The 40,587-nt window shown below is 72.6% G+C and carries 37 protein-coding genes; 12 read left to right on the forward strand and 25 right to left on the reverse strand.

The window, feature by feature from the left end:
- Positions 1-2: 2 nt before the first annotated feature.
- Together AAW13_RS06925 and AAW13_RS06930 are read right to left on the reverse strand one after the other, a co-directional pair.
- Positions 3-1,733: a sensor histidine kinase gene (locus tag AAW13_RS06925; protein WP_046734552.1), complete on the reverse strand. Its 1,731-nt coding sequence runs from the start codon at positions 1,731-1,733 to the stop codon at positions 3-5.
- 105 nt (positions 1,734-1,838) lie between these two features.
- Complete coding sequence (locus tag AAW13_RS06930) at positions 1,839-2,279, reverse strand: pyridoxamine 5'-phosphate oxidase family protein (protein WP_046734551.1); 441 nt, start codon at positions 2,277-2,279, stop codon at positions 1,839-1,841.
- Between the two features lie 490 nt (positions 2,280-2,769).
- Here AAW13_RS06930 and AAW13_RS06935 point away from each other — a divergent pair, with 490 nt between their 5' ends.
- The gene (locus tag AAW13_RS06935) at positions 2,770-3,150 is read left to right on the forward strand and encodes an STAS domain-containing protein (RefSeq protein ID WP_240528548.1); all 381 of its coding nucleotides are present in this window, start codon (positions 2,770-2,772) and stop codon (positions 3,148-3,150) included.
- A 21-nt stretch (positions 3,151-3,171) separates the two neighbouring features.
- Here AAW13_RS06935 and AAW13_RS06940 read toward each other — a convergent pair whose 3' ends face one another.
- Positions 3,172-5,553: a phosphoketolase family protein gene (locus AAW13_RS06940; protein WP_046734549.1), complete on the reverse strand. Its 2,382-nt coding sequence runs from the start codon at positions 5,551-5,553 to the stop codon at positions 3,172-3,174.
- 42 nt (positions 5,554-5,595) lie between these two features.
- On the opposite strand from AAW13_RS06940, the gene ppk2 reads away from it, so the two are divergent.
- Positions 5,596-6,399, forward strand: coding sequence for a polyphosphate kinase 2 (gene ppk2, locus AAW13_RS06945; protein WP_046734548.1), 804 nt, complete (start codon positions 5,596-5,598; stop codon positions 6,397-6,399).
- Positions 6,400-6,745: 346 nt separating this feature from the next.
- Positions 6,746-8,464: a SulP family inorganic anion transporter gene (locus tag AAW13_RS06950; protein WP_046734547.1), complete on the forward strand. Its 1,719-nt coding sequence runs from the start codon at positions 6,746-6,748 to the stop codon at positions 8,462-8,464.
- A 23-nt stretch (positions 8,465-8,487) separates the two neighbouring features.
- Here the strand turns inward: AAW13_RS06950 and AAW13_RS06955 are convergent, their stop codons facing one another.
- The 6 genes from AAW13_RS06955 to AAW13_RS06975 all read right to left on the reverse strand — a co-directional run bounded on the left by AAW13_RS06955 (position 8,488) and on the right by AAW13_RS06975 (position 17,268).
- On the reverse strand, positions 8,488-8,931 hold the full coding sequence (locus AAW13_RS06955; protein WP_046734546.1) for a universal stress protein: 444 nt from the start codon (positions 8,929-8,931) through the stop codon (positions 8,488-8,490).
- Between the two features lie 102 nt (positions 8,932-9,033).
- Complete coding sequence (locus AAW13_RS45780; RefSeq protein WP_167391685.1) at positions 9,034-9,207, reverse strand: hypothetical protein; 174 nt, start codon at positions 9,205-9,207, stop codon at positions 9,034-9,036.
- A 25-nt stretch (positions 9,208-9,232) separates the two neighbouring features.
- The gene (locus tag AAW13_RS06960; protein WP_046734545.1) at positions 9,233-9,589 is read right to left on the reverse strand and encodes a PRC-barrel domain-containing protein; all 357 of its coding nucleotides are present in this window, start codon (positions 9,587-9,589) and stop codon (positions 9,233-9,235) included.
- A gap of 64 nt (positions 9,590-9,653) precedes the next feature.
- Entirely contained in the window at positions 9,654-12,293 is a 2,640-nt protein-coding gene (locus tag AAW13_RS06965; protein WP_240528549.1) for a SpoIIE family protein phosphatase, read from the reverse strand.
- 71 nt (positions 12,294-12,364) lie between these two features.
- Complete coding sequence (locus AAW13_RS06970) at positions 12,365-16,645, reverse strand: HAMP domain-containing protein (RefSeq protein WP_046734544.1); 4,281 nt, start codon at positions 16,643-16,645, stop codon at positions 12,365-12,367.
- A 257-nt stretch (positions 16,646-16,902) separates the two neighbouring features.
- Positions 16,903-17,268, reverse strand: coding sequence for an STAS domain-containing protein (locus tag AAW13_RS06975; RefSeq protein ID WP_063777119.1), 366 nt, complete (start codon positions 17,266-17,268; stop codon positions 16,903-16,905).
- Between the two features lie 200 nt (positions 17,269-17,468).
- On the opposite strand from AAW13_RS06975, the gene AAW13_RS06980 reads away from it, so the two are divergent.
- Complete coding sequence (locus tag AAW13_RS06980) at positions 17,469-17,939, forward strand: ATP-binding protein (protein WP_046734558.1); 471 nt, start codon at positions 17,469-17,471, stop codon at positions 17,937-17,939.
- 69 nt (positions 17,940-18,008) lie between these two features.
- Positions 18,009-18,236, forward strand: a complete 228-nt coding sequence (locus tag AAW13_RS06985) for a DUF5133 domain-containing protein (protein ID WP_046734542.1) — start codon at positions 18,009-18,011, stop codon at positions 18,234-18,236.
- A gap of 16 nt (positions 18,237-18,252) precedes the next feature.
- Here the strand turns inward: AAW13_RS06985 and AAW13_RS06990 are convergent, their stop codons facing one another.
- Together AAW13_RS06990 and AAW13_RS06995 are read right to left on the reverse strand one after the other, a co-directional pair.
- On the reverse strand, positions 18,253-19,725 hold the full coding sequence (locus AAW13_RS06990) for an APC family permease (protein WP_046734541.1): 1,473 nt from the start codon (positions 19,723-19,725) through the stop codon (positions 18,253-18,255).
- An 81-nt stretch (positions 19,726-19,806) separates the two neighbouring features.
- Complete coding sequence (locus AAW13_RS06995; RefSeq protein ID WP_046734540.1) at positions 19,807-20,493, reverse strand: FadR/GntR family transcriptional regulator; 687 nt, start codon at positions 20,491-20,493, stop codon at positions 19,807-19,809.
- Between the two features lie 155 nt (positions 20,494-20,648).
- Between AAW13_RS06995 and AAW13_RS07000 the strand changes: the two genes are divergently transcribed.
- A complete protein-coding gene (locus AAW13_RS07000; protein WP_046734539.1) occupies positions 20,649-22,052 on the forward strand; it encodes an amino acid permease in 1,404 nt (467 codons plus the stop codon).
- A gap of 16 nt (positions 22,053-22,068) precedes the next feature.
- On the opposite strand, the gene AAW13_RS07005 is transcribed toward AAW13_RS07000, so the two are convergent.
- From AAW13_RS07005 to AAW13_RS07015, 3 genes are all read right to left on the reverse strand, one after another.
- A complete protein-coding gene (locus tag AAW13_RS07005) occupies positions 22,069-22,695 on the reverse strand; it encodes a YigZ family protein (RefSeq protein ID WP_046734538.1) in 627 nt (208 codons plus the stop codon).
- A 73-nt stretch (positions 22,696-22,768) separates the two neighbouring features.
- A complete protein-coding gene (locus AAW13_RS07010; RefSeq protein ID WP_046734537.1) occupies positions 22,769-23,311 on the reverse strand; it encodes a SixA phosphatase family protein in 543 nt (180 codons plus the stop codon).
- Complete coding sequence (locus tag AAW13_RS07015) at positions 23,308-24,039, reverse strand: hypothetical protein (protein WP_046734557.1); 732 nt, start codon at positions 24,037-24,039, stop codon at positions 23,308-23,310. The genes AAW13_RS07010 and AAW13_RS07015 overlap by 4 nt, the downstream gene beginning before the upstream one ends.
- 172 nt (positions 24,040-24,211) lie before the next feature.
- Here AAW13_RS07015 and AAW13_RS07020 point away from each other — a divergent pair, with 172 nt between their 5' ends.
- The 3 genes from AAW13_RS07020 to AAW13_RS07030 all read left to right on the forward strand — a co-directional run bounded on the left by AAW13_RS07020 (position 24,212) and on the right by AAW13_RS07030 (position 27,776).
- On the forward strand, positions 24,212-24,637 hold the full coding sequence (locus AAW13_RS07020) for a CoA-binding protein (protein WP_046734556.1): 426 nt from the start codon (positions 24,212-24,214) through the stop codon (positions 24,635-24,637).
- A 217-nt stretch (positions 24,638-24,854) separates the two neighbouring features.
- The gene (locus tag AAW13_RS07025; RefSeq protein WP_046734536.1) at positions 24,855-26,492 is read left to right on the forward strand and encodes an APC family permease; all 1,638 of its coding nucleotides are present in this window, start codon (positions 24,855-24,857) and stop codon (positions 26,490-26,492) included.
- A gap of 75 nt (positions 26,493-26,567) precedes the next feature.
- Positions 26,568-27,776: a 4-hydroxybenzoate 3-monooxygenase gene (locus AAW13_RS07030; RefSeq protein ID WP_420855439.1), complete on the forward strand. Its 1,209-nt coding sequence runs from the start codon at positions 26,568-26,570 to the stop codon at positions 27,774-27,776.
- A gap of 319 nt (positions 27,777-28,095) precedes the next feature.
- On the opposite strand, the gene AAW13_RS07040 is transcribed toward AAW13_RS07030, so the two are convergent.
- Positions 28,096-28,473 (reverse strand): ArsR/SmtB family transcription factor, encoded by a 378-nt coding sequence (locus AAW13_RS07040; RefSeq protein WP_046734534.1) that lies wholly within the window; start codon positions 28,471-28,473, stop codon positions 28,096-28,098.
- Between the two features lie 65 nt (positions 28,474-28,538).
- Between AAW13_RS07040 and AAW13_RS07045 the strand changes: the two genes are divergently transcribed.
- Positions 28,539-29,795 (forward strand): cation diffusion facilitator family transporter, encoded by a 1,257-nt coding sequence (locus AAW13_RS07045; RefSeq protein WP_240528550.1) that lies wholly within the window; start codon positions 28,539-28,541, stop codon positions 29,793-29,795.
- Here the strand turns inward: AAW13_RS07045 and AAW13_RS07050 are convergent.
- The 4 genes from AAW13_RS07050 to AAW13_RS07065 form a co-directional block, all read right to left on the reverse strand.
- The gene (locus AAW13_RS07050) at positions 29,786-31,168 is read right to left on the reverse strand and encodes an MFS transporter (protein WP_046734533.1); all 1,383 of its coding nucleotides are present in this window, start codon (positions 31,166-31,168) and stop codon (positions 29,786-29,788) included. The two genes, AAW13_RS07045 and AAW13_RS07050, sit on opposite strands and share 10 nt — an antisense overlap.
- Positions 31,169-31,285: 117 nt before the next feature.
- Complete coding sequence (locus AAW13_RS07055; RefSeq protein WP_046734532.1) at positions 31,286-31,840, reverse strand: YbaK/EbsC family protein; 555 nt, start codon at positions 31,838-31,840, stop codon at positions 31,286-31,288.
- Positions 31,841-31,872: 32 nt separating this feature from the next.
- A complete protein-coding gene (locus AAW13_RS07060) occupies positions 31,873-32,445 on the reverse strand; it encodes a helix-turn-helix domain-containing protein (protein ID WP_046734531.1) in 573 nt (190 codons plus the stop codon).
- Positions 32,446-32,592: 147 nt separating this feature from the next.
- Positions 32,593-33,357 (reverse strand): acyltransferase, encoded by a 765-nt coding sequence (locus AAW13_RS07065; RefSeq protein WP_046734530.1) that lies wholly within the window; start codon positions 33,355-33,357, stop codon positions 32,593-32,595.
- A 109-nt stretch (positions 33,358-33,466) separates the two neighbouring features.
- On the opposite strand from AAW13_RS07065, the gene AAW13_RS07070 reads away from it, so the two are divergent.
- On the forward strand, positions 33,467-33,994 hold the full coding sequence (locus AAW13_RS07070) for a gamma carbonic anhydrase family protein (protein ID WP_046734529.1): 528 nt from the start codon (positions 33,467-33,469) through the stop codon (positions 33,992-33,994).
- Between the two features lie 114 nt (positions 33,995-34,108).
- On the opposite strand, the gene AAW13_RS07075 is transcribed toward AAW13_RS07070, so the two are convergent.
- Positions 34,109-34,753: a DedA family protein gene (locus AAW13_RS07075; protein ID WP_046734528.1), complete on the reverse strand. Its 645-nt coding sequence runs from the start codon at positions 34,751-34,753 to the stop codon at positions 34,109-34,111.
- A gap of 211 nt (positions 34,754-34,964) precedes the next feature.
- Here AAW13_RS07075 and AAW13_RS07080 point away from each other — a divergent pair, with 211 nt between their 5' ends.
- Positions 34,965-35,972 carry a lysylphosphatidylglycerol synthase transmembrane domain-containing protein gene (locus tag AAW13_RS07080; RefSeq protein ID WP_046734554.1) on the forward strand — a complete coding sequence of 336 codons (1,008 nt, stop codon included), beginning with the start codon at positions 34,965-34,967 and terminating at the stop codon, positions 35,970-35,972.
- 63 nt (positions 35,973-36,035) lie between these two features.
- Here AAW13_RS07080 and AAW13_RS07085 read toward each other — a convergent pair whose 3' ends face one another.
- The 5 genes from AAW13_RS07085 to AAW13_RS07105 form a co-directional block, all read right to left on the reverse strand.
- Positions 36,036-37,091 (reverse strand): class I SAM-dependent methyltransferase, encoded by a 1,056-nt coding sequence (locus AAW13_RS07085; protein ID WP_046734527.1) that lies wholly within the window; start codon positions 37,089-37,091, stop codon positions 36,036-36,038.
- Positions 37,088-38,254: a glycosyltransferase gene (locus tag AAW13_RS07090; RefSeq protein WP_046734526.1), complete on the reverse strand. Its 1,167-nt coding sequence runs from the start codon at positions 38,252-38,254 to the stop codon at positions 37,088-37,090. Before AAW13_RS07090 ends, AAW13_RS07085 begins: the two co-directional genes overlap by 4 nt.
- The gene (locus AAW13_RS07095) at positions 38,251-39,066 is read right to left on the reverse strand and encodes an alpha/beta fold hydrolase (RefSeq protein WP_046734525.1); all 816 of its coding nucleotides are present in this window, start codon (positions 39,064-39,066) and stop codon (positions 38,251-38,253) included. The genes AAW13_RS07090 and AAW13_RS07095 overlap by 4 nt, the downstream gene beginning before the upstream one ends.
- A 2-nt stretch (positions 39,067-39,068) precedes the next feature.
- Positions 39,069-39,386, reverse strand: a complete 318-nt coding sequence (locus AAW13_RS07100; RefSeq protein ID WP_046734524.1) for an acyl carrier protein — start codon at positions 39,384-39,386, stop codon at positions 39,069-39,071.
- Positions 39,383-40,587 (reverse strand): 4'-phosphopantetheinyl transferase superfamily protein (locus AAW13_RS07105; RefSeq protein ID WP_143144983.1); only part of this gene is annotated, 1,205 nt, incomplete at its 5' end. The genes AAW13_RS07100 and AAW13_RS07105, both read right to left, overlap by 4 nt.

The following is a 40,587-nucleotide window of genomic DNA, read 5'->3' on the forward strand; positions in this document are numbered from 1 at the left end:
GGTCAGGGGGGTGGTTGGGGGGTGGTCAGGGGGACCCGCCATTCCAGTGTCGTGCCGCCGGTCGCGGGGCTGGCCCAGTGCACTCGGCCGCCTAGTTCCGCCGCCCGCTCGGCCATGTTGCGCAGGCCGCCGCGGCGGCCTCCGGCGGGTATGCCCACGCCGTTGTCGGTCACCGTCAGCCGGAGTTCCCGGCCGTCGGTGGCGAGGGTCACGTCGGCCCGGTCGGCGTGCGCGTGCCGGGCGATGTTGGTGAGGGACTCGGCGAGCACGGCGACGACGTGGTCGGCGGCCTCCCTGGGCACGTCGGTGTCGAGCAGGCCCTCCATCCGCAGGCTGGGCGCGAAGCCCAGCACCGGCGCCGCCTCCCCCGCGACCCGGACCGCGCGGGCCCGCAGGCCGCTGCCGGCGCCACCCTCACGGGTACGCAGGCCGAAGATCGTCGACCGGATGATCTTGATGGTCTCGTCCAGGTCGTCCACCGCCCGCAGCACCCGTTCGGACGCCTCGGTGTGCTCGATGAAACGGCCGGCGCTCTGGAGGGTCATGCCGGTGGCGAAGAGCCGCTGGATGGCGAGGTCGTGCAGGTCGCGGGCGATGCGGTCGCGGTCCTGGAGCACGGCGATCTCCTGCGCGTCCCGGCGGCGCTCGGCCAGCTCCAGCGCGATGGAGGCCTGGGCGGCGAAACCCTGAAGGGTCTCCGTCTCCCGGCCGGTGAAGACCCTGCCGCCGATCTCCCGGGCCAGCAGCAGCACGCCCCGCACCCCCGTGTCCCCGGTGCCGATGGGGATGGCGACGGCGGGGCCCAGGCCCTGGAAGCGCGGCGGCTCGGGAGAGACCCGGTCGTCGTGGCCGACGTTCTCGCTGGACACCGGGGCACCGGCCGAGAAGGCCAGGCCCATCAGGGTCTTCTCCAGCGGCAGCACCAGGCCCCGGTGGTCGTCCGCGTCCATGCCGACGGCGATGTCCACGCTGAGCGAGGCGGCCTCCTCCATCGGGACCGCGACGGCGACCAGGGCCGCGCCCGTGATGGACCGGGCCTGCTCGGCGATCAGGGCCAGTGCCTCGGCGGGGTCGCCGCCGGACATCAGGCTGTGGGTGATCTCCACGTTGGCCCGCAGCCACCGCTCGCGCAGCCGTGACTCCTCGTACAGCCGGGCGTTGTCGATGGCCACACCGGCCGCCACCGCGAGCGTGGACGTCACCGACACGTCCTCCTCGTCGAACTGCGCGCCGCCCCGCTTCTCGGTCAGGTACAGGTTGCCGAAGACCCGGTCACCGACCCGGATCGGAACACCGAGGAAGGTGTTCATCGGCGGGTGGTTCGGCGGGAAGCCGTACGACGCCGGGTGCTCGGAGAGCTTCACCAGACGGAGCGGTGCGGGGTGCCGGATCAGTTCACCGAGGATGCCGTGGCCCTCCGGGAAGGGGCCGATCCGGGCGATCTCCTCGTCGCTGACGCCGACCGTGTGGAAGGCCGACAGCCGCCTGCCGTCGGGGCCGATCACGCCGAGCGCCGCGTACTCGGCGTCCACCAGCACCGCCGCCGCCTCCACGATGCGGCGCAGCGCCTGCTCCAGATCGAGTTCCCGGCCGACCGACAGCACCGCCTCCAGCAGGCTGCGCACCCGGTCGCGGGTGCCACGGGCGGCGTCCAGACGGGCCTGCAACTCGTCCAGGAGTTCGTCCAGCCTGAGTTGCGGCAGCCGTACCCGGGCCGACTCGGGGTCTTCCACCGTGATCCTCCAGATCCTGTCGAGTCGGACGCACCGGCAGGTCCGGTCAGGAGTCACGTTAGTGCCGGGGGGCGGGAGAGGACACCGGGAACCGGACAGCGCGGCTCAGGTTCGCAGGTCGGCTGCGTTCCGGGTGCGTCCGCCGGTCAGGGCCCGTCCGGTGACCAGGTCCGGCTCGATGCGCACGAAGACCTCGCGAGCCGCCGGGACCCATGAGCGGGGCCCCTCACGGACCAGCCGCGCGTGCTCGGCCGGATCGTGCACGACGGTCGCGGCGCCGGTGACGACCACGCTCCAGCCGGACCGGCTGTCCGCGTCCACCTCGTCGGCCTCGAAGGCCACCACGGACCCGTCGACGGCACGGGCCAGCTCGGAGGCGGCGGAGGTCCGCAGCAGCACGGCGCCGTCGCCGTCGAGACCGAAATTGACGGGCAGCACGGCGGGCAGCGCGTGCCGGGTGTGCACGATCCGGCCCACGGGCACCCCGGCGAGCAGACGCAGGCACTCGCCACGGTCCAGTTCACGGAATCCGTCATTGGCGTACATCGGCCGCCTCGTCTCTGGTCGTGCGGCGCCGCCGCCCCGGGGCACCACGTCCCTCCAGCTTCCGCCGCCGCTCGGAGCCGGGGCCAGGGGCCAACAGTCCCGGCCGCCCCGGAAAAGGACCTGGGGATGTGGCGCACGGGCACCGGTGCGGCGGCCCGGCGAGGACCGGGGCGGACCTCTGCACCCGCGGGCAGGCCCCGGGAAATAGGCAGGCCGCGAAGAGGGAGGCGGGTGGCGGCGGGAAAGGGGCGGCCCCCCGGAAGAGAGGCAGGCCACGTAGGGAGGGCGGGCCCCGGGAAATAGGCAGGCCGCGGAGAGGGGGACGGGTGGCGGGAAAGGGGCGCCCCCCAGGAAAGAGGCGGTCCACGGAGAGAGGGGGGACGCGGGAAAGGGGCGGGACGTGGGAAAGGGGCGGGGCACGGAGGTAGGGACCTTTGGCCCCTTGTGTTTCGGGTCCGGGGCCGAACGGCCCTTCCGTACCGTCCGCCGGATGGGCTTGCCTGGAGCCATGGGCGAGAACCACACCAGGTCCGGGCCGTACCACACGACCCGTACCGACGGCGGCGCCACCGTGGTGACCCTGCACGGCGACCTCGATCTCCTGGCGGTCCCGCTGCTGTCCGCGGCCCTGGACGAGGTGACGTCCGGCGCGGAGCCCGACGTGGTGTTCGACCTGAGCCCGGTGTCGTTCGTCGACTGTTCCGGCCTCGGCCTGCTGTGCCGGGCGCGCAACCGGGTCCGGGCGCGGATCGGCCGGCTGCGCCTGGTCACGCCGGACGGCGGCTTCCCCCGGCTGCTCCGCCGCACCGGCCTGGACGACGCCTTCGAGTTGTATCCCGACGTCCCCGGTGCGCTGGCCGACCGGGGCTGAGCGGGCCGCGGGAGCGGGAGGTCACCCGGTCCAGGTCCAGTTCGCGACCTCGGGCAGGTCGGTGCCGTGCTCGCGGATCCAGGCCTCGTGGCGGGTACGGGCGTCCGCCATCTGCTGGCGTACGGCGGCGGCGCGGACGGCGAGGCCGGGGACCCGGTCGATGACGTCCATGACGAGGCGGTAGCGGTCCAGGTCGTTGCGGACGACCATGTCGAACGGGGTGGTCGTGGTGCCGGACTCCTTGTAGCCGCGCACGTGCAGGTTCCGGTGGCCGGTGCGGCGGTAGGCGAGGCGGTGGATCAGCCAGGGGTAGCCGTGGTAGGCGAAGATCACCGGCTTGTCGGTGGTGAACAGGCCGTCGTACTCGAAGTCGGCCATCCCGTGCGGGTGTTCGTCCTTCGGGAGCAGCCGGGTCATGTCGACGACGTTGACCACGCGCACGGCCAGCTGCGGCAGATGCCGGCGCAGCAACTGGGCGGCGGCCAGCACCTCCTGGGTGGGCACGTCGCCGGCGCAGGCGAGGACGACGTCGGGTTCGCCGCCGTTCTCCGTACCGGCCCACTCCCAGATCCCGGCGCCGCGGGCGCAGTGCACGCGGGCCTGGTCCAGGGAGAGCCAGTCGAAGCAGGGCTGCTTGCCGGCCACGACGACGTTGACGTAGTCCCGGCTGCGCAGGACGTGGTCCGCCACCGACAGGAGGGTGTTGGCGTCCGGCGGCAGGTAGACGCGGACGACGTCCGGGCTCTTGTTGAGGACGTGGTCGACGAACCCGGGGTCCTGGTGCGAGAAGCCGTTGTGGTCCTGGCGCCAGACGTGCGAGGTGAGCAGGTAGTTGAGGGAGGCGATGGGAGCCCGCCAAGGCAACTGCCTGGACGTCTTGAGCCACTTGATGTGCTGGTTGACCATCGAGTCGACGATGTGCACGAACGCCTCGTAGCAGGAGAACAGTCCGTGCCGTCCGGTGAGGAGGTAGCCCTCCAGCCAGCCCTGGCAGAGGTGTTCGGAGAGGATCTCCATCACCCGGCCGTCGTGTTCGAGGTGTTCGTCGACCGGCAGCCGCTCGGCCTGCCAGGCCTTGCCGGTCACGTCGAAGACGGCCTGGAGCCGGTTGGAGGCGGTCTCGTCCGGGCCGACCAGCCGGAAGTCCCGCCGCGCGCCGGTGTCCTCCATGACCCGGGCGAGGAGGTCGCCCAGGACCCGGGTGGGTTCGTGCAGGGTGGTGCCCGGCTTCTCGACGGGGACGGCGAACTCGTCAAGGCCGGGGAGCGGCAGATCGCGGACGAGCAGGCCGCCGTTGGCGTACGGCGACGCGCCGAGGCGCTTCGCCCCGTCCGGGACGCAGGCCAGCACGTCGGCGACCGGCCGGCCGTCGGGGCCGAACAGTTCCTCCGGCCGGTAGGAGCGCAGCCAGGTCTCCAACTGCCTGAGATGCTCCGGGTTCTCCCGGACGCCGGCGAGCGGCACCTGGTGAGCGCGCCAGGTGCCCTCCACGGGCACGCCGTCGACCTCGGCGGGGCCGGTCCAGCCCTTGGGCGTGCGCAGCACGATCACCGGCCAGTGCACGCGCTCGGTGACGCCGTCCTCGCGGGCCGAGCGCTGCATGGCGGCGATGCGGTCCAGGGCGTCGTCCATCGCCGCGGCCATGGCCCGGTGCACCTGGTGCGGGTCGTCTCCCGTGACGTGGATCGGGTCGTGGCCGTAGCCGCGCAGCAGGGCGTCGAGTTCGGCCTCGGGCAGGCGGGACAGGACGGTCGGGTTGGCGATCTTGTAGCCGTTGAGATGGAGGATCGGCAGGACGGCGCCGTCGTGTGCCGGGTCGAGGAACTTGTTGGAGTGCCAGGAGGCGGCCAGCGGCCCGGTCTCCGCCTCGCCGTCACCGATCACACAGGCGACCAGCAGGCCGGGGTGGTCGAGGGCGGCGCCGTAGGCGTGGGCCAGGGAGTAGCCCAGCTCGCCGCCCTCGTGGATGGACCCGGGCGTCTCCGGGGCCACGTGACTGGGCACGCCGCCGGGGAAGGAGAACTGCCTGAACAGCCGTGCCATCCCCGCCGCGTCCCGCGGTACGTCGGGATAGGTGTCGCTGTAGCTGCCCTCCAGCCAGGAGTTCGCCAGCACGGACGGGCCGCCGTGGCCCGGTCCCCACACGCACAGCGCGTCGAGGCCGCGTGCCCTGATCACCCGGTTGAGGTGGGTGTACACCAGGTTCAGGCCGGGCGAGGTGCCCCAGTGGCCGAGCAGCCGCGGCTTGATGTGCTCCGGACGCAGCGGCTCGTCCAGCAACGGGTTGGCCATCAGGTAGATCTGCCCGGCGGCCAGGTAGTTGGCGGCCCGCCAGTGCGCGTCCAGCGTGCGCAGTTCCGTGTCGGACAGTACCGTGGCGTCCTGGTGTTCGACCTTGGACATGAGATGACTCCCGTGGTTGGGTCGTCGGGCGGTGGAGGCGGCATGGCCGGCAAGCAGGCGGCGGAGCTGCCGCGCAAGGCGTACGAGAAGGAACTGTTCCGGCTTCAAACGGAGTTGGTGAAGCTCCAGGAGTGGGTGCGGGCGACCGGGGCCCGGCTGGTGGTGGTCTTCGAGGGACGGGACGCGGCCGGCAAGGGCGGCACGATCAAGCGGGTGACCGAGCACCTCAACCCGCGCGTCGCCCGGATCGCGGCGCTGCCGAAGCCGACCGAGCGCGAGCGCACCCAGTGGTACTTCCAGCGGTACGTCGAGCAGCTGCCGGCCGCCGGGGAGATCGTGCTGTTCGACCGGTCCTGGTACAACCGGGCCGGAGTCGAGCACGTGATGGGCTTCTGCACCAAGGAGGAGTACCAGCTCTTCCTGCGGCACTGCCCGATCTTCGAGCGCATGCTGGTCGAGTCCGGGATCCTGCTGCGCAAGTACTGGTTCTCGGTGAGCGACACCGAGCAGCAGGACCGGTTCCGCAAGCGGCTGGAGGACCCGGTGCGGCGCTGGAAGCTCTCCCCGATGGACCTGGAGTCGATCACCCGCTGGGAGGCGTACTCCCGGGCCAAGGACGAGATGCTGGTGCACACCGACGTCTCCGACGCGCCCTGGTACATCGTGGAGAGCGACGACAAGCGGGCCGCCCGGCTGAACATGATCGCCCACCTGCTCTCGACGGTGCCGTACCACGACGTGCCGCCGCCGGTGCTGGAGCTGCCGGAGCGGCCCGCGTCGACCGGCTACGAGCGCCCGCCGCGCGATCTCCAGACCTACGTGCCGGACCACGCCGCCGGCCTGTGAGGCGGCCGAACCGCCGTCGGGCGAGCGGTAGGGCCCGGCGGTGCCGGTGCGCGGCATGGTCTTCACCTCCTGCTGAGGGGGCGGGGGCTTCGGGCGGCCGCCGGATCCGCGGGGATGCTGGTCCAGCCTCCTGTCCCGGCGTGCTCCGGCACAGGGGCCGGTGGTCCCGCCCCCGGGCCTTCCGGCCCATGCCGCCCGCGGACGGGCCGGCCGCGTACCCGGCAGGGGACCGTGCACGCGGCCGAACGGATCCGGCGGCAGGGCGTGTTGGCGGGGCACCGCGCGTCTGTCACGTGGCGAGCCCGCTCCGGTGGATGCTGGGAGATCACACGGCGGAAGGCGGCGCATGGCCCAGGGCGGGGACGGACGGCGGGGATGGCGCAGGCTCACACCCGGGCTCGCCACGCTGCTCGGTTACCGGCGTGGCTGGCTGAAGGGCGACCTGCTGGCCGGCATGACCGTGGCCGCGTACCTGGTGCCGCAGGTCATGGCGTACGGCGAGGTGGCCGGGCTGCAACCGGTCGCCGGGCTGTGGGCGATCCTGCCGGCGCTGCTCCTGTACCCGGTGTTCGGCTCCTCGCGGCTGCTGTCGGTCGGCCCGGAGTCCACCACCGCCCTGATGACGGCCACCGTGGTCGGCCCGCTCGCCGGCGGTGCCGCGGACCGGTACGCCGTACTGGCCGCGACGCTCGCCGCCACGGTCGGCCTGCTCTGCCTGGCCGCCCGGGCGGTACGCCTCGGATTCCTCGCCGACCTGCTGTCCCGTCCGGTCCTCATCGGTTACCTGACCGGCGTGGCCCTGATCATGATGGCGGACCAGCTGACCAAGGTCACCGGGGTCCCGACGACCGGAACCGAGTTCTTCCCGCAACTGTGGTCCTTCCTGACGCACCTGGCGGACGCGCATCCGCCCACCGTCGTCCTCGCCGCGCTGGCCCTGACCGTCCTCCTGCTCGTGGCCCGGTACTTCCGGGCCCTTCCCGGCCCGCTGCTGGTGGTCGCCCTGGGCACGGCGGCGGTGGTCGCGTTCGGTCTCGACGACCGCTACGGCATCAAGGTCATCGGAACCGTCCCCTCGGGCCTGCCCGGTCTCTCCGCACCGGACCTCGGCGAGATCCCCCGCCTGGTGCTGCCCGCGCTGGGCGTCCTCCTGGTCGCCTACACGGACTTCATCCTCACCGCGCGCGCCTTCACCGGGGCGGGCCCGGACGAGGAGGGCCCCGGCCTGGACGCCGACCAGGAGTTCCTGGCCCTGGGCGCGGCCAATCTCGGCGCGAGCGCCGTGCACGGGTTCCCGGTGAGCAGCAGCGCCAGCCGCACCGCCCTCGCCACCTCGGCGGGCGCCCGCAGCCAGCTGTACTCGCTGGTCGCCGGGGCGTTCGTGCTCGCGGTCCTGCTGCTGCTCAGCCCGCTGCTGACGCGCACGCCGTCCGCGGTCCTCGGCGCCCTCGTCGTCTACGCGGCGCTGCGCATGATCGACCTGGCCGGCTTCCGCCGGCTGGCCGCCTTCCGCCGCCGCGAACTGCTGCTGGCGCTCGGCTGCCTGGCCGGGGTCCTCGCCCTGGACATCCTCTACGGGGTGCTGGTCGCCGTCGGCCTCTCCGTCGCGGAGCTCCTCACCCGGGTGGCCCGCCCGCACGACGCGGTCGAGGGGCTGGTCCCCGGCCTGGCCGGCATGCACGACATCGACGACTACCCCACCGCCCGCACCGTCCCCGGCCTCCTCGTCTACCGCTACGACTCGCCCCTGTTCTTCGCCAACGCGGAGAACTTCCGGCGCCGGGCACTGGCCGCCGTCGACGACCAGACCGAGCCCGTCCGCTGGTTCGTGCTCAACACCGAGGCCAATGTGGAGGTCGACATCACCGCCCTCGACGCGGTCGACGAGCTCCGCCGTGCACTGGCCGACCGGGGCGTGGTGTTCGCCCTGGCCCGGGTCAAACAGGACCTCCTCGACGACCTGCGGGCCTACGGCCTCACCGACACGGTGGGCCCCGACCGCGTGTTCCCCACCCTGCCGACGGCGGTGGCCGCCTACCACGAGTGGGTGGCGGGGCGGAACTGACCGGCCACGGCGTCCGGAGGGGGTCACTGCTTCTCGGAGCGGACGATCACCACGGGGCAGTCGGCGTGCTGCGTCACGTGCGTGCTCACGGAACCCAGCAGGGCGCGGGCGAACCCGCCGCGGCCCCGGCTGCCGACGACCAGCACCTCGGCTCCCTCGGCGGCCCGCAACAGCACGTCCGCGGCGTTGCCGTGCACCAGATGCGTGGTGACGGACTCGGCTCCCTGGGCGCCGAGCACCTCCGTCAGCTCCTGCCGCATCCGGTCCCGGGCCTCCTCCTGGTCGACGTCCATGTCCACCGCGGGCCCCGACCAGCCGTACAGCCCCGGGAGCTCCCACACGGTCACCGCCTCGACCGCGCCGCCGACCAGGCCGGCGTAGCGCACCGCCCAGCGCAGCGCCCCGTACGAGGACGCCGACCCGTCGACACCGACCACGACCCTCGGCGCGGCGACTTCCCTGTCCATCGGACCCACCTCTCCCACGGCGCGCGCGCCGCCCGGCCAGCCCCCTCACTCCCACGCTGAGCGATACGGCGGCGCGCCGCCAGAGATACGCCCCCGGCAGGGTCAGCGGACGATGCGGTGGTGCCGTCCGCCGTGGCGCAGGCGCAGCACGCCGTAGACCAGGTCGGCGACCAGGACGACGGCGCCGATGACGAACAGGTAGAACAGTCCGTGGGCGGTGAAGCCGACGATGCCCAGGATCAGGGCCACGAGGATCAGGAGCAGGAAGAGGGACATCGGATCTCCTGTCGCATCGGTCCGGTCAGCGCCGGGCGAGTCGCCGCTCGCCGCCGGCGCCGGGGGTGTAGTCGAGCTCGTAGTGCGCGAAGACCGACGGTTCCCGGACCGCCGGGAGCTCGCCGTCCGTGTCGATCGCGGGGGCCTTCTTGACCACTCCCCGGTCGTAGGCGACCTTCAGGTAGCCGGGACCCACGGTGGCCTTCACCAGGGGGACGAACGCCAGCCGGCGGCGGGTGGGCAGCCCGACGGTGACGGTGGCGTAGAGGGGTTCGTCGGTCGCGGTGTCGACGTAGACCGCCTCGAGGACGCCGATCTTGTGACCGGCGGGGTCCACGACGTCGTGGCCGCGCCATTCCCGGATGTCTCCTGCTTCGAACATCGCCCACCTCCGGTGGTGCGGGTACCCCCGGAGCAGGCAGGTAGACGCGCCGTGCGGACCCGGGTCAGGGCACCACGCGGATGCCGACGATGCAGGTGTCGTCGTCGGTGTCGGACCTGCTGTGGGTCAGCAGGCGGTCCAGCCGTTGTTCGAGGGTCCGGGGAATGGTGCGAGCGGCGGTGAGCAGCTGTGCCAGGGACTCCTCCACGGACCTGTCACGGCGTTCGATCAGGCCGTCCGTGTACATCAGCAGGGTGTCGTCGACGGCGAGCTGCACCTCGTGCTCCTGGTAGGCGGCCTCGGGCACGGCGCCCAGCAGCAGGCCCTGGACGAGCGGCAGCGGTTCCGCCTCGGCGCCGCGGACCAGGACGGGCGGCAGATGGCCGGCCCGGGCCCAGCGCAGGGTGTGGCGGTCGGGGTCGTACAGACCGCATACGGCGGTGGCGGTGACGGAGCCGGTCAGGTGGTGCGTCACCATGTTCAGCCAGGACAGCAGCTGTGCCGGGCCCGCGCCGGTCACGGCGAGGCCGCGCAGGGCGTTGCGCAGGACGACCATGCTGGTGGCGGCCTCGATGCCGTGTCCGGCGACGTCGCCGACGCACAGCAGCACCATCCGGGACGGCAGCACGACCGCGTCGTACCAGTCGCCGCCGACCAGGTTCTGGGTCTCCGCGGGCCGGTAGCGCACCGCCAGGTCCAGGCCGGGGACCGCCAGCGGGGCCTGCGCGGGCGGCATGATGGCGTGCTGGAGCTGGAGGGTGAGCCGGTTGCGTTCGCTGGCCTGCTGCTCGGTGTGGGCCAGCTGGTCGCGGGTGGCGGCCAGGGCCACCTCGGTCCAGTGGTGGGCGGAGATGTCCTGGTAGGCGCCGCGTACGACGTACGGCTCGCCGCCGGAGTCGAGGACCGGTTCGGCGACCACCCGGATGTGGCGGGTGACCCCGTCGGGCCGCTGGAGGCGGAACGAGGTGGACGCGGGGCGGCGGCTGTGCAGCAGGGTGCGCAGGAACCGGCCGATGGCGACGGCGTCGTCGGGGTGGGCGTGGGCGGTCAGGTCCTCCAGCGGCACGGGGGCGGCGGAGGAGGGCCGGCCGTAGAGGTCGAAGAGCTGGCCGTTCCAGGTGATCTCGCCGGTGAGCAGGTTCTCCTCGAAGCCGCCGATCCGGCCCAGCCGCTGGGCGTGCTTGAGCAGACTGGCCAGCCGGGCGGTCTCGTCCTCGATGCGCCAGATGAGCAGGACGCTGCCGCCGTGCCGGCTGATGTTGAAGTCGGCGACCGCGGACAGCGGGACGTCGTCGACCAGGGCGGTGAGGCGCATGCGGTGGGCGCGGTAGGGCTCGCCGGTGGCGAAGACCCGCTCGATCCGGTCGAAGAGCTCGCTGTGGCCGGCGACCATCGGGTAGGCCTCCAGGAGCAGGGCGTCGTTGATGACGCTCCGGGGCCGGCCGGCGGGGTCCAGGAAACGGCTGTTCACGTGGTGGATCCGGAAGTCGACGAGGTTGCCGTCGGCGTCCAGGTGCGGCACCAGCACCAGGGCCGGGTCGTGCAGTCCCTCGGCGAGGTCCATCAGTTCGGTGACGTCCGGCGTCGCGCGCGGACCGGCGTCGCCGTCGAGGTGGCCCGGGGCGGACGTCTCCAGGGTGTGTCCGCACAGGTCGGCCAGCGCCTCGACCTGCCGGACGATCGGCGGGGCGGGGGTGTGCAGCGGGGCCGGCCAGGCGATCTCCAGCACGCCGTGGATACGACCGCCGGTCCCGGCCGGTACGGCGGCCCGGCCGCCGTCGGGGTTCTGGTGCTGGCCGATGGAGGGCAGCCCGGTCTCGGCCAGGCTGTGGATCCAGTGGCCCTCGCGCTCGGTCAGGCCCCGGCGGGCCACGGTCGCCACGCCGGGCGGGACGTGCCGCCAGCGGCCGGCCTCGGCGGCGGAGAACCCGGCGTGGCCCGCCAGGGTGAGCGAGCCGTCGGTGCCCAGGGCCCAGATCGCGACGGCCTCGGCGCCCAGCGGGGCCAGGGCGTGTTCCAGCAGGGCGTCGGCCACGGCCTGGGTGTCGTGGGCGGCCAGCGCGCCGCTCTCGGCGGCCCGCAGCCGTACGCTCGCCGCGCCGGAGGTCTCGGTGGGGGCCGCGGTGACCGTGAGGAAGTCGGCGGCGACCTCCGAGAGCCGGTCCCGTGCGGCCTGGTTGATGACGTCGACGGCGAACTCCAGGGGGGTCACCCCGGCCTGCCCGGCGAGTTCGGCCAGCTGCCGGGCGGCCTGCGCCGGGCCGCACCCGAGCCGTTCCACGAGGATGCCCTTGGCCATCTCGATCAGCGCACGGCCGTCCGCCTCGACGTGCGCGGCCCGCACCTCACGCCGCAGCCGCTCCACGGTCGCCGCAAGCCGGCCGACGGGCGACCGCTCCCCGCCCCCGTCCGGTCCGGCGACCCGGACCTCGCCGGCACCGCCGACGGCGACGGACGGCTCATCGTCCGCCGGGGCGAGAACGTCCGCCGAGGCCGGACCCGCAGCCGGAGCGAGACCGTCCGGCGAGCCCGGACCCCCGGCCGACGCGGGGTCCTCCCCGTTCGCCGGTACCAGGCCGGTCCTCGGGCCGGCCGGGTCCGCGGAGGGGTGAGCGTCCGCCGGGGCGGGGGCTCCCGTCGTGGGACGGTCGCCCGCCGGGGTGCCGGGGTTCCGGGGTTCGGGCGGTTGACGGAGATCGCTCACGGTGTGTCTGTTCCTCCGCTGGTGCGTACGTCACGCGGGCTGCTGGTGGACGCGGTGGCTCGGGGCTCCGCTCACACGGACAGCCATCGTCGGACCCGGGCGATGAGATCGCCGGTGTCGACGGGTTTGGTGACGTAGTCGTTGGCGCCGGACGCGAGGCTCTTCTCCTGGTCGCCCGGCATCGCCTTCGCGGTGACGGCGATGATGGGCAGCTCCGCGTACTGGTCCATGGTCCGGATCTCCGCGGTGGCGGCGTAGCCGTCCATCTCCGGCATCATCACGTCCATCAGGACCAGGCAGATGTCGGGGTGGGCGAGCAGCATCTCGATGCCCTTGCGGCCGTTGTCGGCGTGCAGGACCTGGAAGCCGTGCAGTTCCAGCACCCCGCTGAGGGCGAAGAGGTTGCGCGCGTCATCGTCGACCACCAGGACCGTCCGGCCGAGGAAGGCGTCGTCCACGATCTGCGCGGCCGGCCGGTGCGGCTCCTCCGCGCGGACCAGGGACAGCACGTCGCCGGGCTGTTCGGCGGACAGGTGCAGGGTGATGCGCTCACGCAGTTCGTCGAGGCTGGACAGGAAGTCCAGCTGCCGGCCCCCGGCGAGGGCGCGCAGCGCCTGCTCCTGCGCCAGTTCCATCCGGTGCCCGGTGTGGATCAGGACGGGCACGCTGGCCAGCGCGGAGTCGCCGCGCATGGCCTCCAGGAAGTCCGCGCCCTCCTTGCCGGGCATGCCCAGTTCCAGCACCACGCAGTGGCAGGGCTCGGCGGCGAGCGTGCTCGCGGCCTCCTGGGCGCCGACGGCGGTGATGAGGTCGATCGCTCCGTGCGGGTCACCGGGTTCCTGCGCGAGGTCTCCGACCGCCCGCTCGGCGACCAGGGTGAGCAGGCCGCGCGGCCGCTCCTCGATCACCAGCAGCCGTCGCCTGCGGTGCTCGGACGCCGGTGCGGGGGCGGGGGCGGGCAGTTCGAGGGGTTCCGGGGCGTCGCCGGAGGTGAGGGCCGTCTGCGGCTGCTCCGCCGGCCGGGCGCCGTTCTCCAGCAGTTCCTCGAAGTCCGCGCGTGCGACGGGCAGGTACAGCGTGAAGGTGCTGCCCTGTCCGGGGGTGCTGTCGACGGTCACGGCGCCGCCGAGCAGATGGGCGATCTCCCGCGTGATGGACAGGCCCAGGCCGGTGCCCCCGTACTTGCGGCTGGTGGTGCCGTCGGCCTGCTGGAACGCGCCGAAGATCGTCTCCAGCTGCTGGTGCGGGATGCCGATGCCGGTGTCGACGACCCGGAAGGCCACCACCGGTCCGCCGCGCAGGACCCCCGGCGGGACCTCCCGGTCGGCGGCCGGTTCGATCAGCAGCTGGACACCGCCCTCCTCGGTGAACTTGACCGCGTTGGAGAGCAGGTTGCGCAGGATCTGGCGCAGCCGGGAGTCGTCGGTGAGCAGGTCGGCCGGCGTGCCCGCGGCGGTGGCCACCCTGAACTCCAGGCTCTTCTGGGTGGTCATCGGCCGGAACGTGGCCTCGACGTACTCCAGCAGCTGGCGCAGCGGGACCCGTTCGGGCGCGACGTCCATCTTGCCCGCCTCGACCTTGGACAGGTCGAGGATGTCGTTGATCAGCTGGAGCAGGTCCGAGCCCGCCGAGTGGATGATGCCCGCGTACTCGACCTGCTTCGGGGTGAGGTTTCGCGAGGGGTTCTGCGCGAGCAACTGGGCCAGGATCAGCAGGCTGTTGAGCGGCGTGCGCAGCTCGTGGCTCATGTTGGCCAGGAACTCCGACTTGTACTTGGAGGCCAGCGCCAACTGCTGTGCGCGGGTCTCCAGTTCCTGCCTGGCCTGCTCGATCTGGAGGTTCTTCGCCTCGATGTCGCGGTTCTGCGAGGCCAGCAGTGAGGCCTTCTCCTCCAGCTCCGCGTTTGAGCGTTGCAGTTCGTCCTGCTGTACCTGCAACTCCTCGGACCTGGCCTGGAGTTCGGAGGTCAGCCGCTGGGACTCCTCGAGGAGTTCGTCGGTGCGGGCGTTGGCCACGATGGTGTTGAGGTTGACGCCGATGGTCGGCATCAGCTGGCTCAGGAAGTCCTGGTGGATCTGGGTGAAGCCGGTCAGCGAAGCCAGTTCGATGACGCCGAGCACCTGCTCCTCGACCACGATGGGCAGCACCACCAGGGCCCTGGGCACGGCCTGTCCGAGGCCGGAGGAGACGGTCACGTACCCGTCGGGCAGGTCCTCCACGGTGATGGGCCGCCGGTTGCGCGCGACCTGCCCGACGAGGGAGCGTCCGACCGGGATCCGGGAGGGCCGGTCCGCGTCGTCCGGGTAGCCGTACGACCCGACCAGCCGCAGTTCGTGACCGCGCGCGGTGTCCTCCGCGAGGTAGAACGCGCCGTACTGGGCCGCCGCCAGCGGGGTGAGCTCGTCCATGATCAGCTCGGCCACGACGGGCAGGTCGCGGTGGCCCTGCATCAGGCCGGAGATACGGGCGAGGTTGGTCTTGAGCCAGTCCTGTTCCTGGTTGGCCCGGGTGGTCTCGCGCAGCGACCCCACCATGGAGTTGATGTTGTCCTTCAGCTCGGCGACCTCGCCGGAGGCCTCCACGGTGATCGAGCGGGTCAGGTCGCCCTCGGCGACGGCGCTGGCCACCTCGGCGATCGCACGGACCTGCCGGGTGAGGTTCCCGGCGAGCTCGTTGACGTTCTCCGTCAGCCGCTTCCAGGTGCCGTCGACGCCCTCCACCTCGGCCTGCCCGCCGAGCCGGCCCTCGCTGCCCACCTCACGGGCGACCCGGGTGACCTCGGCGGCGAACCAGGACAGCTGGTCGACCATCGTGTTGATGGTGGTCTTGAGCTCAAGGATCTCGCCGCGGGCGTCGACGTCGATCTTCTTCGACAGGTCGCCGTTGGCCACCGCGGTCGTCACCAGGGCGATGTTGCGGACCTGCCCGGTGAGGTTGTTGGCCATGGAGTTGACGTTGTCCGTCAGGTCCTTCCAGGTCCCCGCCACGTTCGGCACGTGTGCCTGGCCGCCGAGGCGTCCTTCGGTGCCGACCTCGCGGGCGACCCGGGTGACCTCGTCGGCGAACGCGGACAGGGTGTCGACCATGGTGTTGATGACGTCCGCGAGCGCGGCGACCTCGCCCTTGGCCTCGACCGTGATCTTCTGCGACAGGTCGCCGCGGGCGACGGCCGTGGCGACCTGGGCGATGGAGCGGACCTGACCGGTCAGGTTGGACGCCATCACGTTGACGTTGTCCGTGAGGTCCTTCCAGGTTCCCGACACGCCCCGGGCGATGGCCTGGCCGCCGAGGTTGCCCTCGGTGCCGACCTCGCGGGCGACGCGGGTGACCTCGTCGGCGAACGCCGACAACTGGTCCACCATCGTGTTGATGGTGTTCTTCAGCTCCAGGATCTCGCCCCGCGCGTCCACCGTGATCTTCTGCGACAGGTCGCCCTGCGCCACCGCGGTCGCCACCTGGGCGACGTTGCGGACCTGCGCGGTGAGGTTGCCCGCCATGAAGTTGACGGAGTCGGTGAGGTCGCGCCAGGTGCCCTTGACGCCCTTGACGTCGGCCTGGCCCCCGAGGCGCCCCTCGGTGCCGACCTCGCGGGCGACGCGGGTGACCTCGTCGGCGAACGCCGACAACTGGTCCACCATCGTGTTGATGGTGTTCTTCAGCTCCAGGATCTCGCCCCGCGCGTCCACCGTGATCTTCTGCGACAGGTCGCCCTGCGCCACGGCGGTCGTCACCTGGGCCACGTTGCGGACCTGGGAGGTGAGGTTTCCCGCCATGAAATTGACCGAATCGGTCAGGTCGCGCCAGACCCCGCCGACGCCGGGCACCTGTGCCTGGCCGCCGAGCCGTCCCTCGCTGCCCACCTCGCGGGCGACCCGGGTGACCTCGTCGGCGAACGCGGACAGCTGGTCGACCATCGTGTTGACGGTCTCCTTCAGCTGAAGGATCTCGCCGCGGGCCGGCACGTCGATCTTCTGCGAGAGATCGCCCCTGGCCACCGCGGTCGCGACCTGGGCGATGTCGCGGACCTGGGTGGTCAGGTTGCCCGCCATGGCGTTGACCGAGTCGGTCAGATCGGCCCAGGTGCCGGAGACCCCGGGCACCTCCGCCTGGCCGCCCAGCGTGCCCTCGGTGCCCACCTCGCGGGCCACCCGGGTCACTTCCGACGTGAAGACGGACAGCTGGTCGACCATGCCGTTGAAGACCGTGGCGATGTCACCCAGCAGCCCCTGGCCGTCGGCCGGCAGGCGGGTGCCGAAGTCACCGTCGCGTACGGCCGTCAGCCCGGCCAACAGCTGCCGCAGCTCCTGCTCGCCAGGACCCTGTTCCTGGGCGCCCGCCTTCGTGCCGCTCATGCACACCCTCGTTCCACTCCCCAGGAGTCCCCACCCCGAGGACTCGGAACCACACCAGGGCCGCAAGCCCCACCCCACCAGCGGAGATTCCGTGTTCGACGGCTCCGGCCGATGGGAAAGCGGTCGCAGATTAACGCAAGGAACAGTCCGCGGCCAAAGCCCGCGGGAGCATCACGACCGGCCGGAAAAAGAGGGTGAGCAAGTCGGCATGGGGGCACCGGAGCGGGGTACCCGGACCGATTTCCCGGACGCGCTCGTCACGCCGTGACGGCGTCCTCGACGGTCGGGTGACAGCTGACGAGGGCGTCGAGTCCCACCATCTGCACGATGCGCAGCGCGGGGCCCCGGGCCCCGGCGATGCGCAGCCAGCCCTCGGCGGCCCGGGTCGTCTGGTAGGCGGTGACCAGGGTGTTGATCCCGCTGGAGTCCATGAACGTGACGCTGCTCAGATCGATGACGATCCGCACCCCGGCGCTGGGGTCGGCCGGGGGCATCGCCCCGGCCAGGGCGCCCGCGCTCTCGTAGTCGACCTCACCGCTGAGGGTGAGCACGGTGATGCCGTCGGTGTCGGCGCGGGTCACGGACAGCCGGCCCCGACTCGTTGCTTCCTGGTTGTCTGTCACCTGCGACCTGCACATCCTCGGTCCGGCTGGGTTTCTCCGTAGCCAACGCTGCCCCGCGAAGCCGAATGTGATGCGCGAGACGGCCCGGTTTTCTCGCCGACCGGGAGTAGTGCCGCGCATCACCGGGTAAACGCGCGCCCATGAACGGGGTATTGCAGAACGCCGGCAGGGAGCCTGTCCTGTTCGAGGAGTGTTCCCGGATGCCGCAAGCCACACCTGACGATGTCACCTTCGCGCTGGACGGAGCGGACGGCTGCATCGCCGGCGCCCGCCACCGGACGTCCGAGTTCCTGGCGCAGGCCCGGTCCGCGCACGGAGTGCCGGTGCCGGCCCGCGCCGTGGACCTGGCGCAACTGGTGGTCAGCGAGCTGGTCACCAACGCCCTCAAGTACGCGCCCGGTCCGGTGCTGCTGCGGCTGGGCATCGCCGACGGCGCGCTGGAGATCGAGGTGTGGGACAGCGATCCGACGCTGCCGCTGGCCCGTGCCGCCGACACCGGACGGGTCGGCCAGCACGGTCTGGAGATCGTGCTGGCGGTGGTGCGGGGCTTCGAGGCGCGCCGGGAGCCGGTCGGCAAGCGCATCACCGCCCGGCTCGACCTCTTCGACGAGGTGCTGCCCGGCCTCGGCCGCCCGGACGGCCGGCCGGGGCTCCGTTCCCAGGGGGAGTGAACGGCAGGCGCCGGGGCACACGGGGCGGTGTACGACCCACGTGACACGTGATGACGCAGGAGGCTTGCGATGCTCATGGCCCACCCCGCCGTGCTGATGAACCTGATCGAGCAGTACGAGACGCTGCGGGTCCTGAACGCCGACGACGGGTCCGAAGAGGTCCGCAACCGGATGGCCGACATCGCCTACACGCTGTGCGTGGCCACCGGCACCAGTGACATCGACGCGGCTCTCGTCGCAGCCCGGCACCGGCTGCCCGGTGCCCGCACGGAGGACGAATCCCTGCTCTCGGCCTGACCGGACGGCGGCGTGCTCACTCCGCGTCGGCGACGACCGAGCCCACGCGTTCGGCGAGGTGCGGGTCACGGCGGACGAGGAGCGTGGCGTAGCCGACGGCGGCGAGCAGGGCGGCCAGGGCCGCGTACGGGAACCAGCTGTACGGGGCCGGCTGGCCGGGTTTGGCGAGGTAGTAGAGGGGGACGAGGATGGCCAGGGCGCCGGTCGCCGGGAGGACGAGGTGGCGCAGGGGGCGGAACTCCTGCGGGCGGTAGCGGCGGTAGTACAGCGGCAGGGCGATGTTGGAGGCCAGGTAGACCAGCAGGATCAGGATGGCGCCCAGGCTGGAGGACTCGGTGAAGAAGACCACGGGGTCCATCGGGCCGCCGCCCAGGACGTGGCCGAGTCCCCAGCCGCCGATGATCAGCAGTGCGGTGACCGTGAAGGTGACGATCGCGTTGTCGGGCGTCCGACGCGTGGGGTGGACGTAGCCGAAGAAGGACGGCAGGAGCCCTTCCCGGCCCGCGTTGAAGATCAGCCGGGCCTGGGAGTTGATGCCCGCGATCAGTACGCCGAGGGTCGAGGTGAGGCCGCCGACGTAGGCGAGGGCGGCCAGTGCGCCGAGGGTGTCCTGGGCGACGTCGATGAACGGGATGGGCGAGCCGCCGAGCCGCCGCACGTCGTAGCCGAAGCCGGTCACGGTGGCGTAGGCGAACAGGATGTAGCTGACGGTCATGATGGCGATGGAGGAGAACACCGCGCGGCCCACGTTGCGGCGCGGGTTCTCCGTCTCCTCGGCGAGCGCGGCGGAGTTCTCCCAGCCGACGAAGAGGAACACGGCGATCGGGAAGCCCGCCGCGAGGCCGTCGAGGCCGTGGGTGATGTGGCCGGGCAGGAACGGGGCGGCGGACAGCGATCCGTGGTGTCCGGCGATCGCCGCGACCGAGACGACGACCAGGACCAGCATCTCCACGGCGAAGAAGTATCCGGCCCACTTGGTGGAGACCTCGATCCCGCGCAGCATGAGCAGCATCGCGAGCCCGGTCAGCAGCAGGGTCCAGATGATCCAGGGGATCTCGAGGCCGGTGTAGTGGTGCAGGGTGATCTGCACGAACCCGCCGGAGATCGCGATGACGGACGCCATCGCGACGATGTAGCCGAGGCCCGCCAGCAGGGCCGTGGTCACGGCGCTGACCGGCCCGAAGGTCCGGCCGACGAAGGTGATGAAGCTGCCGGCCGAGGGGTGGGCCCGGGAGAACTCGGCCAGGGTGTTGCCGAGCAGGGCCACGGCGACGCCGGCGGCGACGATGGTCAGCGGCGAGGCGACGCCCGCGGTCGTGGCCAGGAAGGCGAAGCCGAAGAAGAAGCTCATGGCCGGGCCGACGTTGGCCATGGTGGCGGCGGCGATGTCGGCCATGCCGAGGACTCCGCCGCGCAGTCGCTGGGGGGTGGCGCGGCCCGGTGGGCCCGATGCCGGCGGGGGGCCGACGGCGGATGCGGGATCGGGCATGGCGCCAGCTCCTTCGGGGACGGTGTGCGAGCGGTTGCGGTTGCGGTTGCGGTTGCGGGGCCGGGCGGGGACCGGCGGGGGTCAGACGGCGCCGGGCCCGGCGTGCCGGTGTGCCTTCACCGCGGCCACCGCCAGGGCCATGTCGCCGCGGACGAGTTCCTTGAGGAGATCGGCGTGGTGGCGGTTGCGCGCGCGGACCACCTCGGGTTCCGGGGCCGGCAGCAGCAGGCACTGCCGGCCGAGCAGGTCGGCGGCGAACTCCCGGATCCCGGGCCCGCCGAGCGTCCGCGCCAGTTCGAGGTGGAAGCGGGCCTCCAGTTCCGGCAGCCGGTCCGGTGCGTCGGCGCGGTCCATGTCGTCGACGAGCGTGCGCAGCCCGTCCAGGACGCCGTCCGGGATCTCGCCGGCCGCGTGGGAGACCAGGCCGCACTCCAGGAGCAGGTGGAAGGAGTCCAGCGCGGCCGCCTCCGCGGGATCGTGCAGCACGGCGAGGACCGCGTCCCACTCGCGCGCCACGAAGGTGCCCCCCGAGCGGCCCCTGCGGCGGTCCAGGAGGCCGTCCTGGCACATGCCCTCCAGGGCGCGGCGCACGGTGATCTCACCGATGCCGAGTTCCTCGGCCAGGACCCCGGCGTCCGGCAGCCGGTCCCCCGGCGCCTCGGACTTCAGGCGCACCCGCAGGGCGATCCGGGAGCGGACGAGCTCCGCTCCGGGCCGTACCGGGCCCGGCCCGCTGTAGGGGCCGAACTTGCCCCCTGTATTCACCACGACGCCACCCTAACGGCGCCCCTGCCGACACGGCCCGACGCTGAAGCGAAAAATAGAGCAGGGTGAACATTTAAACAAGACTGTTTTTTTGGATCGTACTGAACTAATTTTCGTGCCGCTCGTCCCCTCCGTCCCCTCCCCCCCTGGATGTCGAGATGACCACAACGCTCCCCGAAAGCCCGCCGACCGAGCCCGGCCTCAAGGCCGGGCTCAAGAGCCGGCACCTGTCGATGATCGCCATCGGCGGTGTGATCGGCGCCGGCCTGTTCGTCGGCTCGGGCTCCGGCATCGCCGCCGCAGGCCCGGGCATCCTCGTCTCGTACGCGCTGGTCGGTGTGCTCGTCGTCCTGGTGATGCGGATGCTGGGCGAGATGGCCGCGGCCAACCCCACCTCCGGCTCGTTCTCCGCCTACGCCGACCGCGCGCTGGGCCGCTGGGCCGGCTTCACGATCGGCTGGCTGTACTGGTTCTTCTGGGTCGTGGTGCTCGCCGTCGAGGCGACCGCCGGGGCCAAGATCCTCGCCGGGTGGATACCGGCCGTCCCGCAGTGGGGCTGGGCGCTGATCGTGATGCTGGTGCTGACCGCCAGCAACCTCGCCTCGGTCAGCTCGTACGGCGAGTTCGAGTTCTGGTTCGCCGGCATCAAGGTCGTCGCCATCGCCGCGTTCATCGTCGTCGGCGGTCTGGCCCTGTTCGGGCTGCTGCCCGGCTCCGACCACCCGGCCTCGGGCTTCTCGAACCTGACCGCGCACGGCGGCTTCCTGCCGCACGGACCCGGCGCGATCCTCACCGGCGTCCTGATGGTGGTCTTCTCGTTCATGGGCAGTGAGATCGTCACCCTCGCGGCCGGCGAGTCGGCGGACCCGCGCGGGGCCGTCACCAAGGCCACCAACAGCGTGATCTGGCGGATCGCCGTCTTCTACCTCGGCTCGATCCTGATCGTGGTGTCGCTGCTGCGCTGGGACGACCCGGCGATCCTCAAGGACGGCTCGTACGTCGCCGCGCTCAGCTCGATCGGCATCCCGCACGCCGCGCAGATCATGAACGCCATCGTGCTGACCTCGGTGCTGTCCTGTCTCAACTCCGGTCTGTACACGGCCTCCCGCATGGCCTTCTCGCTCGGCGGACGCAACGACGCCCCGGCGTCCTTCGCCCGCACCACGAACCGCGGGGTGCCGCGCAGCGCGATCCTGGCCTCGGTGGTCTTCGGCTTCGTGGCCGTCGCCTTCAACTACCTCTGGCCGGACACGGTCTTCCAGTTCCTGCTGAACTCCTCCGGTGCGATCGCCCTGTTCGTGTGGCTGGTCATCTGCTTCTCCCAGCTCCGCATGCGGAAGATCATCCAGGCCGAGTCGCCGGAGAAGCTCGTGGTGCGGATGTGGCTCTACCCGTACCTGACCTGGGCCACCATCGCCCTGATCACCTTCGTGCTGGGCTACATGCTCACCGACACCAGTGACGGCGGCGGCCGCGACCAGGTGATCCTGTCCACCCTGGTGGCCCTGGGCGTGGTCGTCCTCGCCGTGGTCCGCCAGCGGGTCACCGCCCGCAGGCAGTGAGGCGGACGGCTCACCGTCACGCGTCCCCGTAGGCCTCCCCGCCCAGTTCCAGGCTCGCCGTGCCCGCCGTGGCGTCGGCGAGCCAGGCGCGGAAGATGTCCACGTCGGCGTCGGGGAGGCCGATCTCGATGGTGACGGCCTCCCCGTAGCGCACGTCGCGGACCTCGCGGCCGGTGGCCCGCAGGTCGTTCTGGACCTTGCCGGCCCGCTGGTGGTCGACGGTCACGGTGGCCAGCCGGAAGCGGCGGCGGGTGACCGTGCCGAGAGTGTCCAGGGCCTCGCCGACCGCACCGCCGTAAGCCCGGATCAGTCCGCCCGCGCCGAGCTTGACGCCGCCGTAGTAGCGGGTGACGACGGCGACGACGTAGCGCATCTCGCGGCGCAGCAGCATCTGGAGCATGGGCACCCCGGCGGTGCCGCCCGGTTCGCCGTCGTCACTGGCCTTCTGGACGGAGGCGTCGGCGCCGACGACGTACGCCCAGCAGTTGTGGGTGGCGTCGGCGTGCTCCTTGCGGATCGCCGCGACGAAGTCCTGGGCCTCCCGCTCGGTGGCCGCCGGGGCGAGGGCGCACAGGAAGCGGGAACGGTTGACCTCGGTCTCGTGCGTGCCCGCGCGGGCGACGGTGCGGTACTCGTCCTGCATCCGCCCACCCTATGCGGCCGTCCCGAGGCCGTCCGGCACGGTCACCCCGGGCCCTCCGGCACGGTCGGTCCGGCTACCCCTCGCGGCCCCGGGCCACCGTCACCTCGGTCAGCAGGGCGGTGCGCGGCCCCAGTGCCGTCCACTCCGTGCCGTGCCAGGCGAGGACCGCGATCGCCGCGGTCGGGAACTTCACGCGGACCTGCTCCAGGGTGTCGTCCAGGCCGTCCCCGGCGAGTTCCAGGACCAGCTCCTCCAGCCCCGGGTTGTGCCCCACCAGCAGGAGCGTCTCCACCTCCGCCGGGACCCCGCGCACGACCTCCATCAGCTCGGGGACGCCGGCCGCGTACACCCTGCTGTCGTAGCGGACCGGCGGCGGGGTGCCCCACTGGCCGGCGGCCAGCTCCCAGGTCTGCCGGGTGCGCACCGCGGTGGAGCAGACGGCGAGGTCGGGCAGGCAGCCGGACGCGGCGAGGGCCCGGCCGGCCGCGGGGGCGTCACGGCGGCCGCGCGCGGCCAGCGGACGCAGTTCGTCGGGGACGCCCTCGGGCCAGGCCGACTTGGCGTGCCGCAGGACGACCAGCCGACGCGGCGGCCCCGCGCCGGCCCCGCCGCTCACGCCGGCCCGCCGAGGTCGCGGGTGAGGTCGAGGGCGAGCAGCCGGTCGGCGTAGGCGCAGGTCTCGAAGCGGGCGCCGTCCGGGATCTCGGGCTGGTCCTCCATCCAGCGCAGCACACCGAGGACACCGGGCACGTCGAGGTCGTCCTCCCAGGCGTCCCGCAGCCGCCCCCGCACCTTCTCGGGCACCGGCCGCGAGGGGCTGCGCGCCCATCCGGCCACCGACTGGCGCAGCCGCCCGAGCCGCCGCCCGGCCGCGTCGAGGGCCCCGGCCGCGAGACGGACGGCCGTGCCGCGCGGGGCGTCGAGGAGGGCGAGCCGGAGCGCGGCCGGGTCCGCGAGCCCGTTCAGGACCTGCGCGTCCGGTCCGCCGGCGGGGGCCACGGCGACGGTCACCCCGGTGCCGGGCACGGCCGCGTCCCGCGCCGTCACGTGCACGACCTGGGCCTCGCCGAGTCCGGCGGCGAGATCACGGCCGTCCTCGAAGGGACGGATGCCGAGGGCGGTGGCGGCGGCGTGCAGTTCGGCCTGGTGGCGGTCGGCGGTGAGCAGCGGCAGGACCGGGGTGCCGCCGAGCTCCAGGGCGCGCAGCAGGAGGTCGGTGGTGAGCAGGACCCGCAGCCCCGTCAGGTCGTGACCGGAGACATGGGCCTCGACCCGGGTCAGGGCACGGCGGGCGGGGACGGCGGGGACGGTCTCCCCGGTCTTGGCGTCGAGAATGCGCAGCACGGGCTGAGCGTAGGCGTGCGGAGGGCCGCACGCAGGCACCTTGCGCCGATTCCGGTCCCCGTGGCGGGACATACGGGACATGCGACACCTCGGGCCCCTCCGGACCGGGGAATCAGGCCCCGACGGCGGCGGTTGGCCACGGCAGATGTTCCCCCAGCCGAGGAGGCCGATGGTGTACGGCGACGCAGAGACGGTCCGCAGGATCCTGACCGGGACGGGTGACACCTGGGCGGTGGTCGGCCTGTCGTCCAACCGGGAACGGGCGGCGTACGGGGTGGCGCAGGTGCTGCAACGGTTCGGCAAGCGGATCGTGCCGGTCCATCCGAAGGCGGAGACGGTGCACGGCGAGCAGGGCTACGCGTCGCTCGCGGACATCCCCTTCGACGTCGACGTGGTGGACGTCTTCGTCAACAGCGAGCAGGCCGGCCAGGTCGCGGACGAGGCGGTGGCGAAGGGCGCGAAGGCGGTCTGGTTCCAGCTCGGGGTGGTCGACGAGGCGGCGTACGAGCGGACGCGGGCCGCGGGCCTGGAGATGGTCATGGACCGCTGCCCGGCCATCGAAATACCGCGCCTGGGCCAGGATCCACGCGGGATTTGAGCTCGATCTGAGCTTCCTGTCTTACCTTCTTCTCACATTTAGGAACTGAATACGGACATTCTGTGACCCTCGCTCACCTGCGCAAAAGCTTTGGCCAAGACAGGCAAGATCGAGGGTCAAATCTTTGGCAAGGCTCTTCTGCCCTTCCGGAACTCACCCTTAAGTTGTGCCCTCTTGCTCGTTAAATCTGCGTTGAGAAAATGAGAGGCCACTTGACATGGTGAGTGTCGAGAAACCCGCCGTGGAGGACGCTCGTCCTTCCGGCGGTCTGAGGCGGGACGTCGGCCTGATCGGCCTGATGTGGGCCTCGGTGGGCTCGATCATCGGGTCCGGCTGGCTCTACGGCGCTCAGAAGGCCGTCGTGGAGGCAGGCCCCGCGGCGATCATCTCGTGGGTGATCGGCGCGATCGCGATCGTGCTGCTGGCTCTGGTGCACGCGGAGCTCGGCGGCATGTTCCCGGTGGCGGGCGGTACGGCCCGTTACCCGCACTACGCCTTCGGCGGCCTGGCCGGCATGTCCTTCGGCTGGTTCTCCTGGCTACAGGCGGCGACCGTGGCGCCGATCGAGGTCGAGGCCATGATCGGTTACGCCGGTCACTGGAAGTGGGCCCAGCACCTCCAGCACACCAACGGGACCCTGACCCACAGCGGTCTGGCGGTGGCGGTCGTGCTGATGGCCCTGTTCGTGGGGGTCAACTTCTTCGGCGTACGGGTGCTCGCGCACACCAACAGCGCCGCGACCTGGTGGAAGATCGCCGTACCGCTGGCCGCGATCTTCATCATCGCGATCGGCAACTTCCACCCGTCCAACTTCCACTCCGAGGGCTTCGCCCCGTTCGGCGCCAAGGGCGTCCTGGCCGCGATCAGCACCAGCGGCATCATCTTCGCGCTGCTCGGCTTCGAGCAGGCCATCCAGCTGGCCGGCGAGAGCCGCAACCCGAAGAAGGACCTGCCGCGCGCCACGCTCGGCTCGGTCGCGATCGGCGCCGTCATCTACGTCCTGCTCCAGGTCGTGTTCATCGCCGCGCTGCCGCACAGCAGCTTCGCGCACGGCTGGTCCCACCTGTTCTACACGGGCATCAGCGGACCATGGGCCGGACTCGCCAGCCTGGTGGGCCTCGGCTGGCTCGCCTGGATCCTGTATCTCGACGCGATCATCTCCCCCGGCGGCACCGGCCTGATCTACACCACCGCCACCTCGCGCGTCTCCTACGGCCTGGCGAAGAACGGCTACGCGCCGAAGGTCTTCGCCAGGACCGACACCCGGGGCGTGCCGTGGTTCGGTCTGATCATGTCCTTCGTCACGGGCGTGATCTGCTTCCTGCCGTTCCCGAGCTGGCAGCAGCTGGTCGGCTTCATCACCTCCGCGAGCGTGCTGATGTACGCCGGTGCGCCGCTGGCGTACGGCGTCTTCACCGACCGGCTGCCGCATCTCGAGCGCCCGTACCGGCTGCCCTTCGGCAAGGTGATCTCCCCGCTGTCGTTCGTGGTCGCCAACCTGATCATCTACTGGTCCGGCTGGGACATCCTGTGGCGGCTCGGACTCGCGATCGTGCTGGGCTACCTGCTGCTCGGCGGGTACGCCTACTACGCCGTCAGCAAGAACCTGCCGGACGCGCCCCGGCTCGACTTCAGGGCCGCGCAGTGGCTCCCCGTCTACCTGCTCGGCATGGGCCTGATCTCCTGGCAGGGCAGCTTCGGCGGCCAGGGACACATCGCCCTGTGGTGGGACATCCTCGTCATCGCCGCGTTCTCCGTCGTCATCTACTACTGGGCCAAGGCGACCGCCTCCACCGCCCAGGACATCGAGCGCAGCATCGACGAGGTCGTGGTGACCGACGCCCCGGCGCACTGACCCGTCCGCACCCCCTGCGTCCCGTCAGCCACGGTGGCACTGCCGTGGCTGACGGGACACCGTCATAATGTGGGGGTGAATCCCAACTCCCCGTCAGAAGAACGCCGTACGGTCGTCGTCGTGGGCGCCGGGCCCGCCGGACTGACCGTCGGGAACATCCTGCGGGCCGCCGCCGTCGACTGTGTGGTGCTGGAGACCGAGAGCAGGCAGTTCATCGAGACGCGGCCCAGGGCCGGCGTCGTCGAGGAACGGGTGGTGCACGGCCTCCGCGAGCGCGGCCTGGCCGACGCCCTGTCGGCCCGCGCCCAGGTGCACGGCGCGTGCGAGTTCCGCTTCGCCGACGAGCGCTTCCGCTTCGACTACGCCGAGCTGACGGGCCTTCACCACTACGTCTATCCGCAGCCGTTGCTCGTCACCGACCTGGTACGGGAGTACGCGGACGTGCGCGGCGGGGACATCAGGTTCGAGGTGCGGGACGTCGAACTGCACGACCTGGAGACGGACCTGCCGGCCGTGTCGTACACCGACCCCGGGACCGGTCGACGGCACGTCCTGCGCTGCGAGTTCGTGGCGGGCTGCGACGGCGCCCGCGGGGTGAGCCGGGACGCGATACCGGACGGCCGGGTGCGGACGGCGCGGCAGGACCACGGCGTCGGGTGGCTGGCGCTGCTCGCCGAGGCGCCGCCGTCCTCGGACTGCGTGGTGTTCGGCGTCCATCCGAACGGTTTCGCCGGGCACATGGCCCGCAGCCCCGAGGTCACCCGCTACTACCTCCAGTGCCCGCCGGGCGACGACCCGGAGAACTGGTCCCACGACCGGATCTGGGACGAGCTGCGCGAGCGGCTCGGCGCGGCCGGCGCACCGCCGCTCCACGAGGGGCCGCTGATCGAAAAGCGTGTGCTCGACATGCACAACTACGTGGTCGAACCCCTGAGGTTCGGCCGGCTCTTCCTGGCGGGCGACGCCGGGCACCTGACCGCGCCGATCGCCGCCAAGGGCATGAACCTCGCCCTGCACGACGCCTTCCTGCTGGGCGACGGCCTCGTCGCGCACGTCACCAAGGGCGACGACACCGGACTGGACGGCTACTCCCACGCCTGTCTGCGCCGGGTCTGGGACTACCAGGAGTTCTCCGCGTTCCTGGCCGGGATCTACCACGGCACCGCCTCCGGAGACCCCTTCACGGCCGGCACCAGCCTGGCCCGGTTGCGGCGGCTGTTCACCTCCCGCGCGGCGGCGACGGCCTTCGCCGAGCAGTACCTCGGCTCGGCCGCGGCCTACTGACCTCCCCTCAGACGGCCGCGGCCCTGGTCGTCGCCGCCGATCGTCGCCGCCGGCCTGCGGGACCACCCCGGCACCACGGTCACCGAGATCGCCGGACGCACGGGGCCGGCCCGGAGTCAGGTCTCCAACTGCGTGGCCCGGTTGCGCGGCGCGGGGGCGGCCGTGGCCGAACCCGACCCGCGCGACGGCCGCCGTACGCTGCTGAGTCCGGCAGCCGAGCCGTCCGACCGCATGCGGGCGGTACGGGAGACACCGCTGGGCCCGGCGCTCGCGGCGGCCACCAGCGATCCCGACGAGGCCCTCGCCCGGCTGGAAAGGCTCAGCTCCCTGCTTCGCCAGGCGGCTCCGCGGCGGTCTCGGTGAGACGGTGGTCCGCCACCTTCAGCGCCTCCTCGACCAGCCGCCGCAGGTGACCGTGGCGCAGCGAGTACACCACCCGGCGCCCCTCCTTGCGCGTGCCCACCAGACCGGCCAGCCGCAGCCGGGCCAGGTGCTGGCTGACGGCGGGCCGGGCCGCTCCGCACACCTCCGTCAGCGTGGAGACGTCGGCCTCGCCCGTCGTCAGGGCGTGCAGCAGGGTGAGCCGGGTGCGGTCGCCGAGCAGCGCCAGGAGTTCGGCGGCGAGCGCGAACTGTTCCTCGCCGGGGCTGCGCGGATGCGCATGATGCGCAAGTGACAGGTGCATGCGTGCGCTCATACGCACATAATGGCTGTCGTGGGCACCGCCTGTCCACGCACCGCGCACCGGAGAGGGGGAGCCGTATGAGCGCCCGGCACCACCACGACCACGCACACGACCACGCAGACCCGGACGACCAGCACCAGCACCAGCACCCGCACCCGCACCCGCACCCGCACCCGCACCCGCACCCGCAGGACCACGGCCACGGCCACGGCACCGCCCACACCCACCAGCACGACCCCGCCCAGATCGCCACCCATGACCCCACCCATGGCCATGACCACACCCATGGCCACCCGCACGGCCACGGCCCGGGGCATGGGCACTCCCACCGCTCCCCCGTCGGGCTGCGGCAGCGGCTCGGGCGTCTTCTGACGCCGCACTCGCACAAGACCGCCGACAAGCTCGACCCCGCGCTGGAGTCCTCGGCGCGGGGCATGCGGGCGCTCTGGGTGTCGCTGGCCGTGCTCGGCGTGACGGCGCTCGCGCAGGCGGTCGTCGTGGCCGTGTCCGGCTCGGTGGCCCTGCTCGGGGACACGGTGCACAACGCGGCCGACGCGTTGACCGCCGTACCGCTGGGCATCGCCTTCGTGCTCGGGCGGCGCACGGCCAACCGTCGCTTCACCTACGGCTACGGACGGGCGGAGGACCTCGCCGGCATCGCGATCGTGCTGACGATCACCGCGTCGGCCGCCTTCGCCGCGTGGACGGCGGTCGAACGGCTGCTGGATCCCCGCCCCGTCGCCCAGCTGCCGGCGGTCGCGGTGGCCGCGCTGGCCGGGTTCGCCGGGAACGAGTGGGTGGCCCGGTACCGGATTCGGGTGGGCCGGGACATCGGCTCGGCCGCGCTGGTCGCCGACGGGCTGCACGCGCGCACCGACGGGTTCACCTCCCTGGCCGTGCTGCTGGGCGCCGCCGGTTCCGCGCTGGGCTGGCAGCTCGCGGACCCGCTGGTCGGGCTGGCGATCACCGCCGCGATCGTGCTGGTGCTGCGGGACGCGGCCCGCGAGGTGTTCCGGCGGGTGATGGACGCCGTGGACCCGGAGCTGGTGGACCGGGCCGAGCGGGCGCTGCGCGAGGTGCCGGGGGTGCGGTCGGTGGGTGAGCTGCGGCTGCGCTGGATCGGGCACCGGCTGCGCGCCGAGGTCGCGGTGGTGGTCGACGGCGAGGCGACCGTACGGCAGGCGCACGCGGTCGCCGTCGCGGCCGAGCACGCGCTGCTGCACGCCGTACCGAGGCTGACGGCGGCCCTGGTGCACGCGGATCCGGCGCCCGCGCCGGGCGAGACGGACCCGCACCTGGCGCTGGCGCACCACCACGCGGTGCCTCAGGTCTGATCCGGCCGCGCCGGCACGCACAGCCACGCGAGGGCCGCGGCGGTCAGGTAGGCGAGCGCGCCGACGGCCATGCTGACGCGCAGCCCGGTACCGTAGTCGGCGGCGGAGGCGAGCAGGCTGCCGCCGAGCGCCACGCCGGTGGCGCTGCCGATCTGGCGGGTCGTGTTGAACAGGGCGGAGGCGGCGCCCGAGTACTCCGCGGGCGCGGCACCCATCACGGTGGCGGTGGAACCGGTGAGGGCGAAGGAGGTGCCGAAGCCCGCGGCCATCATCGGGGCGACCAGCAGCGGGTAGGCGGGGTCGGTTCCGGCCGCGGCCCACCCGGTCAGCCCCAGGCCGGCCAGGAGCATCCCGGAGACCACCAGCGGCCGGTCCCCGGTGCGGCGGGCCAGCCGGCCGGACAGGACGGAGGCGAACATGGTCATCGCCACCGCCGGGAACAGCGCCAGCCCGGTGCCGAGGGCGCTGAAGCCGCGCTGCCGCTGGAACTCCAGGCTGGCCGTGAACACCATGCCGTAGAAGCCGAAGTTGAACAGCAGGCCGACCGCGGCTCCCCCGCTCATCGCCCGGGAGCGCAGCAGGCTCGGTGGGAGGACCGGCGAGCGGGCCAGCCGCTCGCGCACCGCGAACGCCACGGCGGCCAGCGCGGCCAGGCCCACCCCGGCGAGCACCGCCGGATCCGACCAGCCCCGCCGCCCGGCCTCGTTGAGCGCCGCGGTCAGCAGCGCCACCGCCGCCACCACCGCGCACTGCGCGGGCCAGTCCAGCGCCCGGCTGGGATGGCGGGGCGAGCGGCTCACGTGCCGCAGGGTGAGCAGCAGGCAGGCCACGCCGACGGGCAGGTTGACGAGGAACACCCAGCGCCAGCCCAGTGTGGAGACGAGCAGCCCGCCCAGCAGCGGGCCGGCGGCGGCCGCGACGCCCGCCATCGAACCCCACAGTCCGAACGCCCGCGAACGGGCGGCCGACGCCGGGTAGGACTGCTGGAGCAGGGCCAGTGAGCCAGGCACGATCAGCGCCGCGCCGAGCCCTTCCACCAGCCGGGCCGCGACCAGGAACGGGGTGTCGACGGCGAGCGCGCAGGCGGCCGAGGACAGCGTGAACACCGCCACGCCCCAGCAGAAGACCCGCCGGTTGCCCAGCCGGTCGCCCAGCGCGCCGCCGGTCAGCAGGAACCCGGCGAAGACCAGCGTGTACCCGTCGGTGATCCACTGGATGCCGGTGAGCGAGGCCGTCAGTTCCCGGCCGATCACCGGGACGGCGACGTTGAGGGCCGTGACGTCCAGGATCACCATGAAGTACCCGGCGCACACCGCCAGCAGGGGCGCCCAGGACCGTCGCCCGCCCACCGGGGCCGACTCCGCGAACGCCATGGCCCCCACTCCGTCCCCTCCGCCGAGCCCCGTCACCGAAGGTCACCATAAGGGACATCTGATCAGATATGGGTCATCCGGTGGCGGGGCGTGGCTGACGGCGGCCGGACATCCGGCCTAGGCGCCGAGCCCGTCCAGGACCACCGCGTTCGGCAGTTGTGCGAACGCCTTGCCCGGGACCAGGAGTTTGCCGCGGCGGCGGCCGCTGCCGACCAGCACCCAGGGCAGGTCGACGACGGCCGGGTCCACCAACAGGGCCCAGTCACGCGGGAGTCCGATCGGGGTGATGCCGCCGTACTCCATGCCGGTCTCGCCGGTCGCGGTGTCCATCGAGGCGAACGACGCCTTGCGGGAGCCCAGTTGACGCCGGACGACCCCGTTGACGTCGACCCTGGTCGTGGACAGGACCAGACAGGCCGCCAGGGTGGTCTCGCCGCCGCGCCTGCCCGCCACCACCACGCAGTTGGCGGACCGGTCCAGCAGTTCGCGTCCGTAGCGCTCGACGAAGACGGCGGTGTCCGCCCACTGCGGGTCGGTCTCGACGTAGAGGATCTGGTCGGCGGGGACGGCACCGGACCAGGCACGTACGGCGTTAGCCACCGGGGCGGTCAGTTCGTCGAGGCAGTCCGGGGCGGGGGTGGCCGTGTCGAAGTCTCCGATGGGTGCGCGCATGTCCGCACGCTAACAGCAGGCCGGCGGCGGGCTCAGGGCACGGGCGGCACGGAGACCGTCATGACCATCCGCGTCGGGACGTCCCCGGTGTTGCCGTACACATGGGCCTTGTTCGCCTCGAAGGAGGCGCTGGCGCCGGTCGGCACCCGGTAGTCGACCCCGTCGACGGTGAGGGTCAGCTCACCTTCGGTGACATGGACGATCTCCACGGTGCCGGTCGGGTGGGGTTCGGACGGGCTGCTCTCGCCCGGCATCAGGTACCAGTCCCACATCTCCAGCGGGCCGGGCGCCTCGGTGCCGGCGAGCAGGCGGTTGAAGCTGCCGGCCTCGGTGTGCCACAGCCGTACCGCCTTCTCGGCCGGGATGATCCGGACCTTCGGGCCCTGCTCGTAGTCGAGCAGGGTGGTGATGCTGACGCCGAGCGCGTCACCGATCTTGACGACGGTGCCGATGCTCGGATTGGTGCGGGCCTGCTCGATCTGGATCAGCATGCCGCGGCTGACCCCGGCCCGGGCCGCGAGCACGTCCAGGGTGAAGCCGCGCACCGCACGCCAGTGCTTGACGTTGCGGGCCAGGGACTGGGTCAGCAGGTCGAGATCCGACACGTTCCGTCCAACGTCGAGAGCATCACGGTCCAATATCCTGAATGACAGAATCCGGCCGAATGCACTACCGCGAGGTGTACCCGACCGTTCACCGAACTGTACTGCGGGGCGGTACCGATCCGGGCATCGGTCCCACGCCCCGGCGGCTCAGCCCTCGGGCTCCAGTTCGGCCAGCCGGGCCACGTCCTCCGCGTCCAGTTCCGCCAGGGCGCGAAGCTGCTCCGGGGTCGTGCCCGCCGGGATCGGCACCGGCGCGGGGGTGCGCAGCGGGGGCTGCCAGCCGGCCTCGGCGGTCCAGCGTCGTACGACCCGGGCCGGCGCGCCCGCCACCACGGCGTGGTCGGGCACCGTGCCCCGGACCACCGCGCCGGCGGCCACCACCACGTTCCGGCCGATCCGGGCGCCCGGCAGGACGACCGCGCCGGTGCCGATCCAGCAGCCCGGGCCGATCTCCACGGGCTCCATGCGGGGCCACTGCTTGCCGATGGGCTCGTGCGGATCGTCGTAGGAGTGGTTGGTGGAGGTGACGTACACGTACGGGCCGAAGTAGCAGTCGCTGCCGATGGTGACCGTGGTGTCGGCGATCACGTGACTGCCGCGGCCCAGGACCACGCCGTCGCCGATGCGCAGGATCGGGTCGGGGCCCAGGTCGAGGTCGGGCATCAGGCCCGCCGTGAGGGTGACCTGTTCGCCGACGATGCAGTGCGAGCCGAGGTGGATCCACGGTTCACCGAAGACCGTGCCGAGCGGGAAGGCCAGGCGGGTGGCTTCGCCGAGGGCGCCGAAACGGAACCGGCCGGGGTGGTCGGCGGTGACGGATCCCGTGCGCTGCGCCCAGGCCCAGACGGCGTGCACTGCGCGTTGGGCGAGGCGGCGGCGCCAGGACGAGAACGTGTTCTTGGGCTTCGGCACGGGGTCACGGTACTCAGCGTGGCGCGCCCTTATGAGGGCGGGCCGCTGTGATCTTCGCCCCAGGCGGTGGCGTAGGTTTCGGGGACATCGGAGACGACGGGAGACCGTGATGACGCACAGGGCACTGATCGTGGGGATCGGCGGGCGCGAGCCGGAGATCGAGGACGAGGTGTTCGTGGCGCCGACGGCCTCGGTGATCGGCGACGTGACGCTGCGGGCCGGGGCCAGTGTCTGGTACGGGGCGGTGATCCGCGGGGACGTCGAGAAGATCACGGTGGGCGCTCAGGCGAACGTCCAGGACAACGCCACGCTGCACGCGGATCCCGGGTTCCCGGTGAGCGTCGGGGAGCGGGTGTCGATCGGGCACAACGCCGTGGTGCACGGGGCGACCGTGGAGGACGACTGCCTCATCGGGATGGGGGCGACCGTGCTCAACGGGGCGGTGATCGGGGCGGGGTCGCTGGTGGCCGCGCAGGCGTTGGTGCCGCAGGGGATGGTGGTGCCGGCGGGGTCGCTGGTGGCGGGGGTGCCGGCCAAGGTGCGGCGCGAGCTGACCGAGGAGGAAAGGCAGGGGGTCACCCTCAACGGGACCCTGTACGCCGAGCTTGGTCAGGCGCATCGCGGGGTGCATGAGTAGGGCGCATCGCGGGGTGCATGAGTAGGGCGCATCGCGGGGTGCATGAGTAGGGCGTATGGCGGGTGCGGCGCGGTGGGGGCTGGTCGCGCAGTTCCTCGCGCCCCTCAGGTGGGACTACTCACCGGCGCCTACAGGTTCGGCTTCCTTTTCGGGGGCCTGGATCTTCTTCGCCTTGCGACGGACGATCAGCATCGAGGCCAGGCCGAAGAGCACCGCCGCCGCCAGGCCCACGTACGAGAAGCGCTTCAGCCAGTCCTCCGCGACGATGCCGACGTAGTAGACGACCGCCGTCGTGCCGCCCGCCCAGCAGATGCCGCCGAGCAGGTTGGCGATCAGGAACTTCCAGTACGGCATGTGGAGGACGCCCGCCAGGGGGCCCGCGAAGATGCGCAGCAGGGCGATGAAGCGGCCGAAGAAGACCGCCCACATGCCCCACTTCTCGAAGGAGCGTTCGGCGGTGGCGACATGGCCCTCACTGAAGTGTCTGGGGAACTTGTTCCCCAGCCAGGCCAGCAGGGGCCGGCCGCCCTTGCGTCCGATCGCGTAGCCGATCGAGTCGCCGATCACCGCGCCCGCGGTGGCGCACACGCCGAGCACGACCGGGTTGACGCCCGAGTGCTGGGAGGACAGCAGCGCGGCGGAGACCAGGACGATCTCGCCCGGCAGCGGGATGCCCAGGCTCTCCAGACCGATCACCAGCGCCACCATGGCGTAGACGGCGATCGCCGGTACCGAGTCGAGCCATTCCTGGACGTGCACCGCCGGTTCCTCCCCTGTCGCATGCTCGTTCCCCAGGAAGGCTACCGGGTCGGCGGGGCACCGCGGCGCCCGCGGCACCGGCCCGCCCTCCGGCCTTCGGTTTTCGGACATCCGGGTGTCATTCAGGGCGGGAAGGCTCCCCCGCGGTCCCACCAGCCCGTGGCTCCCCACCCCGGGCCCGCTGTGGAAGGACAACGTCCCCGTGTCCTCACTGTCGTCCCTGCCCTCGTCCCTGCCCTCCTCCCTGCCGTCGTCCGGCTCCGACGCACCCCCCGTGCGTCCGCTGCCGACGCCCTCGGCGGCGGGCCGGCCGCTCCGGCTCGCCGTGTGCCTGTCCTCTCTGCTCGTCGCCGCGGTCTGGGGCCTGGCCAACCAGTCGCTGCTGTACGAGGGCGTCACCCGGCTCACCCACGCCGAACCCGGCTGGCTGCTGGCCGGTGCCGGTTTCACCTGCCTGACCTGGGTGCTGGCCGCCTGCATGCGGCAGGGCGCGGTGCCCGACCGGCTGCCGCCCGGTCTGCTGCTGGCCTCGCAGTTCGCCGCCGGGGCCGCCAACCACGCGCTGCCCGCCGGGCTCGGCGCGCACGCCGTCACGGTGCGCTTCCTGCGTACCCGGGGTGTCCCGCTGGAGCGGGCCACGGCCTCGATCGCGCTGTACTCGGTGGCCAAGTCCGGCGCGAAGACCGTCGTGCTGGTGGTCTTCGTGCTGTCCTCGTCGGCGTGGCGGCGGCTGGGCGAGCTGGTCCCGGACGGCACGGTGCTGGTCCCGGTGGCCGTCGTCGTGACCCTGGCGGGCGTGGCGACGGCCGTCGTACGACCGCTGCGGCGGCCGGTGACCGGGCTGGTGCGGTGTGCCCTGACCGATGCCCGCGCGGTGCACACCCGACCGTGCCGGGTGCTGGCCCTGTGGGGCGGGGCGACCGCGATACCACTGGTGCAGGCGAGTGTCCTCGCCTGCACCGGGGAGGCGCTGGGGCTCGGGCTGTCGTGGGCTGACGTCTTCCTCGCGTACCTCGCCGCGGGCACGGCCGGCGGAGCCGTACCGGTGCCCGGCGGGGTCGCGGTGGACGCGGCGCTGGTGTTCGCCCTGGCCGCGTTCGGCTCCCCGTTGGCGGTGGCGACCGCGACCGTGATCGGCTACCGCGTGCTGACCGACTGGCTGCCGCTGCTGCCGGGTGCCCTGGTGCTGTCGGCGATGATCCGCGCGAAGGCGCTGTGAGACGCCCTGTCGAAGGCGCTGTGAGACGCGCTGTCGAAGGCGCGGTGAGCGGTCGCCCGGCCGTCAGTCGCGGCGGGCGACGACACGGTAGGCGTTGGACAGGCGGAGGCGGTGCGAGAGGGGCCGTACGGCGAAGCGGTCCAGGAGGGTGCCGGCGATCAGGGCCGGGATGCCCGCGATGAGCAGGGCGGCACGGAGCGTCCTGCGGAGGGCGCCGGGCGGTTCGGGCAGCCAGGGGGCGTCGTCGTGCGGGGCGGTGTGGTCGAGGGCGAGCCAGACGGCGGCCAGCAGGTCGACCGGGTCGTGGGCCTCGGCGTGCTCTTCGGCGACCACCGTGAAGCCCAGTTCGGTGAGGCGTTCGCGGAGGTTGGCGACCGGGACGAAGTGCAGGTGCTGCGGCTGGAGCCAGGGCAGCCACCAGCGGCCGAGCAGGCGGGCGTAGCGGCTCTCCGGGTCGGGGACCTCGATGAGGAGGTGGCCGCCGGGGCGTACCGTCTCGTGGGCGGCGCGCAGTTCGCGGTCGGGGTCGGTGCTGTGTTCCAGGTAGTGGAACATGCTGACCACGTCGTAGCGGGCGGCGAGTTCGGGGGCCAGGTCGGGGAAGGCACCGCGGTAGGCGTGCTCGACGCGGCCCTCGCGGGCGGCGAGGTGGACGCCGTCGGTGAAGTCGAGGCCGTCGAAGGCGGTGCCGGGCAGCACCTCGCGGGCGGCCTCGCAGAAGTGGCCGTGGCCGGTGCCGACGTCGAGCCAGTTCTTGGGCGTCGGATCGTGCGGGATCATGGACTCGGCGCGGCCCCGGTACATCTTGGTCCGGCCGCCGAAGGTGCCGCTCATCTTCTGTTCGCCGAGGCCGTCGTAGAAGTCGCGGTAGTAGAACTCCAGCCCGCTCTCGCTCAGTCGGGGGTTCTGGAAGGTGTGCGCGCAGTCCTGGCAGCGGTCGAGGACGAAGGCACCCGGCTTGTGCTGGAGCAGGTCGGTGGTGCGCAGCCGGGTGGCCAGCCGGTCCGAACCGCACCAGGGGCAGGTGGTGCGCGGCGGTTCGAAGAACCGGTCGGTGCCCTCGGCCAGGTCCCGCCGGTAGGCGGGGCGCAGCGCCTCGATCTCGTTCGGCTTGCTCATCGGCTCTCCTCGGTTGCCAGTGTCTCCAGGTGGGTCGCCGCGGCCGGCGCCCCGCCCGCGGCCCGGAACGCGGTGCGGATCCTGGCCGCCGCCGCGCGGTGGGCGGGTTCGTGCAGGACGGTGTCGAGGGCCGCGCCCAGCTTCGGGGCGGTGACCCGGCCGAACCGCACGCGGATGCCCGCGCCCGCGTCGACGACCTGTCCGGCGATCACGGGCTGGTCGTCGCGGATGGGGGCGACGACCAGCGGGACGCCGTGCCACAGCGCCTCGCAGACGGTGTTGTGCCCGGCGTGGCAGACGACCGCGTCGACCCGTTCCAGGAGCGGGAGCTGGGGCAGGACGGGCAGGATCAGGACGTCCTTGTCGTCGGCGGCCGCGGGCAGGGTGCCGCCGGGGTCGGCGACCAGTGCCTGGACCCGGTCGGCCCGTTCGCGCAGGGCGCTGAGGCACTCGGCGAGGAACCGCCCGCCCACGTCCGCGTTGGCGGTGCCGAGGGAGACCAGGACCCGGTCCCGGCTGGGGTCCAGCCACTGCCAGGGGAAGCCGTCGGCGGCCGGTCGCGCGGAGATCGACGGGCCGACGTGGCGGACCGCCGGCCGGCCGGTGGGGCCCGCGAGCTCGGGGGTGGTGAAGGCCAGCGTCAGGTGGGGCGAGAAGCGCGGGTCGGCGGTTCCGGCCGGGTCCCCGATGCGCTCGCGCAGTTCGGCGAGGCGGTCCCGGAGCCAGGCGGCGACCTTGGGAATGCCGTCGTAGGCACCGCCGAACTCGGCGGAGGTGGTCGCGGAGGTCGCCCAGGGCAGCCCGAGCCGCTCGGCGGCCAGGGCACCGGCGAAGGCCTGCTGGTCGGCGACGACCACGTCCGGGCGGAAGTCCGCGGCGGCCGCCCGGACCCCGGGGGCCATCGCGTCCGCCAGCGGCACCAGGAACCACTCCCACAGGAAGCGCAGCGCCTCCGCACCCCGCAGGTCGGGGGGCCGCTCCCCCTCGGTGACGCCCGCGCACGGGTACACGGTGGCGTCCGGTCCCGCCAGCCGCCGCACCAGCCCGGTGTCCGGGCAGACCCAGGCCACCCGGTGACCGCGGGCGCCGAGTTCGGCCGCGACGCCGACGGCCGGGTTGATGTGTCCGACCAGCGGCGGTACGACGAACAGGAAGCCGCTCACCGGGCCCCGGCCGTCCGCTCCGCGCCGACCGAGTGGATCAGCTCCAGGATGTGCCCGCCGACCTGTCCGGCCGCCTCGACCAGCACGGAGTGCTCGTGCCCCGGCAGCACCACCGCCCGGTAGTCCGCCAGCAGCGACTCCTTCAGCGGGACCACGTCCACCAGGTCCGAGTCTCCCCCGTACACCCCGAGGACGGGGCAGCGTACGGCGCTGATCTGGTCCTCGGTGAGGACCCGGCTGGCCGGGATGTCCCGGCCGAGGCTGGTCTCGCGGGCGAGCCGGGCCGCGCCCTTGGCCAGCCGGGCGGTGTTGTGACCGCGGTTGGCGGTGATCCAGGCGATCGCGTCCGGTTCGTTGTGGGCGAGTTCGGTGACGACCCGGTGCAGGATGCCGCCGAGTTTCTCCGCCCAGGCGGGGGTGGCGGGTTCGGACTCGATGAGGGTGAGGCTGGCGGCGCGTTCCGGGTGGCGGGCCGCCCAGCCGAAGGCGATGGTGCCGCCGTAGGAGTTGCCGACCAGGTGCACAGGACCGGTGACCGACAGCCGGTCGAGCAGGGCCTCCAGGTCGTCGATGTTGTCGTCCAGGGTGTAGCCGCCGGACGGGCGTTCGCTGCGGCCGTGGCCGCGCAGGTCGTACATGACCACGTCCAGGCCGGAGGCGGCGAAGGCGGGGGCCACCGTGAAGTAGTAGCTGGCCAGGCTGTCGGTGAGCAGCCCGTGGACGAGGACCACGGTGGCGAGCGGGGTACGGCCCTGCGCCGGGCCCATTCGCTGTACGTGCAGCCGGACGTCTCCGGTCTCGACCATCGCCATGTTCAGCCCGCCTCCGTGGCCTTCAGACTCCACACCACGTACTCCACGAGCCGGCCGACGGTCAGCCCGATGATCTCGTCGAACTCCATCCCGGCCAGGAACTCGGCGAAGTTGACCCGCTTGCCGTACCGCTCCTCCAGGAGCCCGGCGAGGGTGACCAGGTCGATGGACTCCAGTTCCAGGTCGCGGTTGAAGGTGGTGTCCATGCCGATCTCGGCGTCGTCGTCGCCGTACTCCTCAAGGAGGGTCCGGAGCATCCGCGTGAGGTCGGCGAGCACCGCCTCCTCGTCGGCGCGGACTTCGGGCTCGGTGGGGTTCATCGCGGGTCCTCCTGTGGGTCTGCGGCTGCCGGTCCGGTCGTCCAGGCCACGACGTACTCGCGGTCCGGCAGTGCGGGGGGATTGCGGACCGGCGCGCAGTGCACCGGGTAGGCGCGTTCCAGCCGGCCCGAGACCAGCAGCCGGCTGCCGTCCGGGGCCGCCTCCAGCACCGTGAAGTCCCGTGGCCGGCCGCCGAATCCGGTGCCCTCCGCCTTGGCGACGGCCTCCTTGGCGGCCCAGAACCGGGTGAACCACAGTGCCGGGGAGTCGCTTGCGGAGAGCGAGCTCAGCAGCCGGAGTTCGGCCGGGCCGAGGGCGGCCTCCAGGGCGGCCGGATCGCGTTCGGTGACCTCTTCCAGGTCGATGCCCGGGCCGGGCTCCGGCCGGTGCGGGCGTACGATCGCCACCGCCGCCTCGGCCCGGTGGGCCAGCGAGACGTCCAGCGCGGGCAGGGTGCGGCCGTGCCTGCCGGTCACGTACGGCCGCCCCGACTCGTCGTTGTCGACCCGGAGTTCACCGGGGAAGACCGGTCCCTCACCGTGCTGCCACAGCCAGTGCCGTACCGCGTCCTTGGCGGCGATCCGGCCGAGCAGCCACTGCCGGCGGCCGCGTGGCGCGTGCTCCGCGTACCGCGAACGCTCCTCCCCCGCCAGTGAGTTGCGCATGATCAGCTCGCGGGAGGCCAGGTCCGGCCAGCGTTCGTGGACCAGGGCCCAGCCGCCCGGCCGGGCCTCGGAGAGCGTGTGGCGCTCGGGGAAGCGCTCGACGGGGCGGGTCTGCGGGTCGTTGTCGAAACGCCGGTCCTGCCAGCCGTCGATCCGCGCCCACACCCGCGTGCCGACGGTGAGTTCCACGTCCGCCTCGAGGACGGTGTCGGTGAGCGAGGTGATCCGTACCAGGCAGCCGACCCGGGTGCCGGGGGCGGGCTCGGGTCCGTGGAAACGCATCCGCCGCATCTGGACCGGGAAGACGACGGTCCGTTCGGTGCGGGTGGCCATGATCCAGTAGCCGAGGATCTGGCCGACGTTGTCGAGCAGGGCGCCCGGGGCGGCGGGTGCGGTGATCACCCCGCGGACGTGCCGGTCGCCGATCGCGGTGAGTTCGGTGACGCCCTGGAACGCCGGGCCGTGGAACATCCAGCGTTCGGCGTAGAGCTGGGCGGCGGTGTGGTCGGGCGTGCGTTCGGGGGCCGGGGGGCGGG

The sequence above is a fragment of the Streptomyces humi genome (genome assembly GCF_001005085.2).
GTDB classification, from domain to species: domain Bacteria; phylum Actinomycetota; class Actinomycetes; order Streptomycetales; family Streptomycetaceae; genus Streptomyces; species Streptomyces humi.

Excerpts from the sequence above, each read along its gene's own strand:
- AAW13_RS06930 (WP_046734551.1), bottom strand. The coding sequence starts at position 2,279 with ATGTACGCCAATGACGGATTCCGTGAACTGGACCGTGGCGAGTGCCTG.
- AAW13_RS06935 (WP_240528548.1), top strand. The coding sequence starts at position 2,770 with ATGGGCTTGCCTGGAGCCATGGGCGAGAACCACACCAGGTCCGGGCCG.
- AAW13_RS06940 (WP_046734549.1), bottom strand. The coding sequence starts at position 5,553 with ATGTCCAAGGTCGAACACCAGGACGCCACGGTACTGTCCGACACGGAA.
- ppk2 (WP_046734548.1), top strand. The coding sequence starts at position 5,596 with ATGGCCGGCAAGCAGGCGGCGGAGCTGCCGCGCAAGGCGTACGAGAAG.
- AAW13_RS06950 (WP_046734547.1), top strand. The coding sequence starts at position 6,746 with ATGGCCCAGGGCGGGGACGGACGGCGGGGATGGCGCAGGCTCACACCC.
- AAW13_RS06955 (WP_046734546.1), bottom strand. The coding sequence starts at position 8,931 with ATGGACAGGGAAGTCGCCGCGCCGAGGGTCGTGGTCGGTGTCGACGGG.
- AAW13_RS45780 (WP_167391685.1), bottom strand. The coding sequence starts at position 9,207 with ATGTCCCTCTTCCTGCTCCTGATCCTCGTGGCCCTGATCCTGGGCATC.
- AAW13_RS06960 (WP_046734545.1), bottom strand. The coding sequence starts at position 9,589 with ATGTTCGAAGCAGGAGACATCCGGGAATGGCGCGGCCACGACGTCGTG.
- AAW13_RS06970 (WP_046734544.1), bottom strand. The coding sequence starts at position 16,645 with ATGAGCGGCACGAAGGCGGGCGCCCAGGAACAGGGTCCTGGCGAGCAG.
- AAW13_RS06980 (WP_046734558.1), top strand. The coding sequence starts at position 17,469 with ATGCCGCAAGCCACACCTGACGATGTCACCTTCGCGCTGGACGGAGCG.
- AAW13_RS06985 (WP_046734542.1), top strand. The coding sequence starts at position 18,009 with ATGCTCATGGCCCACCCCGCCGTGCTGATGAACCTGATCGAGCAGTAC.
- AAW13_RS06990 (WP_046734541.1), bottom strand. The coding sequence starts at position 19,725 with ATGCCCGATCCCGCATCCGCCGTCGGCCCCCCGCCGGCATCGGGCCCA.
- AAW13_RS07000 (WP_046734539.1), top strand. The coding sequence starts at position 20,649 with ATGACCACAACGCTCCCCGAAAGCCCGCCGACCGAGCCCGGCCTCAAG.
- AAW13_RS07005 (WP_046734538.1), bottom strand. The coding sequence starts at position 22,695 with ATGCAGGACGAGTACCGCACCGTCGCCCGCGCGGGCACGCACGAGACC.
- AAW13_RS07025 (WP_046734536.1), top strand. The coding sequence starts at position 24,855 with ATGGTGAGTGTCGAGAAACCCGCCGTGGAGGACGCTCGTCCTTCCGGC.
- AAW13_RS07040 (WP_046734534.1), bottom strand. The coding sequence starts at position 28,473 with ATGAGCGCACGCATGCACCTGTCACTTGCGCATCATGCGCATCCGCGC.
- AAW13_RS07045 (WP_240528550.1), top strand. The coding sequence starts at position 28,539 with ATGAGCGCCCGGCACCACCACGACCACGCACACGACCACGCAGACCCG.
- AAW13_RS07050 (WP_046734533.1), bottom strand. The coding sequence starts at position 31,168 with ATGGCGTTCGCGGAGTCGGCCCCGGTGGGCGGGCGACGGTCCTGGGCG.
- AAW13_RS07055 (WP_046734532.1), bottom strand. The coding sequence starts at position 31,840 with ATGCGCGCACCCATCGGAGACTTCGACACGGCCACCCCCGCCCCGGAC.
- AAW13_RS07070 (WP_046734529.1), top strand. The coding sequence starts at position 33,467 with ATGACGCACAGGGCACTGATCGTGGGGATCGGCGGGCGCGAGCCGGAG.
- AAW13_RS07085 (WP_046734527.1), bottom strand. The coding sequence starts at position 37,091 with ATGAGCAAGCCGAACGAGATCGAGGCGCTGCGCCCCGCCTACCGGCGG.
- AAW13_RS07095 (WP_046734525.1), bottom strand. The coding sequence starts at position 39,066 with ATGGCGATGGTCGAGACCGGAGACGTCCGGCTGCACGTACAGCGAATG.
- AAW13_RS07100 (WP_046734524.1), bottom strand. The coding sequence starts at position 39,386 with ATGAACCCCACCGAGCCCGAAGTCCGCGCCGACGAGGAGGCGGTGCTC.